This is a genomic window from Streptomyces sp. NPDC046203 (assembly GCF_040646255.1).
Taxonomy (GTDB): Bacteria; Actinomycetota; Actinomycetes; order Streptomycetales; family Streptomycetaceae; genus Streptomyces.
Genome location: NZ_JBEYZX010000002.1, coordinates 115,344 through 172,787, shown reverse-complemented (window position 1 = coordinate 172,787; position 57,444 = coordinate 115,344). Strand labels below are relative to the sequence as shown.

Genomic DNA, 57,444 nt, shown 5'->3' with positions numbered 1-57,444 from the left:
CCTCGGGGCTCGCCGTGTAGAAGAGCGGAAGGATCGGGTTGTCTTCCACGCTCTCGTAGAAGACCTCGCTGCCCAGCGCCTTGGCGAGCACCTCGGCCACGCTGGTCTTGCCGATTCCGATCATGCCACCGACACAGATCACTGGCATACCTCACTTCTCCCTGGGGTCTTCTGAATCACGGGCGGGTGGGCCGGGTTCCCCGCACCGCTGGGAGACGTGTCGGCGTGACGTCGGTTCCCCGGGATCTGCATGATCAGCGGCGTACGGTCCCCTCCGGACCAAGGCCCCGACGCGCGAGCTCCCCGACCGGCAGGACTGCCCGCCGGTTCCGCGGTTGCCACGCAAGCGACGAGCCACTGCCCCGTGGCCGCCTTGAAGCATAAATGACAATCCGCATTGCTCTGGCCAGGGCCTCTACGCGTCCTCGTCCCGGCGACCGGGTTCGGCCGGCTCCACACACCCGTCGGAAGAGTTCCGCCGCCGGAATTCTCCGGCGGCGGGTAGGCAGAAGGGCCGGGCCGGGGCCGCACCGCCCTCCTGATCGGAGGGCGGTGCGGCCCTGGCCGTCGTGCGCCCGCCGTCAGCCCGGTCCCGCCCTCCCGCCGCCCTTGAGGCGTTCGAGGTCCGAGGGGCGGACCTTGATCGCGAGGAGGGCGATGGTCAGGGCGACCACGGCGAAGGCGGCGGCCACGATGAAGCCGGCGGTGACACCGCTGGTGAGGACCTCGTCGCTCCAGGGTTTGGGGAGTTGGCGGGTACGTGCGAACTCCGTCTTCGCCAGGATGCCGGCGTGCTGGAGGAAGGCGGGCACCTGCTTCTCCGCCTCGTTGCGGCTGACCGTGCCGAAGACCGTGACAAGGATCGACAGACCGAGGGAACCGCCCACCTGCTGCATCGTGTTGAGCAGCCCGGACGCGGCGCCCGCCTCCTGCGGGGCGACGTTGGACAGGGCCGTCAGGGTCAGCGAGACGAACATCATGCCCATGCCGGAGCCCAGGACCAGCATCGGCCCGAAGATGCTGCCGAGATACGTGGAGTGGACCTCCACCTGGGTCAGCCAGGACAGTCCCGCCGCCAGGCAGACCGAGCCGGCCACCATGAACAGCTTCGGCCCGAAGCGGGGCAGCAGCCGGGAGGTGACCCCGGCGAGGATCGCGATCACCACGCTCACCGGGAGGAAGGCGAGTCCGGCGCGCAGCGGGCTGAACTCCAGGACGTCCTGCACGAAGAGGGTCAGGAAGAAGAACATCCCGAAGATCGACGCCGACAGGCACAGCATGATGCCGTAGGTGCCGGACCGGTTGCGGTCGGCGAACATGTGCAGCGGGGTGATCGGCTGCCGGGACCGCCGTTCGATCAGCACGAAGGACGTCAGCAGCAGCACGGCGAGGACGAACGAGCCCAGGGTGTACGGATCCCGCCAGCCCTCCTGCGCGGCGCGGATGAAGCCGTACACCAGGGACACCATGCCGAGGGTCGCGGTGAGCGCGCCCGCGATGTCGAAGTGACCCGGGTGGCGCGGGGAGTCCTTGACGTGGCGCGGCGCCAGGAAGGCGATGAGGAGCGAGATCGGCACATTGACGAAGAACACCCAGCGCCAGTCGAGCCATTCGACGAGGATCCCGCCCGCCAGAAGTCCGATCGCGCCGCCGGCCGCCGAGACGCCCGCGAACACGCCGAAGGCGCGGTTGCGTTCGGGACCTTCGTCGAAGGTGGTGGTGACCAAGGACAGCGCGGTCGGCGAGGCGATCGCGCCGCCGACGCCCTGGAGCGAGCGCGCGGCGAGCAACTGCCAGGATTCATGGGCCAGTCCACCGAGCAGCGAGGCGAGTCCGAAGAGCAGGACGCCGAAGATGAAGACCCGACGGCGCCCCAGGATGTCGCCGGTCCGGCCACCGAGCAGCAGCAGACCGCCGAAGGTCAGCGTGTAGGCGTTCACCACCCACGAGAGATTGGTGGTGGAGAAACCGAGGGCGCTCTGGATGTGCGGGAGCGCGATGTTCACGATGGTGATGTCGAGGACGACCATCAACTGGCAGGACGCGATCACGAACAGGGCGATGCCCTTGCCGTGACCGCTCCGTTCACCGGGTGGCGCGTCGGCGGTCCGCCGGGAAGGCGGCGGCTTCGGGGAAGTCATCGCGCATCGTGCCTCACCTACGAGACCCGTGGGCCGGTCGGTCCACCCATCGACCCTAAGCCCGGCCCTGGAGGCCCACCAGTCGATCTCCGCGGCGGATGGGTGGAAGGAAGGGCGGAGGGGTCGCAGGGAGGGGTGGGGGGAGGGTTCACGCAGGTGCGGGCCCCGGGGGCCCGGGGTGGGGTCCGGGTGCGCGTGCGCGTGCGCTCCCGGACCCCCGGCGACTCCGGAGCCTTCACCCCCGCTGTTCCCCGCCCGTCGGGCGGCACCTGCCGAACGGCCCCAGCCCCCGGCCGCTCGTCCGCGCTCAGCTCTCCGCGACGAACGCCCGCAGTTCGTCCGCCAGTCGCTCCGGCTGGTCCTCGGCGATCAGCGTGCGGCTGTCGGCGATCTCGACGTACCGCCCCTTCGGCAGCAGCGCGGCCAGCCGACGCCCGTGCTCGCGGGGCATCATCAGGTCGTCGGCGGCCCAGACGACGAGCGCGGGACGGTCGAAGGAGCCCAACCCGTCGGCCGCCTTCAGCAGTTCGTCCTTGCGTACGGCGAGGTTGTAGCGGCGGAAGTCGGCACGGACCGCCGGGTCGGTGCGCAGCGGTCGCAGCCAGCCGTCGACGATCCCGTCCGGCACGGGCCGCCGGGTGAGCGCGCCGATGCCGACGGGGAGGCGGCGCAGCGCCTTCAGGCCCAGGATCCGGGACATGAGGGTGATGCCGCCGGGGACCCGGCAGGCCAGCGCGATCATCTTGCCCGGGGCGCCGGGCGGGTAGTTGTCGAATGCCTCGCAGGAGATCAGGACCAGCCGGGCGAGCCGCTCGGGGTGCCGGACGGCGACGGTCTGGGCCCGGCCGCAGTCGCTCTCGACGAGCGTGACCTCGTGCAGGTCGAGACGGTCGAGGAACTCGGCGATCAGGTCGATGACGGTGTCGGGCGAGAGCGGGACGTCCGCGCGCATCGCCTCGCGGTGGGAGCCGTACGGGAGAGTGGGCGCGATCACCCGGTGGTCCGGGGCGAGTTCGGCGGCGACCGTGCGCCAGACCGTCGCGTCGTGGACGAGTCCGTGGAGCAGGACGAGGACCGGTCCGGGACCTCCGGTGTCCTCGTACGCGATGGTCCCCGCACTCAGTTCGATCTCGGGCATGGCACCCGACCCCCATCCGTTTCGTTCACCCGCTCTGTTCATCCGTCCACGACGGCGAACCCGTCGAGCTCGACTCGCGCAGAATCGTCCCATAGCCGTACGACGCCGATCACGGCCATCGCCGGGTAGTCGCGGCCCGCCAACTTCCGCCAGATACGGCCGAGTTCGGGTGCGTGCCGTCGGTAGTCGGCGACGTCCGTGGCGTAGACGGTGACCCGGGCCAGGTCGGCCGGCGAGCCGCCGGCGTGACGGAGCGCGGTGAGCAGATTGACCAGGGCGGTCTCGAACTGCTCGGGCAGGGTCTCGCCGGTGATCTTGCCGTCGCGGTCGAGGCTGGTCTGGCCGGCGAGGAAAACCAGCCGGTTGCCGGTGGCGGTGACGGCATGACTGAAGCCGGTCGGCGGGGAGAGTTCGACGGGGTTGTGGCGGTGCAGGGTCATACGACACCTCCGGGCGCGGCGGGCGTGTGCTGCGGCTGCGGCTGCGGCTGCGGCTGCGGCTGCGGCTGCTCCAGTACGGCGTCCCGGCGCTCGGGTCGACGCTCGGGCCGGTCCTCGCGGGCAGCCGGGGCGGCCTGGGACCGGGGCGCGCCGGGCGCGTGCCGCCGGTACAGCTCCTTGGCGATGATGGTGCGCTGGACCTCAGTGGCGCCTTCGTAGATACGGGGCGCCCGCACCTCCCGGTAGAGGTGTTCCAGCAGGTGACCGCGTTGCAGGGCGCGGGCGCCGTGCAGTTGGACGGCGGCGTCGACGACGTACTGGGCGGTCTCGGTGGCGAGCAGCTTCGCCATGGCGGCGCGGCGCGGCACGTCCGGATCACCCTGGTCGTACGCCTCGGCCGCCGCGTACACGAGCAGCCCGGCGGCCTCCGTCCGGGTCGCCATCTCGGCGACCTGGTGGGCGACCGCCTGAAGGTCGGCGAGGACGCCGCCGAAGGCGGGGCGGGCGGCGGTGTGCTCCAGGGTGGCGTCGAGGGCGGCCCGCGCCATGCCGACGGCGAAGGCGCCGACGCTCGGCCGGAACAGGTTGAGCGTGTGCATCGCGACCCGGAACCCCTCCCCCGGCGTCCCGAGCACGTCACCGGGGCCGACCGGCACCCCGTCGAAGACGAAGGTGCCGAGCGCGTGCGGGGCCAGCATGTCCAGCGCCTCGCCGCCGAGCCCGGCCCGGTCGCCGGGGACGAGGAAGGCCGTGACACCCCGGGATCCGACCGTACGCCCCCTGCCCGCGCCCCCGCCTCCGCCCGCGTCGGGCGCCGCCTCGCCCGTCCGGGCGAAGACGGTGACGAGATCGGCCTCGGGCGCGTTCGAGATCCAGGTCTTCTCCCCGTACAGCCGCCAGCCCCCACTCTCCGGGTCCGGTACGGCCTCCAGGGCCAGCGCGGCGGCGTCGGAGCCGGCGCCCGGCTCCGACAGGGCGAACGCGGCGACGGCGCGACCGGCGACGACCTCGGGCAGCCAGCGGGCCCGCTGCTCGTCCGTACCGAAGGCGGCGACGGGGTGGGCGCCGAGCCCCTGGAGGGCGAGCGCGGTCTCGGCCTCCGTACATGCCTGGGCCAGGGATTCCCGCATCAGACACAGGTCGAGCGCACTGGAATCAAACAGGCGGGCGAGCAGGCCCAGCTCGCCCAAGGCGGCGACAAGGGGGCGGTTGACCCGCCCCGGTTCCCCCTTGTCGGCGAGCGGACGCAGCTGCTCCGCCGCGAGCCGGCGCAGCTCCGCGCACCAGGTGATCTGTTCCGGATCGAGCGAGAATGCGGCCATGGGCGCCCTTTCCCTGGCTGTATCGCGAACCGTTGACTGTCGTCACCATCACGATACGCTCCTAGGGCGGCAGCCGACCCCACCTCGACTGCCGAATCGGCCACGCGCGCGGTCACACGCACCGGATGCGGTCATCCCTTGCGCCCTGGCCACGAGAGACCGGGACGCGCCCACGACGCCCACCACGACCGGCACAGCAATCGGCACGGCAATCGGTACGGCAATCGGTACGGCAGCCGGCTCGGCTGTCAGCACGGCTGTCGGCACGGCTGCCGTCATCACGTTCAGCGCCGCCCCGACCGCCCCCGCGCGGTCGCCACCACGGCCGACTCACCACCACCGCCGACGCCCCGCCACCAGCCGCTCCCGCCCAGCCCGCACACCCGCCCGGCGCGCGCATCCACCCGGCCCATGCACCCACCCAGCCCGCGCACCGGCCCGGCCCGCGCCACCGGCGACCGCGCACCACGGCAGCCACCGCACCACGACGATCCCACCGACCGACGACACAGGGGGAACGGACGTAATGGAGCTGACGCCCTCGGCCCATCAGGACACCTTCGCCCGCGATCATCTGCCGCCCGCCGGGCAGTGGCCGCGCCTCCTCTTCGACCTGCCCGGCCTCGCCTATCCGGACCGGCTCAACTGCGGGGCCGAGCTCCTGGACCGTACGGTGGAGCGCTTCGGCGGCGGCCGCCCGGCGTTCCTCGACGCCGAGGGCACGGTCTGGACGTACGGCGAATTGCGCGACCGGGTCGACCGGATCGCCCATGTCCTCACCTCCGACCTGGGTGTCCGCCCCGGCAACCGCATCCTGTTGCGCGGCCCCACCACCCCCTGGCTCGCCGCCTGTTGGCTCGCCGTGATGAAGACGGGCGCGATCGCCGTCACCGTGCTCGCGCAGCAGCGGTCCCGCGAACTGGCCGTGATGTGCGAGATCGCCCGCTGCCAGTACGCCCTGTGCGACGCCCGCTTCCTCGACGAGCTGACCGCCGCCCGGGTGCCGGGGCTGCGGATCACCCCGTTCGGCGGGGACGGCCCGGACGATCTGCTCACCCTCGCCCACGGCAAGCCGGAGCGGTACGAGGCGGTACCGACCGCCGCCGACGATGTGGCGCTGATCGCCTTCACCTCGGGCAGCACCGGGCGGCCGAAGGGCTGTCTGCACTTCCACCGCGACGTGCTCGCCGTCGCCGACACCTTCTCCGCGCATGTCCTGCGCCCGGAGCCGGACGACGTCTTCGCCGGCTCCCCGCCCCTCGGCTTCACCTTCGGACTCGGCGGGCTCGTCGTCTTCCCGCTGCGCGTCGGCGCATGCGCGGTCCTGCTCGAACAGGCGGGCCCTCAGCAGCTGTTGGCCGCCATCGCCCGGCACCGGGTGTCCGTCCTCTTCACGGCGCCGACCGCGTACCGCGTGATGCTGTCCGAACTGACCGCCCCGGGCCACGGCCAGGTGCCCGGCGGCCGGACTGCCGACGAACAGGGCGCTCAGGGTGTTCAGGGCGATCAGTACGCTCAGGGCGCTCAGGCCCGTGACAACCGGACCCCGCACCCGGAGCCGGCCCACACCCACGACCTCGGCTCGCTGCGCCGCTGTGTCTCGGCCGGCGAGAACCTGCCCGAGTCGACCTGGCGGGCCTGGTACGAGCACACCGGCCTGAAGCTGATCGACGGCATCGGCGCGACCGAGCTGATGCACATCTTCCTGTCCGCCGCCGACGACGACATACGCCCCGGCACCACCGGCCGGCCGGTCCCCGGCTGGCAGGCCCGGATCGTCGGCCGCGACGGCCGGGAACTGCCGGACGGCGAGCCCGGGTTGCTCGCGGTGCGCGGCCCGGTCGGCTGCCGCTATCTCGCCGATCCCCGGCAGACGGAGTACGTGCGCGGGGGCTGGAACATCACCGGCGACACCTACGTCCGCGAGCCGGACGGCCGCTTCCGCTACGTCGCCCGCGCCGACGACATGATCATCTCGGCCGGGTACAACATCCCCGGCCCGCAGGTGGAGGAGGCGCTGCTCGCCCATCCCGACGTCGTCGAGGCGGCGGTGATCGGCCGGCCCGATCCCCTGCGCGGCCAGATCACGGTCGCGTACACGGTGGTACGGGACGGGGTGCCGCACGACAGCAGCACGGCGGCGGCGTTGCGCGCCTTCGTGCGCGCCCGGCTCGTCCCGTACAAGACGCCGCGCGAGTTCGTCTTCCTGGACACGCTGCCGCGCACGGCCACCGGCAAGCTCCAGCGCTTCCGGCTCCGGAGCGACGAGAGCGGCGAGCACGGCAAGCGCGGCAAGCACGGTGGGAACCCCCGGGGCGGCGCGGGCGGCGAGGACGGTAGCCGGGAGGGGAAGGCCGGCGACGAGAAGCCCGGTCCGGACAAGCCCTAAAGTGATCACGTGGCCGAGCAGCACACCCCCCGTTCCCTGATCGTCTCCCTGTACGGCGCGTACGGCCGGTCGCCGGACGGCGCGCCGCTCGCGGTGGCCGAGCTGATCAGGCTCCTCGGCGTGCTCGGCGTGGACGCGCCGTCCGTACGCTCGTCGGTGTCGCGGCTGAAGCGGCGCGGGCTGCTGCTGCCGCGCCGGACGGCGGGCGGCGCCGCCGGGTACGCGCTGTCGGACGACGCCCGGATGATGCTCGTCGACGGCGACCGCCGGATCTACGCGACCGACGAGCCGCAGCTGTCCGACGGCTGGGTGCTCGCCGTGTTCTCGGTGCCGGAGGCGGAACGCCACAAGCGCCATCTGCTGCGTTCCCGGCTGGCCCGGCTGGGCTTCGGCACGGCCGCCCCCGGGGTCTGGATCGCGCCGGCCCGGCTGTACGAGGAAACCCGCCACACGCTGGAACGGCTGGAACTGTCCGGGTACGTGGACCTGTTCCGGGGCGCTCACCTGGGCTACGCGCCGACGGCGGAGGCGGTGGCCCGCTGGTGGGACCTGCCGTCGATCGCGGCGCTGCACGAGGAGTTCCTGGCCGCGCACGAGCCGGTGCTACGGGCGTGGGCGGCCGCGCCGGGCACGGCGGAGGACGCGTACCGCGCGTATCTGCTCGCCCTCGACTCCTGGCGCCGGCTCCCCTACGCCGACCCAGTTCTTCCGCTCGCGCTCCTGCCGGAGGACTGGCCGGGCACCCGCTCGGCGGAGGTCTTCGCCCGGCTGCACGAGCTGCTGTCCGCGCGCGGCGGGGAGTTCGTGCGCGGGTAGGGGGCGTCGGGGCTGCTCGGCCCGGGCCGGCGCCGGGGTCCGCCGGACAGCCCCTCATCCCTTCAACTCTTCATCCCTTCATCCCTTCGCCCTCTGCCCTTCCCCGGTCCGCTCGGCGATCTGGATCAGATTGCCGCAGGTGTCGTCGAGGACGGCGATGGTGACCGGGCCCGCCTCCACCGGCTCCAGGGTGAAGCGCACCCCGAGCGCGCGCAGCCGCTCGTACTCGGCGCGTACGTCGGTCACGGCGAAGGAGTTGACCGGGATGCCGTCGGCGGTCAGGGCCTCCTGGTGCGCCTTGGCGGCGGGGTGCGCGTTGGGTTCCAGGACCAGTTCGGTGCCGTCGGGGTCCTCGGGCGAGACGACCGTCAGCCAGTCGTGCCCGCCCAGCGGGACCCGGTGTTTCTCGACGAAGCCGAGCACGTCGGTGTAGAAGCGCAGGGCCTTGTCCTGGTCGTCGACGAAGACGCTGGCCAGGTTGATCCTCATGAGGTGCTCTCCGGGGTGTCGGGGCCGGGCCGCCGGGACGCCACGATAGGCGCGCGTCGGCCATGCCTCGACCGGGACTCCACCATCCGGCTCACCCCCCGCCCCGCGGGGATCACCCCCGGCTCGATTCCCCAACTCCCCGGCACACCGGCACACCGACTCCCCGCCCCCGGCGCCCGAAGAGCCGTTCCCGGCGGCCCCCTCAGGGATCCTTCCGGCCGGTCGGCGGGCGCCGGTTGCCGGCCCGGTACGGGGCGGGCCAGGGCGCGGCCGGCCCCTCGTACCCCTGCTCGACGGCGGCGTGCAAGGTCCACTGCGGGTCGTAGAGGTGGGGCCGGGCCAGGGCGCAGAGGTCGGCGCGGCCGGCCAGGAGCAGGGAGTTCACATCGTCCCAGGAGGAGATCGCGCCGACCGCGATCACGGGTACGCCGAGGGCGGCGCGGATCCGGTCGGCGTACGGGGTCTGGTACGAGCGGCCGAACTCGGGGCGTTCGTCGGCGACGACCTGGCCGGTGGAGACGTCGATGGCGGCGGCACCGTGGGCGGTGAAGGCGCGGGCGATCTCCACGGCGTCGTCGGCGGTGGTGCCGCCCTCGGCCCAGTCGGTGGCGGAGATACGGACGGTCAGCGGCCGGTCCGTCGGCCACACCTCCCGTACCGCGTCGAAGACTTCGAGCGGGAAGCGGAGCCGGCCGGCCAGGTCGCCGCCGTAGGCGTCGGTGCGGTGGTTGGTGAGCGGGGAGAGGAAGCCGGAGAGCAAGTAGCCATGGGCGCAGTGGAGTTCGAGCAGATCGAAGTCCGCCTGGGCGGCGCGGTACGCGGCGGCGGTGAACTCCTCGCGGACGGCGGCGAGTCCGGTGCGGTCGAGGGCCTGCGGGGTCTGGTTGACGCCGGGCCGGTACGGCAGCGCGGAGGCGGCCACGAGGGGCCAATTGCCGTGCGGGAGGGGCGTGTCGATGCCGTCCCACATACGGCGGGTGGAGCCCTTGCGGCCGGAGTGGCCGAGCTGGACGCCGATCGCGGTCCCGGGGGCCTCGGTGTGCACGAAGCGGGCGACCCGGGCCCAGGCGGCGGCCTGTTCGTCGTTCCACAGTCCGGTACAGCCGGGGGTGATCCGGCCCTGTTCGCTCACGCAGACCATCTCGGTCATGACGAGTCCCGCGCCGCCGAGGGCGCGGGCGCCGAGGTGGACGAGGTGGAAGTCGCCGGGGAGGCCGTCCTCGGCGACGTACTGGTCCATGGGCGAGACGACGACCCGGTTGCGCAGGGCCAGTCCGCCGAGCCGGAACGGGGTGAACATCGGCGGGGTGCCGGGCGGGCAGCCGAACTCTTCCTCAACGGAGGCCGTGAAGGCGGGATCGCGCAGCCGCAGGTTGTCGTGGGTGACGCGGCGGCTCCGGGTCAGCAGGTTGAAGGCGAACTGGCCTGGTGGACGGTCGAGTTGGCCGGCCAGTTCCTCGAACCAGCGCAGACTCGCGGCGGCGGCCCGCTGGGTGGACTCGACGACCGGTCGGCGTTCGGCCTCGTACGCGGCGAGCGCGCGGGCGAGAGTGGGCTCGCGGTCGACATGGGCGGCAAGGGCGACGGCGTCCTCGACGGCCAGTTTGGTGCCGGAGCCGATCGAGAAGTGCGCGGTGTGGGCGGCGTCGCCGAGCAGGACGGTGGAGCCGTGCGACCAGCGGGCGTTGACGACCGTACGGAACGCGGTCCAGGCGGACTTGTTGGAGCGGAGCGTCCGGCCCTGGAGCGCGTCGGCGAAGATCTTGGCGCAGCGGGCGGTGGACTCCTCCTCGTCGAGCTCGTCGAATCCGGCGGCCCGCCACACCTCCTCGCGCATCTCGACGATGACGGTGGAGGAGGGCTCGCGTCCGAGTGCGTAGGGGTAGGCGTGCAGTTGCATCACGCCGTACTCGGTCTCGGCGATCTCGAACCGGAAGGCGTCGAGGGCGAAGTCGGCGGCGAGCCAGATGTAGCGGCAGCGGTGGGTGGTGAGGGTGGGCCGGAAGACGTCGGCGTGCTCCTCGCGGGTGCGGCTGTGCACACCGTCGGCGGCGACGACGAGGTCGTAGCCCTGCGCGGTGAGGGCGTCGGCGGTCGGCGCCTCGGTACGGAAGCGGAGCCGTACGCCGAGGTCGGTGCAGCGCGTGTGCAGCAGCTCCAGCAGCCGACGGCGGCCGAGGGCGGCGAAGCCGTGGCCGGTGGAGGTGAGGCGGTGGCCCCGATGGACGATCTCGACGTCGTCCCAGTGGACGAGTTCGCGGCGCAGCGCGGCGTGGACGACCGGGTCGGCGCTCTCGATGCCGCCGAGGGTCTCGTCGGAGAGGACGACACCGAAGCCGAAGGTGTCGGTGGGCGCGTTGCGTTCCCAGACGGTGACCTCGCGGTGCGGGTCGCCGCGTTTGAGGAGGGCGGCGGCGTACAGGCCGCCGGGTCCGCCGCCGATGACGGCGACCTGGAGAGGGTGGGGGGTGAGCGCCTCGGGCGGCCGGGCGGGGGCGAACGCGTGGGGTGCGGGGCCGGAGGGCCGACGTATCGCGCCGGGGCCGGGGCCGGAGTCAAGGGCGGGATCGGCGGGAGGGGTGTCGGTGGAGGCCGGTGGCGGTGGATCGGCGCATCCGCCGAGGAGGGCGGGAGCAGAGGCCGGGTCGGGGCCTCCGAGAGCGGGTCCGGCCCCGAGAGCAGGCCCGCCGCCGGGGTCCCGGGTAGGTGCGCGGTCAGGGTCGTGACCGGGGGCGCGGCCGGAGCCGTGACCGGGCTCGGGGCCGTCCGGGCGCGGGGTCATCGGCCCCGCCACTTCGCCGGGCGCTTCTCGGTGAAGGCCGCGTGGAACTCCGCGTAGTCCTCCCCGTGCATGAGCAGGGCCTGGGTGGCCGCGTCCATTTCGACGGAGGCCGCCAGCGGCATGTCGAGTTCGGCCGTGAGAAGCGCCTTGGTCTGGGCGTACGCGAGCGCCGGGCCCTCGGCGAGCCGGCGCGCCAGGGTCGCGGCGCGGCTGCCGGCCTCCCCGGCCTCGGTCAGCTCGCTGATCAGGCCGATCCGCTCGGCCTCGACGGCACCGACCGGGTCGCCCAGCATCAGCAGCCGGGTCGCGTGGCCGAGGCCGACCACCCGGGGCAGCAGATACGCGGCGCCCATGTCGCCGCCGGAGAGCCCGACGCGGGTGAAGAGGAAGGCGAACCGGGCGGTGGGGTCGGCGACCCGGAAGTCCGCGGCGAGGGCGAGGACCGCCCCGGCGCCGGCGGCCACCCCGTGCACGGCGGCGATCACCGGGAACGGGCACTCGCGCAGCGCCCGCACGGTCTGCCCGGTCATCCGGTTGAAGTCGAGGAGCTGGGCGGTGTCCATGGCGAGGGTGGCGCCGATGATCTCGTCGACGTCGCCACCGGAACAGAAGCCGCGTCCCTCGCCGCCGAGCACGAGGGCCCGGACGGCGCGTTCCCGGGAGAGTTCGGCGAGCAGGTCGCGCAGGTCGGCGTAGGCGCCGAAGGTGAGCGCGTTCAGCTTCTGGGGGCGGTCGAGGGTGATCGTGGCGACCCCGTCGTCCAGGGTGAGGCGCAGATGCCGCCAGCGTTCGGTGCGGGGCGCGGAGCCGGTGAAGGGGCTCATGTCCGGGAGAACCTCCCTGATTGCGTGCGCGTACGGGTGCATCGTCCACACGACACCGGGAGCGTATCACTCGTATGTGACTGTCGTCACGAGTACGCGATACGCGCGCCGTGCCGCCCGCGCCACGCCCCTCCGTGCGCCCCCGCCTCCCCGCGCGATCCCGTCGCCCCAGAGGCGCGGCCCGCTCCCCTGTCCGGATTTATGACTTCGTAAGGTGGAAACCCGGATGTCCCCCGCATCCGGCCCGCATCCGACCCGAACGGGAGCCGCCCCCGTGTTCGAAGTCTCCGGCCCACCCGCATGGCGCGCCGAGCTGCCGCACACCACGGCCGCCGTGCCGATCGCCCGCGCCCTCGTCCGTACCGCCCTCACCGAGATCGAGGGCCCGGAGCAGGCCGCCGCCGACCGCGACACCGCCGAGCTCCTCACCGCCGAGCTGGTCGCCAACGCCGTCGAGCACACCCCGGGCGACAGCCCGATCGAGCTCGTCGTCGAACTGCTCCCGGCACCGGGCGGCTGTCAGATCGAGGTCCACGACGACCGCCCGGCGGCCCCCGGCGAGCTGCGCTGCCCGGATCCGTCCGTCCCCGTCGACCCGTGGCAGGAGCACGGCCGGGGCATGCTCCTCATCCGCGCGCTGAGCAGCGACTGCGGACACCGCCCCACCGCCCACGGCAAGGCGGTCTGGTTCACGCTCCCGGCCGTGCCACTGCCGGCCGTACCGTCGTCGCGGGCCGTACCGTCGCGCGACACGCCGACACCGGCCGTACCGCCCCAGGCCACGCCGACGCCGTCCGTACCCCGGCCGGTCATCCCCCCGCGCTGAGCCGCGGACCCGGCCCGCACGGCCGATGCACCGCCCCGAGCCACGGCGAGCCGGAGAGACCGAAGACGCTCGAGACGCCCGAGACACCTGAGACGCCTGAAGGCCGCAGAAGCCCGAGAGGCCGGGGGAACCATCCCCCGGCCTCTCAAGGTCACTCCGCCGACCGCGCCACCGGCCGCTCCTCGTCCTCCGACTCGGCGGCGAGGCGCGAGTGACGGCGCCCGTATCCCGTGTAGACGAGCGCGCCGACGACGAGGAAGCCGGCGAACTGGAGCCAGGTCTGCCAGCCGGTCCCCCACATGAGGTACAGACAGAAGCCGACGCCGAGGATCGGGCTGAGCGGGTAGAGCGGGACCCGGAAGGAGCGCCGGAGCTCGGGGTTGCGGCGGCGCAGCGTGATCACGGCGATGTTCACCACGGCCATGACGGCGAGCGTGCCGATGGTGGTCAGGTTGACGACCATGCCGAGCGTCGCGAACGCGGCGGGGACCGCGAAGACGGTCGCCACGATCCAGGTGTTGGCCACCGGCGTGTGGGTCCGGGGCGAGACGCGTTCGAAGACCCGGGGCACCAGGCCGTCGCGGGACATCGACATGAGGATCCGGGTCTGCCCGTACATCACGGCGAGGACGACGGAGGCGATGGCGACGACCGCGCCGAAGGCGATGATCCCGCCGCCGACCGTCGAGTCGGTCACCTGGTTGACGACGAGCGAGAGCGCGGCGGGCTGGCCGGCGACGGCGTCCGCGCCGAGCGCCCCGATCGCGGCGAGCGCGACGGCGCAGTAGAGCAGGGTGACGGCGCCGATGCAGATGAGGATCGCGAGCGGGATGTTGCGCCGCGGGTTCTTCACTTCCTCGCCGGCGGTGGTGATGGCGTCGAAGCCGATGAAGGAGAAGAAGGCGAGGGACGCGCCGGCGGTGATCCCGGAGAAGCCGCTGCCGGTGAACGGGGAGAGGTGGCCGGCCTGGAAGGCGGTGTAGCCGATCGCGCAGAAGAACAGCAGGATGACGATCTTGAGAATGGCCATGGCGGCGGTCGCCCGGGCGCTCTCCCGTACCCCGCGTACGAGGAGGACGGCCGCGAGCAGGATGACGATCACGGCGGGCAGGTTGACCACACCGCCGTCGGCGGGCCCGGCGGACAGCGCGGCGGGCAGGTGCACGCCGACGAGGCTGTCGAGCAGCTCGTTCAGGTACTGGCTCCAGCCGACCGCGACGGCGGACACCGAGACGCCGTACTCCAGCAGCAGGCACCAGCCGACGAGGAAGGCGACCCGCTCGCCGAGGCTCGCGTACGCGAAGGAGTACGAGGAGCCCGACACCGGGATCGCGCTGCCCAGCTCGGCGAAGGAGAAGGCCGTGAAGACGCAGGTGATCGCGGCGAGCACGAAGGAGACCACGACGGCGGGCCCCGCTTCGGCGACGCTGTCGGAGAGCCCGACGAAGATGCCGGTGCCGACGATGGCGCCGATGCCGAAGCTCACCAGCTGGAACAGTCCCATGGTGCGCTTGAGGCCGTGGCCTTCGAGGTCGGCTCCGGACTCGGCGATCAGCCGGCTCGGGGATTTGATCCGCGAGGACATGCGGTCGTTCTCATCTCTGGTCGGGCACTCGGGCGCGTGGGCACTCGGGCACTCGGGGGTGCGGCCATGCGGGTGAGTGGGCATAGGGGCGGTACGGACGGGCGCGCGCACACGCGAAGAAGGGGGTCCGGGCATACCTGCCCGAACCCCCCTCGATGAGGCGATGGTAGCCCGTGTTCCGCATATTCACCCAACCGGACGCATCCCTATACCCCACCGGCCCAGTTCCCGGGCCGGCCGGGGCGCGCCGAAGCAGGTCGGAGGCGGGCCCGGAAGGGGGTGGGAGCGGGGCGGGAGCGGTGCGTCGGCCCCTCGGCGTGACGTGCTCGCGAGGTCGGCGGGCGGGTGATCTCCGTCGATTGCGACAAATCACCGTATTCAACTCATGCCGGGCGGTGGAATAGTGACTCGCGGGCGGGGCGAGTGCACCCAGCGTGTGCGCTCGGGGTGTGATCCCACCACTTTTCGTGAGGAAGGTGCTCAGTGAGCCCTAGAACGACCCGAATCGCCCGTCTGAGATCCGCCACGGTGGTCTCGGCGGGCGTCCTTGCCGTGGCCTTGAACGTCGTCCCCAGCACCGTGGCCGTCGCCCACGCGATCCACCGGTCGTCGGGCACCGCCGGCAGCGTGGCCACCCCCGGTCCGAACGGTGCCCTGAGCGTCCCGCGCGACGTGGGCCGGCCGCCCATCGCCGTGATGACGCCCATCGCCGTGATGAAGGGCGGCCACGGGGACCGGGGCGGCGACGGCGACGACTACGGAAGCGGCTCCGGAACCCAGGGCCCCCAAGGCCCCCAGGGCCCGCAGGGCGACATGGGCATCCCGGGCGACTCGGGGCCGCAGGGACCGCAGGGCTTCCAAGGCTTCCAGGGCGACACCGGGCCGCAGGGACCGGGCGGCGAGGGCACCGGACCCCAGGGACCGCAGGGCGTGCAGGGCGCGACCGGCTATCCCGGGGTGCAGGGTGCGCAAGGTGCGCAGGGCGACACCGGCGCCGGCACCCAGGGACCGCAGGGGTTCCAGGGCGACACGGGCCCGCAGGGACCGGGTGGCGAGGGCACCGGACCGCAGGGGCCCCAGGGCTTCCAGGGCGACCCGGGCGAGCCCGGTGGGCCGGGCGTGCAGGGAGACACCGGCGCACAGGGAGCCCAGGGCGACCCCGGTGTGCAGGGCGCTCAGGGCACGCAAGGTTTCCAGGGCGACACCGGCACCGGCACCCAGGGACCGCAGGGCTTCCAGGGCGACACCGGACCGCAGGGACCGAGCGGCGAGGGCACCGGACCGCAGGGCCCCCAGGGCTTCCAAGGCGACCCGGGCGCGCAGGGTGCCCAGGGCACGCAAGGCGTACAGGGCGACACCGGCACCGGCACCCAGGGACCGCAGGGCTTCCAGGGTGACCCGGGCGGGCCCGGCGCACAGGGCGACACCGGCGCACAGGGATCCCAGGGATTCCAAGGCGATTCGGGCGGACCCGGCGCACAGGGCGACCCGGGCGCACAGGGACCGCAGGGGTTCCAGGGCGACACCGGCACCGGCACCCAAGGGCCGCAGGGCTTCCAGGGCGACCCCGGCGGGCCCGGCGCACAGGGAGACACCGGCGCACAGGGAGCCCAGGGATTCCAAGGCGACCCCGGAACTCAGGGCGCCCAGGGTGCGCAGGGGGACACCGGCACCCAAGGAGCCCAGGGAACCCAAGGCACGCAAGGCACACAGGGGTTCCAGGGCTTCCAGGGCACCATCGGTATCGGAACGCAGGGACCCCAGGGCTTCCAGGGGTTCGACGGCGGCACCGGACCCCAGGGACCCCAGGGGTTCCAGGGCGCACAGGGCACCCAGGGCGTCACCGGAGCCCAGGGAGTCCAGGGATCCCAAGGCTTCCAGGGATTCCAGGGCACGCCGGGCAGCCAGGGCACTCAGGGCGTCGGGCTCGGTTCCTCCTATGTCGTGGTCGGCCCCATGGGCACCTCCTCGGTCGCCCTCTGCAACGCCGGTGACGTCGCCACCGGCGGCGGCTTCCAGACCCCGTCCAACGGCACCCACGTCGTCTCCTCGTGGCCGGTCTTCACCGGATCCGGACCCGCCACCGGATGGCAGGTCGACACCGACGGAACGGCGGACGATCAGGCATACGCGATCTGCGCCCATCCTTGACATGACCCCGCGGTGAACGGCGGTGCCCCGGGGCCGAGACCCCGGGGCACCGCCGTCCGTCATGCGCCGGCCGCCGTCCGTCATGCGCCGGCCGTCATGGCCGTCAGTCATGCGCCGTCCGTCGTACCGACTTGCCCGCACGGGCCCGGCCGCACAAGGCCCGGCCGCACAAGGCCCGGCCCTACGCGCGGAAGGTCAGACCCGCAGCGGCCCCCCGCACCGCTCGGCGCCCTCCTTCATCGCGATGAGGTTGGCCGTCACATAGGAGATGTCGTTGCGGGAGTGCCACTCGGTGGGGAAGTAGGTGACCAGCCGTGACGACTGGAACCGGGCCTCGATCTCGGGGACGAAGGCCCGGTACTGGTCGTCCGTGTAGTACCAGAACGAGTTCTCGTTGTAGAAGGCGACATGGGTCGGGTCCTGGTACGCGCCGCGCCCGTCGGAGCTGGGCGTCATGGTGAGGAGCATCCCGCCGGGCGCGAGGAGCCGGTACAGCTCGTTGATCAGCGGCACCTTCGCGGGGACGTGCTCCAGGAAGTCGACGGCCCGCATCAGACCGACCGAGCTGTCGGGCAGGTCCAGCCGGCCGGGCAGGGTCGCGACGATGTCGACGCCCTCCCCCGGGTACTGGTCCACGCCCAGGTAGCCCGGCGGCTTGCGGTGGGCCGCGCCGAGGTCGAGCGCGAGCAGTCCGTGGCGCGCGGTCCAGGCGAGGGCGTTGGCCTCGATGTACTTGTCGTACAGGGCGACCGTCTCGCGCTGGATGTGCGCGTTGACCTCCGGGTCGCGCTGGGTGTTCGACGGGTGCATCCGCTGGAGGTACAGACAGCGCGGGATGTGGTGGAAGTCGCCGACGTGGAACAGCCGGCACATCAGGTCCTGGTCGTCGAGGACCGTACGGGTGGCGTCGTAGCCCCCGGCCTTCTCGTAGCTCTCCTTGCGGAACGCCCGTACGTGGTTGGGGGCGTACCAGATGTAGGACACGTTGTGCGGGGTCGGGGCCATCGACCTGACCTGGAGCAGGGCCTGGCCGTCGACGACCACCTCCTCGTACTGCCAGCCGTACGCCTCGTTGAAGCGGCTGTCGTCCCGCTGCCCGCTCTCGGTGATCTGGGCGGTGTTGCTGTAGACGAACACGGCCTCGGGGTGGTCGTCGAACGCCTGGCCGAGTTCCGCGAGGCAGGTCCGGACCAGCAGGTCGTCGTGGTCGAGTTCCACCAGGATGTCGCCGCGCGCCCGTTCGCAGGCCCGCCGCTTGGCGGCCCCGACGCCGCGTACGTCGTCCGCGATCTCCACCCGTACCCGCTCGTCGGGACGCTCGGGCCGCCACCGGGCGCCGTTGTTGAGCAGGACGATCCACTCCCAGTCCGGACAGGTCTGCGCCTGCAGGGTCGCCAGGCACTCGTCGAGGAATCGGGGCTGGTGGCTGGGGGTGAAGACGGAGAACCTGGGGGTCGCGGTCGACGTCATCGGAGGTCACCTGCTTGGCTCGGCGGCGGTGGGGCGGAGTGCGTCCGCCCGCCGACGTTACGAGTCCGGCCCCGGCGACGCGGCCCATCGCCGGACGGTCCGAGCCGGGTCCACCCGAATGCACGCACGCGTGGCGGGAGGCCGGTGGCGGCGGAATCGGCGATCCGGCACCGGCACGGCCGTCGGCGGCGCCTGAAGTCCGCGGAGCGCGGCCTGCCCGCCTTCCTGAATTCGCGGGACATCCTTGTCCGAAAGCGGCTGTGTCCGGACCGGTTGCCGAATGAAGCGGCAGGGAAGTGTGTGAACGGCATATCGGGTGATGTGCCGTGAGGGGAAGGGGACTTCTTCATGGCCAGTGAGCAGTGGTCGGAAGTGCAGTGGGCGTACCCCGAGGGAGGCGGCGAGAAGTTCGAGTTCGCGCACCAGCTCGGACTGTCGGAGTCGGACGGCCAGATGTGGGGCGGGGTCTACCTCAAGCACCTCAAGCAGGAGGAGTACGGGCGCTGGCCCTACACGCCCGGGCCGATCACGCTCTCGGGCTCCGTCGAGCTGACCTCGCCCGACGGCCGGACGACCTCCACCACGCTCAAGGAGATCATGGTCGTCTACCGCGGCTCGGGCACCTCCTGGAGCGCGGGCACGGCGCCCGCCGTGTCGGGTAAATGGACGCTGAAGGCCGTCATCCATCTTCAGTTCTCGAACATTCCCAGCGAACAGATGTACAGCGCCGACTTCACCGAGACCTACAGCGCGGAGTTCACGCTGTAAAAACCCTGCTGGGGAATTCGGCGGGGGGAGGGGTTACGGAATTCCCGTTCCGGGACGGGGCCGGGACGGGTGTCGGTACGGGCCGGGACGGATGTCGGTACGGGTCCAGTGCCGGTACGGGTCCGGCTTCGCCCTCGGTACGACGAAGCGCCGGCCACAGCCCTCGACGGGGCGGTGGCCGGCGCTTTCGCGGCGGGGGCGTGGGCGGAGGCAGGTTCTAGCGGGCTAGCGTGGCGACCATCACGGCCTTGATGGTGTGCAGCCGGTTCTCCGCCTCGTCGAAGACGACCGAGTGCGCCGACTCGAAGACCTCGTCGGAGACCTCCAGCTCGGTCAGCCCGTGCCGGGCGTGGATCTCGCGGCCGACGCCGGTGCCGAGGTCGTGGAAGGCGGGCAGGCAGTGCAGGAACTTGACGTCCGGGTTGCCGGTCGCCCGCAGGACGTCCATGGTCACGGCGTACGGGGCGAGGGCGGCGATCCGCTCGTCCCAGACCTCCTTGGGCTCGCCCATCGAGACCCAGACGTCGGTGGCGACGAAGTCGGCTCCGCGTACACCCTCGGCGACGTCCTCGGTGAGGGTGATCGTCGCACCGCTCGCCTCGGCGAGCCGCTGCGCGGCGGCCACGAAGGGCTTGGCCGGCCAGTACGCCTCCGGGGCCACGATCCGGACGTCCATGCCCAGCAGCGCACCGGTGACCAGGTAGGAGTTGCCCATGTTGAAGCGGGCGTCGCCGAGGTACGCGAAGGCGATCTCGTCGAGCGGCTTGTCCGTGTGCTCGGTCATGGTGAGGACGTCGGCGAGCATCTGGGTGGGGTGCCAGTCGTCGGTGAGACCGTTGAAGACGGGCACGCCGGCGTGGGCGGCCAGCTCCTCGACGGCGGCCTGGCTGTCACCCCGGTACTCGATGGCGTCGAACATCCGGCCGAGCACCCGGGCCGTGTCCTTGACCGACTCCTTGTGGCCGATCTGAGACGCGGACGGGTCGAGATAGGTCGTGGAGGCACCCTGGTCGGCGGCGGCCACCTCGAACGCGCAGCGGGTGCGGGTCGAGGTCTTCTCGAAGATCAGGGCGATGTTGCGGCCGCGCAGCCGCTGCACCTCGGCACCGGCCTTCTTGGCCGCCTTCAGCTCGGCGGCGAGCGCGATCAGGCCGCGGAACTCCTCGGCGCTGAAGTCCAGCTCCTTGAGGAAGTGGCGTCCGATGAGGTCGGTGGCCATGGTGCGCTCCTGGGGTACGTTCGGGACGTCGAGGGACGAGGACCCTGGAAGTGTATACGTAATCTAGAATTCTTATACGGTCCGGGTGGGGCCGGAAGCCCTCCCGGAAGGCGCCTCCGCTTCCCCTCCGCTTCTCCTCCGCCTCTCCGCTTCCCCCCTCCTCTCCTACCTTCTCCCCCGCAACGGCGTCCGCCTCCCCGGGGCGCGCCGGACCGCGTCGAATCACGTCGGACCGTGTCAAACCGCATCAGCCGGGCCTCGTCAGACCGCGTCCCGCTCCACCGGACAGCTCATACAGCGCGGCCCGCCCCGCCCCCGGCCCAGCTCGCTGCCGGGAATCTCGATCACCTCGATGCCCTCCCTGCGAAGGTGGGTGTTGGTGGTGACATTGCGCTCGTACGCGACGACCACCCCCGGCTCGACGGCCAGCACGTTGCATCCGTCGTCCCACTGCTCGCGCTCCGCCGCGTGGACGTCCTGGGTGGCCGTCAGCACCCGGATGTCCTGGAGCCCGAGCGCGGCGGCGATCGCGCTGTGCATCTGCTCCGGCGGATGGTCGGTCACCCGCAGCGACTGGCCCTCGTCGCCCGGCTCGATCGTGTACGAGCGGAGCGCGCCGAGGCCCGCGTACTGCGTGAAGGTGTCCTGGCCGACCATGGTCATCACGGTGTCCAGATGCATGAAGGCCCGCCGTTTCGGCAGGTCGAGCGCGATGATCGTGCGCGCCGAACCGGCCGCGAACAAGCCGCGGGCGAGCATCTCCACCGCCTGCGGGGTGGTGCGCTCGCTCATGCCGATGAGGACGGCGCCGTTGCCGATGACCAGGACGTCACCGCCCTCGATGGTCGACGGATAGTCGGACTGCCCCTCCGACCAGTGGTGGAAGTCGCCCGCCCGCGGTCCTGTGAACAGCGGGTGATGGCGGTAGATCGCCTCGAAGTGGACGGTCTCGCGCTGCCGGGCGGGCCAGCGCATCGCGTTGATCGACACCCCGTCGTAGATCCAGGCGGAGGTGTCCCGGGTGAAGAGATGGTTGGGCAGCGGACCGAGCACGAACTCGTCGAGCTCCAGCGCGTGGAAACGGACCGAGGTCGGCTCCGGGTGCTCCGCGAGGAACTCCCGCTTCGTCATGCCGCCGACCAGCGCCGCCACCAGCCGCGCCGGGTCCAGCGAGTCGAAGGCGGCGCGCAGATGGTCGGTGGCGAGCGGGCCGTACTCCTTCTCGTCGAAGACCCGGTCCAGTACGAGGGCACGCGCCTCCGGCACCTCCAGGGTCTCGCGCAGCAGATCGCCGAAGAGATGGACCTCGACGCCCCGGTCGCGCAGCACGTCCGCGAAACCGTCGTGCTCCTGGCGGGCACGCCGTACCCACAGCACGTCGTCGAAGAGGAGGGCGTCCTTGTTGGTCGGGGTGAGCCGCTTCAGCTCCAGATCGGGGCGGTGCAGGATGACACGGCGCAGCCGCCCGGTCTCGGAATCGACATGGAATCCCATGCGTCCATCCTGACCGAGCGGGGCGCTCGCGCGTAGTACGCCGTACGTCTCGTCGCCGGAGTCACGGCGGTCACGGGCGGTGCGGGCGGCACGGGCGTCCGGGGCGCGCTCGCGGGGGCGGGGGCTACGCCAGGAGGGCCACCAGCACCGCGATCAGTACGACGGCGATTCCGCCCAAGACGATGACCGCGAGCCGCCCGTGCTTGTCGTGGTCCGGGAGCGTCACGCCGGGCGGCTGTGGTTCGACGGACGGCAGTGGTCCAGCGGACGGCTGTGGTTCGACGGGCTGCGGAAGCTCGACGGGCGGCCGTGGCTCGGCGAGCGGCTGCGACTCGACCGGCCGACGGGGCGCGGGAACGGGGAGCGGGAACGGGGATCCGGCGTCCTCCCGTCGGGGTGCCGAGGGGCGGGAGTGGGGGCGAGGAGGCAGGGGGCTCGTGGGGGCCGGGGCGTGCGCGGGCGGTGCCGGAAGCTCCGGGCGGGTGGGCACGAGAGCCGGGGCCAGGGCTGGGGCCGGGGCCGGGGGCGTCACGGGCGCGGCCGGAACCGGGACCGGAGGTGCCACGGGCCTCGCTGGGACCGGGGGTCCCACAGGCACGGCCGGAGCCAGGTCCGGGGTCGGGACAGGCGCCGGGACAGGCGCCGGGACAGGCGTCGGCGGGGAGGAGTCGTGGCGCGGGGCCGTCGGGCGCGGGAGGTTCAGGAGCAGGGTGCGCAGGACGGACTCGGGCAGCCCGGGTTGTCCGACGATCCGGCGGAACGCGCCGTGGGCCGCCGGATCCGGGCCCGCCCAGAGCCGGGCGAGCACCCCGGCGATCCGGTCGGCCGGCTCGGCGCTCCCGTCCCGGCCGTCGAGCAACGGGCGTACGGCCCAGTCGTGCAGGGCGGCAGCGTCGGCGGCCCGCTCGGCGGGCCCGACCTGCTCCTGCGCATGGGGACGGGTGAGGAAGTACTCCGCCTCGATCACGCGCTCCAGCAGCTCGCCCCGGAGTTCCGTGCCCCAGGACGGGTAGCGCTGGGCGATCTCCTGGACGAGCGCGGTGGTGACGGCGTACGGCTGCGCCCGGTTCCGGAGCGCGGAGAGGAGTTCCGCGTCCGCCGCGTCGCGGGCCGCGCTCCGCGCTTCCTCCAGGGTCCGCGCGCGGGACAACCGCACCCCCGCTCCGCCCGCCGGACTCTCCTGGTGGCGCCGGTTCTTCCGGGTGCCGCGCCGGCCGAGTCCGGGCCCGGGACCGGCCCACGCCGACCGGGCCGGAGGCTCGGGTGCCGCGTCCTCCGGTGGAAGCGGCGGTGCGCCGGTGGGTACGGGTCCCCAGGGCGGGGCCCCGGGCGGCGCGGTGGGGGCGGGACCGGGACCCGTCACCACCAGGGCGGTCCGGCCCACGCCCGGGTGCGGCGGCACCGGGTCACCGGACGGTTCGTGTCCCGCGCGCTCCTCCGCGTTCCGTGGTTGCTCCGGGATCGCGGGCTTCACGGGAGTCACGGGAGTCACGGCCGCTGCCCCCGGCCGTTCGGGTCGGCCCGGGGGCTCGGCGCCGTCCGCCGGCTCCGGCCTGTGCGGCGAACTGGTCCGGTCGTCCGGTTGTACGGGCCGCGCCGCCGCCGGCGGCTCCGGGGGGCCGGGCAGCTCGGGCCCTTCCCGCGAGGGCGGCGGGGGCGGCCCTTCCGGACGTACCGGCTCCGCCGACTCCACCGGCTTGCGACGCCGCCCCCATCGCCCGGACCTCCCCCGGCGCGCGGGCTCTGGGCTCTCCGCGGCCTCCGGCCCTGCCGTCTCCTCCAGTCCCTCCGACCGCTCCAGCTGCCTCGTTTCCTGCACCGGCATGGGCATGGGCATCGTCGGCCGATCCGACGGCTCGATGCTTTCCGGCCTCTCTGACCCCTCTGGTGCCTCCAGCACCTCCAGCACCTCTGAACTCTCCCGATCCTTCGGCCTCTCCCCGCTCTCCGGCTCCTCCTGCCCCGGCTTCATCTCCTCTTGCTCGGGCTTCGCCTCCGGCGGCTCGGACCACTCCAGCCCCTCCGACCGCGCGCGCCGCCCCGACCGTCCCGGCACCCCGGCCTGCTCCGGGCTCTCCGCCCGCTCCGGCTTCTCCCCTTCTTCCTCGATCCTCGCCGGAGCCTCCCTCCGCGCCGTGCTCTGTGCCCGTTCCGTCTGCCCGTGCGCCGCCCGCTCTCCTGCGACGGCCCCGGCCCCGGCCGACCACACCTGGGGCGGCGGCGGTGAGGGCCGTTCGAGCGGGAAACGGCGGTCGAGGCGGGCCAGGGCCGCGCGGACCGTGTCGCGGAGCGGGGCCCCGGGGCCGGCCAGGGAGTGGCCCAGCTCGGCACCGACCACGCCCACCCGTTCGCCGTCGGCCCCCATGTCGCGCAGGTGGTGGGCGACCAGGCGGGCCGCCAGCGATTCCATGTCGTCGCCCGCGCGTTCGGCCGGATCGACCCGGCGGCGGTCGGCGTTGCGGCCGGCCGCGCCCGCCCACTGTCCGACGAACACATAACGGAGGAAGGGAAGTTCGACCGTGTCGTGCGTGGCGAAGGTCCAACGACGGTCGATGAGTCGGCCGAACAGTCCGTACAGCCCCCACAGCACCGGAAGCGCCGTGTCGCCGCGCCGGTCCAGGAACGTGAAGTGGCCCTGCGGTCGGCGCAGCAACTCCGCTACCGCGCCCGTCAGTTCGCGTTCGGCGCCCGGCAGCCGGGTGTCCAGGTGCCGCATCCCCCGTTCCGCCGCCGAGATCAGGGCCTGCCCGCGCACCACCGGCAGTTCGCCTCGCACGTCCGCGAGCGGCAGGTCCGCGCCCTCCCAGGTCCAGGCGTGCAGACCGAGGCAGCGCGCCGGGTCGAGGAGGTCGCGGGAGCCGACGAGGACATGGCAGAGGGCGGAGGACCCACCGCCGGGATCGGTCCATGGGGTGCGGCGGATCAGGACGATCCCGTTGCTGCCCCCGACACGGACCAGAGCGGGTCGGATCTCCTCACCGCTCGCCCGCAGGACCGCCCCCACGCCGTGGAACAGCGCCGCCGCCTCCTCCTGACCGCCCGACCAGGCCACCGGACCGAACCCGGCGGTGCCGGAGGCGTTCTCGCCGTCCCAGCGGAAGACGATCTGGTCGGCCTCGTCCTGGGCGCGTGCCCGGCCTTGCTCTCGTGTCATCGGTCGTCACTCCTCTTCAGCGGCCCGCACGCGGCGAAGACGGACACCAGCGGCCCGAGCACCCGGCGGGGCGCCGGCCCCCGTACGGGAAACGGTCCCCACGAGCCTGCCCAGCGGTCGCGGCGACGAAATGCGGGGAACAGTCCGCGCGGTCGCCGAAGGGCCCCAGCCACGCGGGGCTCGCGTGATGGGCCAGGAAGGCGTACACGTTCCCGCTCTCCGCCCTCTCCGCCGCCTCGACCGCCTCGGCCACCTCCGCCGCCGGGTCGCGGCGCGCGGCCACCGCGCCGTAGCCGTCGCCGCGGGTGCCGTGGCGCTCGCGAGCCCGCCGAACGAGCCGGTGAGGACGCAGGGCCGCGGCGAGGAGCAGAGCATCGAGCAGGCGCCGGGGGTGTGCGGCCGCCGGATCGATCAAGGGCATGGCAGGTCACCACAGTTCACTCAGAAGGGCCAGGAGGGCGCCGAGCAGGAGGGCCACGACCCCGAGCCGCAGCCACCGGTACTTGGCGGCGAGGACGATCCCATGGACGCTCGCCTGTTCCAGGAACCACCCGGTGACGTCGGCGGCAGAGGCTTCCAGGCGGGTACGCAGCTCGGCCGCCGGGGTACCGGAGGTGAGGTCGCGCAGCAAGGTCCGGGACGCGCCAGGCCGGGTGCGCGGCAGGACGACGGAGACCAACATCAGTACGCCCACGGCCCACAGCAGCCCGCCCACGACCAAGACGGCGAGCGCACCGCCGCCGGCGGGCAGCGGGCCCTGGTCGCGGGAGAAGACAACGGCGAGAAAGGCAAGGGCACCGGACAGCAGGATCGCGGCCTTGGTGTCGGCACGCCCTATGTCCTCGCGAACGGTGGTCAGCAACTGCTCGGCCATTTGACGCAGTTCGGCATCCTGCCCGGCAAGTGCGGCCTGCTCGGGCGGCGGTGACCCGGGCGGCGGCACAGGTGGCGTCCGGGGCGGCGGAACGGCACCGGGCGCCGCGCCGGTCCCGGAGCCGCCGGGGGCGTGGGCATCGGGTGTCGGCAAGGCGGTCACACATCGCTCCCGTCGTCGAGGTCGGCGCTCGGCCGGGCATCCCGGACCGGGTGCGGGCCAGAGCAGTCGTCGCGTCCGAAAGGCGCCTGAACGCAGGCTGGTTCATCCATCCGGGGGTCCGCCCCGGAGCCACCCGAAGCCTCAGATCCGGGGTCCGAGGTGGGCTCGGTTTCCGCTTCCGGCGCCTCGCCCCAGTAGGGCGCGGCGGGTTCGGGACCCGCACCCTCCAGGGCCGGGCGGCCGGCCCGGCGGCCCGTTCCGAATCCCCGCCCGCCGGCACCACCGAGAACGGTGTCGTCCAGACCGGTTCCGGTGATGCCGCGCAGATGCTGGAGGACTTGGTACGTCCACGCGTCGATCTCGTAGCGTTCGAACACCCCGGAGTCGAGCAGACGGTAGAAAACGGCCAGGAGGTCCTCCCGGCCCTCCTTCTTCTCCCGCTGGAGCCGAACACGGATCTCCCCCACCCGGCCAGGATGGCGCGCGAGGTGGCGGGCCAGGCGGGCGACGTCACCCCTTCGGAACAGATCTTCGAGTGCCGCGGCCGCGGACGCCACCCGCTCCTGTTCCCCCGTCTCCTCGCGCAGGGTCGCCCGGGCCTCGCGGACGTCGGGCTCCCCGGCCCGGGCAGCCTCCTCCTCGACCGGCTCGTCCAGGTCCACGAAGACGAGAATCCGGGTGCGTAATCCGAGGTCACGGCCAACGACCAGCCGGCCGGAGTCGAGTTCCTCCCGGATCGCTTCCTCGGCATGCCGCGCCTCGGCGAGTCGGAAGCGGCACGACAGTGCGGGCAGCCCGGCGAGCAGCTCGTCGCGCAGCAACCCGACCACGTCCCGCACTTGTTCGCGGACGACGAGGTACGGGTCCTCTACCGCCCAGCGTGCCTGGACCCGGGCGACGAAAGAGGCGCCGTCCTCGGCGGCGGGCAGCCTGAGGGTGAATCCGGTGACGTTCCGGCCGAGGCGCACCTCGAAGACGGTGTACGGGGAGCGCATCAACGGTTTCCCACGGTCCTCCGTGCGGTCGGGCCACACGATCCGGTGACCGCCGTTGCGGTAGAGAAGCACGGCCGCGATCCCACCCCCGCGACGCTGGCGCAGCGGCCGGACCTCGCGCAGTAGCGGCCGAACGGGGACCGCTCCGGAGGGCTCCTCGCACCAGGGCGAGCCCCGGCCGGAAGCCTCCTGATCGCGCGCGTCCCAGTGGGGCGCACCGCCGACGTCGGCTGCCGGTTCCTCGTTCGGCGGGTTCATCAGTTCACTCCCTCCGCGACGGCGTCCCGCACACGGCGCGGCGCGCACGTGTCCAGGGGCCGGTCCCGGTCCCGTACGAGCCGGTCGAGAAGCCCCCGGAGCCGCTCTCGGTCTCGACGCTCCGCCGCGTGCAGAAGGCGCTGGCCGCCCAGTCGGTCGTTCATGTGGCGATAGCCGTCAGGCTGGCACTGGACCCCGGCGCTCGCGCTCGCTCCCGTACTGCTCACTCGGACTCCTCTGAGGTGCTTCAGCTGGTTCCGCGGTGGTGACACGTCCAGCCTGGCGGCTACGGCGCGCGAGCGATGTAGCGTTTTACACAGGCGGGGGTTGTTCGTCCGATGAATGCGCGCCGGGGCTCAAGCGCCGGGGACGCTCCGGACGCCCTCGCCTCCCCGGGCGTGTCTCGCGCGCCGGGTGCCCCTGCGCGAGCAGCACCAGGACGGGCATGTCGATCACGATCACAGTGCGCTGGGCCGTACGGACGACCCCTTGTTCCCGCAGCAGCCGCAGCGCCTTGGCCACGGCCTCCCGGGTCGCGCCGATGGCCGCCGCCACGTCATGCTGGGGCAACCGCAGTTCGAGTGCGGTGCCGGACTCGTCGCGCCGCCCGGCGCGTTCGGCGAGTTCGACGAGACGGACTGCCAGCCGCTGGAGCACGGTCTCCGAGGCGAGCGAGCGCCGTTCGACGTCGGCGCTGCGCAGCCGGGTGGCGAGCTGCCGCATGACGAGGGCGGTGGCGTGCGGCCGGGCGGCGAGAAAGCGCCGAAACCGGTTGCCGGAAATGGCAACGGCCTCGACCTGGCCGAGCGCGGTGACGGTGGCGCTGCGCGGCCCCCGGTCGACGGCGGCGAGATCGCCGACGATCTCGCCCGCGCCGCGCAGCGCCAGGATGAGCCGGGCGCCACGTTCGGTATCGACCGAGACGGCGGACCAGCCGGAGAGCAGGGCGAGGACGTACGCGGAGGCGTCGCGCTCGCGGATCATGACCTCGCCCTGCGCGTAACAGCGCGGGGCCCCCTCCGCAAGCAGAGCACGACGGTCGGCGGCGGGTAGGGCGTGCAGGAAGGAGCAGTCCTGGCCGAAGAGGCTCACTTTCCCGCTCCCACCCCCGCCACCTGGCGCGTATCCGGGCACTGCGCTCACCGGACAATTGGCCACCGGAATCACAGCGTTGACACCCCGTCACTCTGCGGACTGAAAAACCTAGAGGCAGACGAAGAACCCCGTCAACGCGGACGAGTGAACACACAGGGGCGCAAGGAAGCGCATTCCATGCCTTCTTGCGCCCCTGCGCCCCCGCGCCTCGGGCCGCCGCCCGGGAGTTCCGGACGACAGCCATGGAAGTCCTCGGGCCCAACCGGGCAGCGCGAGCCGCCGATCACCCCGGCCACGGCCGAGCCGACCGCCCAACCCGCTCCGCCCCGTCAGAGCCGGGGGTCGACCGGCTCCGATTCCAGGGCGAGGACCGCGAAGACGGCCTCGTGCACCCGCCACAGCGGCTCGCCCGCCGCCAGCCGGTCGAGCGCCTCAAGCCCCAGCGCGTACTCCCGCAGGGCCAGGGACCGCTTGTGTCCGAGGAACCGTTCGCGCAGCCGCGCCAGGTTGTCCGGACGGGTGTACTCGGGACCGTAGATGATCCGCAGGTACTCCCGGCCGCGCACCTTCACGCCCGGCTGCACCGGCCGTCCGCCGCGCCCGGTGGCGACGGCCGCGAGCGGCTTGACGACCATGCCCTCGCCGCCCGCCGCCGTCAGCTCCAGCCACCAGTCGGTCCCGGCACGCACGGACGCCTCGTCGGCCGGGTCGACCACCAGCCGCCGGGTGGTCCGCAGCAGCCCCGTCGGGTCGTGCTCGACCAGCCGGTCCAGCCAGGCCAGCTGCTCGTCGTGGGGTACGGCGGCCAGGGAGCGGCCGCGCGCGGCGAGCACCTGGAACGGAGCGAACCGGACACCGTCGAGGCCGTCGGTCGGCCAGCAGTAACGGCGGTACGCGTCGGTGAACGCCGCCGCGTCGGCGGCCCGTTCCCGCTGCCGGCCGAGCAGCCCGTCGAGTCCCTCCACCCCGCGCGCGGCGGCCTGTTCGAGCGCCGCGACCGCGCCGGGGAACACCGCCCGCGAGGCCGCGCCGACCGCCGCGTACTGACTGCGCAGCAGGCCCGTCGACTTCAGCGACCACGGCATCAGCTCGCCGTCGAACAGCAGCCAGTCCGTGTCGAGTTCGGCCCAGAGCCCGGCCGCGTCGATCGCGGCGCGCAGCCGTCCGACGACCTCCTCGGTGGTGGCCTGGTCGGCGAAGAACGGGCGGCCCGTACGGGTGTACAGCGCCCCGGTCACTCCGCCGCCGTCACCGCCGTCGCCACCCTCGCCGCCCGGGCCCCCGAACGCCGCGCCCGGGTCCACGCCGAACCGCTCCGCCGCCGCCGCGTCCTTGCAGACGAGGGCGACGGCCCGCGAACCCATGTGCTTCTCCTCGCACACGACCCGCCCGACACCGTCGGCCGCGTACTGGGCGAACGCCTCGGCCGGGTGCTCCAGATAGCCCTCCTCCTTCGAGGTCGCCGTCGGTGCCATCGTCGGCGGCAGGTAGGCAAGCAGCCTCGGGTCGACGGCGAACCGGCTCATCACCTCCAGGGCGGCGGCCGCGTTCTCCTCGCGGACCGCGACCCGGCCCATCAGCCGGGTCTCCACGCCCCGGTGGCCCCGCACGTCGTCGATGTCCAGCGGCCGGCCCTGGCCGGCGCCGGGCGCCTCGGCCGCGAGCGGCCGGGCCGGCTCGTACCAGACCTGTTCGGCCGGTACGTCGACCAGTTCGCGCTCGGGCCAGCGCAGCGCCGTCATCCTGCCGCCGAACACCGCGCCGGTGTCGAGGCACAGGGTGTTGTTGATCCAGGACGTGTCCGGCACGGGCGTGTGCCCGTACACGACGGCCGCCCGGCCCCGGTACTCCTCCGCCCACGGGTAACGCACCGGCAGCCCGAACTCGTCGGTCTCCCCGGTCGTCTCCCCGTACAGCGCGTGCGCGCGGACCCGCCCGGAGGTACGGCCGTGGTACTTCTCGGGCAGCCCGGCGTGGCAGACCACGAGCCGCCCCTCGTCGAGGACGTAGTGGCTGACGAGGCCATCGATGAACGACGCGACCTCGGACCGGAATTCCTCCGGCTCGCGCTCCAACTGCTCGATCGTCTCGGCGAGTCCGTGCGTCTGCCGCACCGTACGACCGCGCAGCCAACGCCCCAGCTTGTTCTCGTGGTTGCCCGGCACGCACAGCGCGTCCCCGGCGGCCACCATGCCCATGACGCGGCGCAGCACACCAGGGCTGTCGGGACCGCGGTCGACGAGGTCGCCGACGAAGACGGCCGTACGGCCCTCCGGGTGGTGCCCGTCCTCGTAACCCAGTTTCGCGAGCAGGGTCTCCAGCTCGGAGCGGCAGCCGTGGATGTCGCCGATGACGTCGAACGGGCCGGTGAGGTGGCGCAGGTCGTTGTAGCGCTTCTCCCGTACGATCGCGGCCGCCGCCACCTCCTCCTCGCCACGCAGCACATGCACCTTGCGGAAGCCCTCGCGTTCCAGTCCGCGCAGTGAGCGGCGCAGTTCGCGGCGGTGCCGCTGGACGACGTGGCGCGGCAGGTGGGCCCGGTCGGGGCGGTCCGCGTTGCGCGCGGCGCACACTTCCTCGGGCAGGTCGAGGACGATCGCGATCGGCAGCACGTCGTGCTCGCGCGCGAGCCGTACGAGCTGCCGGCGTGCCTCGGTCTGCACGTTGGTGGCGTCGACGACGGTCAGTCGGCCCGCGGCCAGCCGCTTGCCCGCGATGTAGTGGAGGACGTCGAAGGCGTCCTTGCTGGCGCTCTGGTCGTTCTCGTCGTCCGCGACGAGACCTCGGCAGAAGTCCGAGGAGACGATCTCGGTCGGCTTGAAGTGGCGCCGCGCGAAGGTCGACTTGCCGGAACCGGTCGCGCCGATCAGGACCACGAGGGAGAGATCGGTGACGGGCAGCGTACGGGGCGCGGCAGAGTTGCGGTCCGAGGTCGAATCGGTGTGCTCGGTGTACTCGGTCTGGTCGGTCATGCCGCGTCCTCCTCCTTCTTCTTCGTGGCGGGGGTCGTGTCGACAGCGGTGCCGGTGGGGGTACCGCTGCCGGGGGCTGCGTCGGTGTCGGTACGGGTGAAGACGGCCATCTGGGTGGGCGGGCCGACCTCGGGATCGTCCGGGCCGACCGGGGCGAGGACCACCTCGTAGCCGTAGCGGTCGGCGACGCCCGCCACCCACGCGCCGAACTCCTCGCGGTTCCACTCGAATCGGTGGTCGGAGTGCCGGACGTGCCCGGCGGGCAGCGACTCCCAGCGCACGTTGTACTCGGCGTTCGGCGTGGTCACCACGACCGTGCGCGGCCGGGCGGAGCCGAACACCGCGTACGCGAGGGCGGGCAGCCTCGGCGGATCGACGTGCTCGACGACCTCGCTGAGCACGGCGGCGTCGTAGCCGGCCAGCCGCTTGTCGGTGTACGTGAGCGAGCCCTGCAGCAGGGTCACGCGGGCGGCCTGCCGCTCGCCCATCCGGTCCAGGCGCAGCCGGCGGGCGGCCGCGGACAGCGCCCGCGCCGACACGTCCACGCCGACGACCTCGCCGAACCGGGCGTCCTTCAGCAGCGCCTGCACCAACTGCCCCTGCCCGCAGCCGAGATCGAGCACGCGGGCGGCATCGGCGGCACGCAGCGCGCCGAGGATCGCCGTGCGGCGCTGCTCGGCGAGCGGCACGGGCCGCTCCTCGGTGTCGCTCGCCTCGTCGACCGCGTTGTCGACGTCCTCGACGTCCAGGCCGTCGGCCTCGGCGAGGCGCACGAGCGCCAGCCGCTCCGTGGCCTGCCGGGTGAGACTCCAACGGCGCGCGAGATAGCGGCTGGTGATCAGCTCCCGCTCGGGGTGACTGGCGAGCCAGCCGTCACCGGCCCGCAGCAGTTTGTCCACCTCGTCCGGCGCGACCCAGTAGTGCTTGGCGTCGTCAAGCACCGGCAGGAGGACATAGAGCTGGTTGAGCGCGTCGGCCAGGCGCAGTTCGCCTTCCAGGACCAGCCGCACATAGCGGGAGTCGCCCCACTCGGGGAACTCCGGGTCGAGCGCGACCGGCTCCGCCGTGACGGTCGTCCAGCCCAGCGGCTCGAACAGCCGCGCCACCAGGCCCGGTCCGCCGCGCGCGGGCAGCGCCGGGATCTCGATCCGCAGCGGCAGCGGCGCGGCGGCCCGCTCGGGCATCGCGGCGCAGGCGCCGTGCAGGGCGCTCTTGAAGACCTTGGCGAGCGCGACCGCGAGCAGTGAGGACGCCGCGTACGGCCGGTCGTTCACATACTGCGCGAGCGCCGCGTCGGGCGCCCCGCCCCGGCCCTTCCCCCGGCCCTTGCGGACCAGCACCACGGGGTCGACCTCCAGCAGCAGCGCGACCGTGCACCCCTCGACGTCCGCCTCGGGGTAGAGGACATGCGCGGTGCCGTGCGCGGTCGAGAAGGACTGCGCCTTCCCGGGATGCTTGTGCAGCAGGAAGCCGAGATCGGTCGCGGGTCGCTGAGGCGTACCAGTGGTACGAATGGTGAGGAACACCCGTCCGAGTATGACCATGCGCCCTACCGCCGACCAGGCATTTTCCGCGCCCCGGGGCGCACACCCCGGGCTTCGGCCACCCGAGCGCGGACCACCCGAGCGCGGACCACACGGGCGCGCGGACCACACGGGCGACGCTGCGGACGCCGGACCGGAACATCCCGGCGCGTGCCTGAAGCCGTCCGGCTACGCCGGCCTCCGGCTCGCCCCGCCCGTGTCCCGCCCCCTCCCCCGCCTCATTCGCGCCCGTGCGGCTCGCGCTCCACCACGCCCGCCAGGGAAGCGATCGCGGCGGGGCCGACCCGGCAGCAGCCACCGATCAGCCGGGCGCCCACGGCCCGCCATCGCCCGGCCAGGGCCGGGTCGAAGGTGGCGGGCCCCCGCCAGTCCCCGGCGACGGCGTCCCACCCCTCGCCGCTGTTCGGGTAGACGACGACCGGCTTGCCGGTCACGGCGGCGGCGATCTCCACGGCAGGTCCGGCGTCCTCGGGGGCGCAGCAGTTCACCCCGACGGCGACGACCTGGTCCCGGCCCGCCGCCAGGGCGAAGGCGTCCACCAGCCGCTGCCCGGCACGGGTGCGGGTGCCGTCGACGGTGTACGAGAGCCAGACCGGCACCCCGCACCCCTCGACGGCCCGCAGCAGCGCCTCGGCCTCGTCGGTGTCGGGCACCGTCTCCAGGGCCAGGACGTCGGGTGCCGCCTCGGCCAGGACCTCGATCCGGGGCCGGTGGAACCGTTCGAGCGCGCCGACCGACAGGCCGTACCGGCCCCGGTACTCGCTGCCGTCGGCGAGCATCGCCCCGTACGGCCCGACCGAGGCCGCCACCCAGATCTCCCGCTCCGCCCGCTCACCCGCCGACCGGGCGAGCGCCACACTGCGGGCGAGCAGCCGCGCCGCCTCCGCGTGGCCGATTCCGCTCCGGCCGAAGCCTTCGAAGGTGGCCTGGTAGGAGGCGGTGGTGAGGACCCGGGCACCGGCCCGCGCGTACGCGGTGTGCGCCGCCTCGATCCGCTCGGGCCCGTCGGCGAGCAGCCGCGCGGACCAGAGCGCGTCGGAGAGGTCGCAGCCCTGTGCCTCCAATTGGTTGGAGAGCCCGCCGTCCAGCACGAGCACCTCGTCGGCGAGGGCGGCGCCCAGCGTGCGCCCGGGTCGCACCGGATCACCCCAGCTGCGACTGGATCTGAGCGGAGATCAGCTCCAGGTGGTCCAGATCGTCCAGATCGAGGATCTGGAGGTAGATCCGGCGGGCGCCCAGGGCTCCGTAGCGGCCGATCTTGTCCACGATCTCGGCGGGCGATCCCGCGAGGCCGTTGGCCTTCAGTTCGTCCACCTCCCGGCCGATGGCGGCGGCCCGGCGGGCCACCTCGGCGTCGTCCCGGCCGGCGCAGACCACCAGCGCGTTCGAGTACACGAGCGCGTCGGCGGGCCGCCCCGCCTCCTCGGCCGCCGCCCGGACCCGCCCGAACTGCAGCTCGGTCTCCTCCAGCGACGCGAAGGGGATGTTGAACTCGTCGGCGAACCGCGCCGCGAGGCGCGGCGTACGGCGCGCGCCGTGGCCGCCGATGAGCACCGGGACCTTCGCCTGGGCCGGCTTGGGCAGCGCGGGCGAGTCGGTGAGCTGGTAGTACTCCCCCTCGTACGAGAACGTCTTGCCGGCCTCGGTGCCCCACAGCCCGGTGACGATCTCCAGCTGCTCCTCCAGACGCCCGAACTTCTCCTTCGGGAACGGGATCCCGTACGCCTGGTGCTCCTCCTCGAACCAGCCCGCGCCCAACCCGAGTTCGACGCGGCCCCCGGACATCCGGTCCACCTGGGCGACCTGGATGGCGAGGACGCCGGGGAGCCGGAAGGTGGCGGCGGTCATCAGCGTGCCGAGCCTGATCCGCTTGGTCTCCCGGGCGAGACCGGCCAGGGTGATCCAGGCGTCCGTCGGGCCGGGCAGTCCGTCGCCGGAGCCCATGCGCAGATAGTGGTCCGAGCGGAAGAACGCGTCGAAGCCCAGGTCCTCGGTCGCCTTGGCGACCGTGAGCAGCGTGTCGTAGGACGCCCCCTGCTGGGGCTCAGTGAAGATGCGAAGATCCATGCCTCCATCCTGCACCCGAAGGTGCGTCAACCGATTCGTCAGCCGGTGCTCGACACCGCCTCGCCCGGGTGAAAATCCGCCCCCGGGCGAGGGGCATCGACCCAGGCCAGTGACCTGCGCCGAGGGCGATTCGTTGGCGGGGCGGAGCCGGATCGCCCGGCCCAACGTGCCTGCGGACCTGCCGGTACGTCCCTTTGTGTGGTGGTCCTTCCCGTACGGGAGGGCCCCTGGCCGAGGAGGCCGCCATGTCCAAGGAAACCGCGCCGCAGCACATCGTCACCTCCGAACAGCACCTGCCGCCGTCGATCCCCGCGATGTCCTCGGTGTCGTCCGTCCCCGCACAGCCGCAATGCGGAGACGCACCTCACGGCCTGCTTCAGCAGATGGAGGCGATGATGGCCGCACTCACCGCCGACCTCTCCCAACTCGACGCCGACCTCCAGTCCGCGGCGGACCGCCAAGCGGGCGACGCGGACGAAGCCCGCCCGGGCCCGGCAGGACCGGACTCCGCCGCCCGCTGACCGCCGGCTCCCCCTGACCACTGACCACTGACCGCTGACTGCCCAGCAGGTACGGATACCAGGCGCGGGCGGGCAGAGGTCGATCGGCGCCTGGTAGCGGACAGCCGGTACGGGTCCAGGCCCTCGGTGCGGGTGGTGGACGCGGGCACGGGTGGCAGGTGGCGGGCACGGGTGGCGGATGGCTAGGCGAACCGGCGGGGCCCGCGTCTCGTCGGCCCCGGGCCCCCTTGGCCGCCGCCTCCCGGTGGAGGCGGCGGCCGCACACCCGGGCCGGGCGTCGGGGCAGGCCCGTACCCCGGCCCGGTTCGGGGCCGGCCGGCGCAGGCCCGCCCCGGCCGCCGGCCACAAGCCCCCGCGCCGACCGGGCCCCTGCCTCAACCCCGGCCACACCGTCCGGCACACCTGAGCCGGCCCTTGGCTCTGCCGCACCGCGCCGCACCCACCCCGCTCAGGCCCGCACCAACCGCCCGACACAGGCCCCCGCACCCGTCACGCCCTGCCTCGGCCCCGCCCGTACCGCCCAGCCAGGGGCTCGACCCCCGTCCCGGCCCCGACCTCGGCCCGCACCACCCCGCCAACCCTCGCCCCTCCACGCCCAAGCCGGGCCAAGGCGTGCCGGCCCGCGCCCCCTACCCCGGGCCCGCACGCCCCCGGGCCGGGTCCGGCGGGCGGTCGCGCTCGCGCACCGCGAGCCGCCGCAGCATGGTCCGGACGTGGTCGCCCGCCTCGTCGGCGGCGTCGATCGCCTCGATGGACTGCCAGTACAGCCCGTCCTCGTCCGGCGCGCAGGCCACCCCGACCAGGGCGATGCCGACTTCCCCCAGCAGCACGCCGAGCGCGGTCAGCGCCGCGCGCACATCCCCCACGGAAGTGAGCTGTGCCGCCCTCGGCCCTCCGGTGCGCAGCGCCGCATGCTCCATCCCGCCGCGCACTCCGCCGGTCTCGCTCAGCCCCCGTGCCTCGCTCCGCAACTCCAGCGGCCCCTCGGCCGCGAGGTGACCCCCTATCACTTGGGCGAGGGCCTGGGCCTGCCAGGCCTCCCGCATGATGTCCCACGGCGCGTGGGCTTCCGCCAGCGCGTATCGCCCGTTTGCGATCAATCGCTCCGCGTCCATCAACGAAGCCCCCGTTCTGACGACTTACCGCTCACTCTTTCCATTACCCAGCGTGAGGCCGACTGAGCCTGAACACCAGAGGAATTCGGAAATCTGTGGACAGGAAGCTCGTTGGGGATAATTCGATCACTCCGTAGAGTGACAATCGGGGTCGGGGGCGGCCTCAACGGCATGATCGATTCCGCTGTCCCCGCCGGTCCCGCCGGACTTGTGGGCCTCGCCCGCCCCGCCGAAGTCCCCGCCCCGGCGCCCGCGCGCCGGGAAACGGATCTCGTTGCGATCGATCTTCGCCGCGAGGGCCGTGAGCGGATCGACCCCGAGCACACCGCAGAACTGCAACAGATAGGCGAGCACGTCCGCGACCTCGTCGCGGACCCGGTGTGCCGTCTCCGGGTCCGCCATCACCCGGCCCGCCTCCTCCGGCGTCAGCCACTGGAAGATCTCCAGGAGTTCGGCAGCCTCGACACTCAGCGCCGCCGCCAGATTCTTGGGCGTGTGGAAGGGCTGCCAGTCGCGGGCCGCGGCGAAGTCGGCGAGCCGTCGCTGCAGGCCCGCCACATCAAGTTCTGTCACCCCCCAGGTCTACCACCGTCACACCCGGCACGTCCGACCCCTTCGAACCGATCAGCCTGTCCGACTCGCCCAGCCCGCCCAGCCCGTCCGACCCGTCCGACCCACCCCGCCCGTCCAACTCTTCCATCACACCCGTGACTCCCTCCCCCACCGCCGCGACCAGCCGCATGTGCCCGCTCGCGCAGATCTCCCCGGCCAGCCCGAGCAGGGCCGCCGTCTGCCGCGCGTCGAGCGCGTGGTCGAACCCGTCGGCGAGCACGGTGAGCGTCTGCATCGCCTGCGGCACCTCGGCGATCGGGTCCACGGCCAGCACCCCGGGGCCGGTGAGCAGGACGAGTCCGAGGGCGAGATAACGCAGTTCGCCGTCGCCGAGCCGGCCCAGCGCCATGTCCGGCAGCCCCGCGCGCTCCAGGACGGCCTCGACCGTGCCGCCCGTCTCCGATTCCCGTAAACCGAGCCCCGCCACCGTGCCGACGCACCCCGCGGTCGCGAGGGCCGCCAGTCGGGCATGGCGGCGCGGGCACTCGGTGGCGGTGCGGTGCAGTACGGCGGCGAGGTTGTGGCAGTCGCGCCGCAGCCTGCCCTCGCCGAGCGGCACGGGCTGCCGCATCCGGTGCGGCAGCGGGTGACAGGGGAAGACCGACCGCAGCCCGACGACCACCTGTTCGGCGGCGGCCAGGACGTCCCGCTGCCCCTGCGTCTTCCCGGCGACGCGCAAGGGGAGCAGCGCCGTGCCGAGGACGTCGTCGGGGAACGGGGCGCGGGTCACCGGGGTGTTGCCGGCGGTGTGCCACTCGGCCTGGACGCTGCTGCGTTCCGGGTCCCGCAGCGCGGTGGTGAACAGGGTGTGGTCCGCCGAGGTGAGCCGTTCGCCGACGATCCGCAGGGTGGGTTCGGCCTGGACGGCGATGTCGAGATGGACGGGCCCGACCGGGCCGTCGACCGTGCAGCCGATCCGGAAACCGCGTCGGCCCTGCGGGTCGGGCCGCGACCGTTCCGGCACCCGGTCGGCGGCGTCCGGCAGCGCCTCTTCGAGCTCCGCGCCCGCCCCGAGCCGCGCCAGCGCCTCGTACGCGCGCAGGGCGGTGGTCTTCCCGCTGCCGCTCGCCCCGCGCAGCAGTGTCACGGGGCCGAGCGGCAGCACCACCCCGCGATGCGTTCCGAACGCCGACAGGCGCAGTTCGGTGACGGTGGGCCGGAGCGACGCCCCTCCGGTCCGCCCGTCCGCCGCCGCCGTCGGCGTCGATGCCGATGCCGACCTGGCGGAGGGGGCGGGCCCGAACCCGGGCACCGGCTCGGCTTCCCAGGCTGGGGCGGGGGCAGGGGCAGGGGCGGGACGCGAGCGGTCACGGAAGGGCACCTGGCCAGGGGGCCGCCCCTGTGGGGGCACCTGCCCGTCGGCGGGAGCGAACGGCGGCCCGGGCGGGCGGGGTGGTCGATACGAACGATCGGGGGCGTTGCCTCCGGTGATGGTCATGACCGGACGGTACGCAGCCCTCCGCACGACGAACCGTTACGTCGGAACGACCTTCCTACGAACGAGGGAGCCTGCCCGTCGCGTTGCCCTCGGCGCTCTCCTCCTCGGCGCCCTCGACCTCGGTGCCGGCCGGAGCGAGCAGGAAGACGTTGCGGTCGACCCGGTGCATCCCGCTGCCGAGACCGAAGACGACGCCACTGCTGAAGTCGAGAATGCGCTTGGCGACCTCGGTGTCCGCGCTCGTGAGGTCGAGCAGCACGGGGATCTGGGCGATGAGGTATTCCGCGACCTCGCGCGCGTCGGCGAAGACCTGGACGCGCAGGACGACCATCCGGCGCTGTTCGGCGGCCGCGTGCCGCTGTTCGGTGATCGCCCGGTGGTCGACCATGGACGGCCATTCGTCCCTGCCGCGCAGGGGGACGACCTGGGCCAGACCCTCCCACTGCTCGTCGGTGACGTCGTACCTCTCGTACCTACTCATGCGCCCATCCTCCCGTCCCTCACTCGTTCGGCCCAACACCGACACGGGCTGAGCGGCATGTTCTCCGTATCGGGACCGGAGGAACGAGGGTACGGGAGAGGGCGGGAGGGGGCGGACCGCGCGGGCGGTCAGCTCGCGGATCGGCCGGGTCGGCCGGGCCCTGGGGCCGGATGCGTGCCGGTGACGGAGGTGACGACCGAGTAGAGGCTGGTCTCGGCGGCGATGAAGAGACGATTGCGCTTGGCGCCGCCCCAGGCGATGTTGGCCACCGCCTCGGGGATGTCGAGCCGGCCGATCAGGGTGCCGTCGGGGTCGTAACAGTGGACGCCGTCGTTCATCGCGGCCAACCACAGCCGGCCGTCGGCGTCGAAGCGCAGATTGTCGAAGCGGGCGCCCGGGCGGGCGGAGGCGTCGGCGAAGACCTTGCCCTCGGAGAGCGTGCCGTCGTCGCGCACGTCGAAGACGCGCACGTACCCGGCCCGGGTGTCGGAGACGTAGAGCCGGCTCTCGTCGGCCGAGAAGACCAGACCGTTGGGCGCCTCGAAGCAGTCCGCGACCAGCCGCACTTCACCAGTGACGGGGTCGATCCGGTAGACGTTGTTCGCCCCGATCTCACTCTCGCCGCGATGGCCCTCGTAGTCGGTGACGATGCCGAAGTCCGGGTCGGAGAACCAGATGGAGCCGTCCGACTTCACCGTCGCGTCGTTCGGACTGTTCAGCCGCCGGCCCTGCCAGCGGTCCGCGAGCACGGTGATCGTGCCGTCGTGCTCGGTCCGCGTCACCCGGCGGTTGCCCTGCTCACAGGTGATCAGCCGGCCCTCACCGTCCAGGGTGTTGCCGTTGGTGTGCCCGGCGGCGCGGCGGAACACGCTGACGGCGCCGGTCTCCTCGTCCCAGCGGAGCATCCGGTCGTTGGGGATGTCGCTCCAGACGAGCTGCCGCCAGGCGGGGAGGTAGATCGGTCCCTCGGCCCAGCGGCATCCGTCGTACAGCACCTCCAGACGCTCGTCGCCGAAGGTGCACCGGCCCGTCCGGAACCGCTCGTCGAGCACCTCGTACAGCGCGGGCCGCCTGCGCTCTGTCATGCCTCACCCTTCCTCACGACGTTCCACTGATCTCGGGTCTCGGATCACGGATCACGGATCACGGATCACGGATCACGGCCCACCCTCACACAACTGCCGAACAGAATTCGGCATGTTCGAGAAATTGCAGGATCGGATATGGTCATCGCACAGTCATACCGAATGGAGTTCCGTGGATCACATCGATCGCGTCCTGCTGACCCTGCTCCAGCAGGACGCCACCCAGTCGTACGCGGCGCTCGGCCGCGCCGTCGGCCTGTCGGCGGGAGCCGCCCACGAACGCGTCCGCAAGCTGCGCGACCGAGGCATCATCCGGCGCACCACGATCGAGGTGGACCCGGCGGCGGTGGGCGGTGGGGTGCTCGCGTACGTGATGGTCGAATCGAGCGCCTGGATGGGCGATTCGGGCCCGCGCTTCGCCGCCCTGCCCGAGGTCCTGGAGGCGCATGTCATCGCGGGCAGCGCGTCGGTGCTGGTGAAGGTGCGTACGACGACCACGGAACGGCTCCAGGACGTACTGCGGCGGATCTACGCGATCGAGGGGGTCAGCGGCACACAGGCGACGGTGGTCCTGGAGACGTTCTTCGAACGGCCGGTGCCGACCGGCGCCGAGGACGGCGGCGGCGGCGCGTAGAGCCTGGGCCCGACAGGAAGCGGATCCGGATCCGGAACCGGAACCAGAAATCGGAATCGGAACCGGCCAAACGATCATTCGCGCCACGACCCTCCGACCGACCTGCCAAAGGCGGGATATCGCTCAACCTGCCGACCCTTCCTACGGCCTGGCGGGTGATACGGAGCACGCCATCCGGGCCTGGCCGAAAGACGACCTACTGAAGTCCGTTTCCTCCTCGGCCGGTTCGGGTCGGGAGCGAAGCACCTCGGTGCCGACCGTGACTACCGTGCGCAGGCCGCAGCACGGTTCCGCGTGCCCTCCGAGGACGAACGGACGTTCATGCCCCCTGCCATTCCCACCTCTTCGCCCGCCCCTCCCCCTTCCCCTTCCTCGTCTCCATCCCCCTCCCCGCCGCCCCTTCCGCCTCTTCACCGCCGCGCACTCCTGTGGGTCGTCCCGGGGGCGTGGACGCTCGCCCTCGGCCTGTGGGGACTGTCGCGGCAGAACAGCGTGTGGCGCGACGAGGCGGCGACCTGGCAGGTGGCACGGCGCTCGACCGGGGACATCCTGCGCATGCTGGAGAACGTCGATGTCGTCCACGGTCTCTACTACCTGCTGATGCACGGGTTGTTCACCTGCTTCGGCCCCAGTACGACGGTGCTGAGACTGCCTTCCGTGCTCGCCATGGTGGTGGCCTCGATCTGCGTGACGGTGCTCGGGAACCGGCTCGCCGGGCCGTGGGCGGGGCTGGGCGGCGGGCTGGCGTTCGGACTGCTGCCCGCCGTCCAGTTCCACCTTCAGGAGGGGCGTCCGTACGCGCTTGTCGCCGCCGGTGCCGGAGTCTCGACGCTCCTGCTCGTGACCGCCGTTCAGGAGCGTGCCGGGCGGCCGGCCCGCTGGGTCGCGTACGGCGGAACGGTCCTCGTCTGCGGCCTCTTCAACTGGCTCTCCCTGATGATCCTTCCCGCCCACCTGGCCACCCTGCTCTGGGCGCGGGCCGCCCGCCCGGTGCGGGTGCGCTGGGCGATGGCGTCGGCGGCCGCCGTGACGGGGGTCCTGCCGCTGATCCTCTTCAGCCGGAGCCAGTCCGGCCAGGTGTCCTGGATACCGCCGCTGACCTGGCACATGATGATCGGTCCGGCGGTCCTGCTGACCATCGGCGGGCTCGGCGCCCTGCTCGACCGGCCACGGGCGGGTGCGAATGCCGAATCGGGGACGAGTGCCGGATCGAGTGGGGGTGTTGCCGGGCGCGGGACGGGCGCCAGGCGTGGGGTGGGCCGGCTGTCGGCGGCATCCGTCGGGCTGCCGCTCTTGGTCGTACCCCAACTCACCCTGGCCGGGCTCTCCTTCATCCAGCCGCTGTTCCTCGACCGTTACGTGCTGTTCAGCCTCGTCGGCCTGGCGCTACTGATCGGTTCCGCGATCGGCACGGCGGTCCGGGCGACGCGACCTCGGTTCCCGAGGGCTTCACGTGCCGTCCTTCCCGCGGTGCTGGCCGTCGCGACGACGGCTCTGATGCCGGAGTCCCTGGCCAAGCGGTCCCCGGCCAGCCGCGTGGACGACGTCCTCGCCATAGCGGAGGACATAAGGGAGTTGGGGCGGGACGGGGACGCGGTGCTCTACATACCGGCCGCACGCAGGGACACCCGCCTGGTCTCCCCCGACGCCTTCACCGGGCTGCGGGACCTCGCCCTGGCGCAAAGCCCGGAGGAATCCGGGACGTTGAAGGGCTTGGAGGCGGACCCCGGGCGAATCCGGGCGAGGATGCTGGCACAGGAACGCATCCTGCTGGTCACGGATGCGGAGCCGGTGCCGGCGGCGCTCTCGACAGAGCGGGACCGGGTGAAGTCCTGCGTCCTGGGCAAGCACTTCACCCCAGGAGAGGATCGCCGCATGCGGGGGCGCAGGGTGACGGTGTACGAGCGGAACCACCGAGCGGGCCACGGACACACACGGAGCGGCACGAGCAAGTCCGCTGCAAACAGCCCCTGTTGACATCGACGCCACCGTGCACGGATGCCGCGGGAGGGGCATGCCGTCCGGAGAAGATCGACTGCGTTGACGGGGTCGGTGCGGGGGCCTACGTTCGGGTGATGGACATCCTGCGTTACGTGGCTTTCAGCACCGACCCGCTCGGCGGGAACCCGGCAGGCGTGGTGCTCGACGCCGCCGGCCTCGACGAGGCGACGATGGCCGCGACCGCGGCGGAGATCGGCTACTCGGAGACGGCCTTCACCGTGGCCAGGCCCGACGGGTCGCTCGACATCCGCTACTTCAGCCCGCTGGCCGAGGTGCCCTTCTGCGGTCACGCCACCATCGCCACGGCCGTCGCCCACGCGCAGCGGCACGGCGCCGGCGACCTGCTGCTGCACACCCAGGCCGGTCCGGTCCCCGTGACCACCTCGGTGCGGCCGGACGGCACCGTCACCGCCACCCTGGTGAGCGTCGCGCCGCGCACCGAGGAGATCGGCGACGCCGATCTGGCCGAGCTGCTCGCCGCGTTGCGCTGGAATGCCTCGGACCTCGACCCCGCGCTGCCACCGCGCGCCGCCTACGCGGGTGCCTGGCACCCGGTGATCGCCGCCGCCAAGCGGGGCCGGCTCGCCGACCTCGACTACGACATGGCGGCGCTGGGCGCCCTGATGGAACGCCGGGGCTGGACCACCATCGCCCTGGTGCACCGCGCCTCGGACACCGTCTTCCACGCCCGCGACCCCTTCCCGCCGGGCGGGGTCGTCGAGGACCCTGCCACAGGCGCCGCGGCCGCGGCCTTCGGCGGCTATCTGCGGGAGCTTCGACTCATCGCACTCCCTGAGGTTTTGACGATCCATCAGGGTGAGGACATGGGCCGCCCGAGCGTTCTCGGCGTACGGGTTCCGGCGGACCCGTCGAGCGGCATCGAGGTGACCGGTACGGCGGTACGCATCGGCTGACCGGGCGGACTGCCGGAACCACCGTGGCGGGCCGCCCGGACGGACCGACGGAGACGGGCCGTCCGGCGCGAGTGGCCACCGGAACATAGCCGCGCACCCGTCCCGGCCCGGCCGCGACCGGCCTGGGAGGCGACTCCGCCGCCCTCAGCTCTGCGCACCCCCGGAGCCCCTGGCCTCGCTGGCATTCGGGAGCCGAGGCGAGAGGGGGCGGCCCGGCCGAATCCCGTACGCCTCCGCGCACCGAGGGCCGAGGGCCGAGGGCCGAGGGAACGGGCAGAGCTCGAAACGGCGGGCGACGGACAGCCGGACGGCAACCCGGCGGCCGCCCACGCGAACGTTGCGCGAGCGATCCCGTAACGGCAGCATGGCCGCCAAGGGAGCGCCGCACCCTGCCGGGACACATCAGCGGCGCCGACGGGAGGCGACGCATCATGATCCGACTCGCCGACACACCCATGACCTGGGTGGCGGCCGGAGACAGCATCACCCAGGGTGTCCTGCACACCCACGGCGCGCGCGGCTGGGTGGAGCATGTGCACGAACGAGTCGGATGGCAACTGGGCCGGACCACCGACGTCCTGGTCAACTCCGGCGTCTCCGGCTGGACCGCCGTCGACGTGCTCGCGTCCTACGAGTGGCTGATCGGCCGGTTCCGGCCCGACGTACTGTCCGTCTCACTCGGCACGAACGACTGCCTCGCCGGCGAGGCCGGGCTGCCCGCCTTCCGTGACGCGATGCGCGCGATCGTCGAGCGTGCCCGCACCGCCGGGGGAACGCAGATCGTGCTGCACACCCCGCTCGTGGTCGGCTTCTCGGGTCGCGCGCGGCGTGCGGCCATGCCCGCGTACTGCCAGGTGGTTCGTGAACTGGCCGCCGAGTCCGGTGCGTTGCTCGTCGACCACGAGGCGTACTGGATCGCGCACCACGGAACGGAGGACCCGATGGCCTGGTTGGACGAGGCGGCACACCCGAACGGGGCCGGCCATCTGGAGATGGCCAACCACGCGCTGCGCACGATGGGACTGGGCGAGCTGGAACTTCCCTGATCCTCATCTCGCGTGAGGGGACGGCCTGTTGAGACCTGCAACAGGCGGCGCATCCGCCCGGCTACCCCTCGCCGTTCGACGCCCGGCGTCCGCCCGGTGGCACGCCCCAGGGGCGCGTCGGCTGACCGGAGCGCGTCGAACGGCCTCGGGAGCGGTGGTTCGAGAAGACCTCACCGGGCTCGGCATGGTCGACGGGACCATCGAACCGGGCCTCGGCGCGTGCCACCGCCTGCTCCGGTGTCAGGAAACGGCCGACATGGGTGACGATCAGCCGGCCCGCCCGAGCCGCGGTGGCCGTGTCGGCGGCGTCCTCGGGCGTGTGGTGCACCTGCTCGCCCTCGGCCGGCGCCTGGTTGCTCTCGGCTTCGCACAGCAGGGTGTCGCACTCCTCGGCCAGCTCCGTGAGGTTCGCGCAGGGCGCCGTGTCCCCGGAGTAAACGAGCGAGCGGCCCCCGGCCTCGGCACGCAGGGCGAAGGCCGGCATACCGTGCTCCACCGCCCGGCTGGTCAGGGCGAGTTCACCGATGCGCACCTCGTGTCCGTCGTACAACTCCTGGACGGCGAAGGCGGCCTCGACCGGGCTGCGCGTCGGGCCGTTGGTGAGGAAGTGGGCCAGCCGGTCGGCGATGCCCGGCGGCCCGTAGAGGGGGATGGGCGCGGCAAGCCGGATGTCCGCGAAGAGCGCCGCGTAATACGCGGTGAGCAGATCCGCGGTGTGGTCGGCGTGCAGATGCGAGATCCAGATCGCGTCCACCTCGTCGAGCCGGGCGTACCGCTGCAGCCGCGCCAGCGTCCCGCTGCCCGCGTCCACCCAGACCCGGGCACCGGCGCCGGTCAGGAGATAGCCGGAGCACGGGTTGTCCTCGGTCGCGTAGGGCGTGGCGCTGCCCAGAACCGTGAGCTGGAATCCGTCACTGATCATCCGGGGAGTGTAGAGAGCGCTCGGTTCGCCGGCTGATGAGCGGGAGGGTGGGCGAGCGGACGAGCGGGCGGGTGGTCACCGCGGTCGGGGCGGTCGGCGCGCGGCTCGGGGTCACGGCCCCGGAGCACCCCGGTTCCGCGACGGGAGCAGGGCGCGGGCTCGCTGCCGTACGCTGGCAGGGCAGCTGGTTCGCCCCGTCCCCCGGACGGGAGCGTCGTAAGAGGGAACCCGGTGTGAATCCGGGACTGCCCCGCAGCGGTGAGCGGGAACGACCGCCGTCATACGCACTGGGCCCGGCACACACGAGGGCCTGGGAAGCGACGGCCAGTAGGAGTCCGCCGGCGAGAGCCGGGGAACGCGCCCGCGAGTCCGAAGACCTGCCCGCTGCCCGCGCACCGGCCCCTGGGGTGCGCGGAGAAGCCCTGCCGCGACTCGCGAAGGAGAGTTGACGTGGCCGAATCCCCCGTCACCAGTCCTGCCCGCCCGACCAAGACCCCGGACGATTCCCGGGTGGTCCTCGCCCACATCATGAGCGACCACGACACCAATCTGTACGGCACCATCCACGGCGGAGTGATGATGAAGCTCATCGACGACGCCGCCGCGGCCGCCGCCGGCCGGCACGCCGACGGGCCGGCCGTCACCGTCTCGGTCGACCGTATGACCTTCCTCACCCCGGTACGGGCGGGCGACCTGCTCAGCGTGGAGGCGGGACTCGAACGGGTCGGGCGGACCTCCATGACGGTCGGGGTACGGGTCACGGCCGAACGGTGGAACAACTCCACCCCCGCCACCGAGGTCGCCACGGCGTTCCTGACCTTCGTCGCGATCGACGCCGACGGAACGCCCCGCCCCGTGCCCGCGCTCGACATGACCAACCCCGGCCTGTCCTGACCGGTTCCCCGCACCGGTTCCCGGCACCTTCGGGCATGACCTGAGGGACGCCGGCGGGGCCGGGGCGCGCACACGCGTCCCGGCCCCGCGTCTCGGGGGGCTTCGCCCACCCTCCCCCGTACGGCTGCCACGCCTGCCGGCGCCGGCGGCCGCTACACGTACAGCGTCCCCCGGGCCACGACCACGGCCTCCCCCGCCACCCGCACCGATTCGATCCGCTCCGCGGTCCCCGTGACCCGGGCGCGCATCGTCGAAGGACGGCCCATCTCGACGCCCTGGCGGATCTCGATCCACTCTCCGAAGGGGATCAGTCCGTGCCGGGCCAGGTGCACCGCGAGCGAGCCGGCGGCCGAGCCGGTGGCCGCGTCCTCCACCACGCCGTAGGCGGGGGAGAACATGCGCAGCCTCCAGTGGGTGCCCGCGCCCGTGAAGCAGTTGGCGGCCATGTCGGGAAGTCGCGCGAGGATCCGCTGGTCCGGTTCCAGGGCGGAGAGGGCCGCCACGCTGTCGAGTCCGACGAACACGTGCCGGGGTCCGTTGCGGTAGACCTCGATCGGCAGCGTGCTGCCGGTGGCCACCGGGGCGAGGGCCGTGAGCAGTTCCTCCGCCCGGTCGTACGGCTCCCATGTCGGCACGGGCTGCCACATGCCCGCCGCGACGGTCCGGCCCTCGCCGTCCCGCTCCAGCTCGAACGCCACGGTGCCCATGGCGGTCTCCATCCGCAGTTCCCTCGCCGCGTGCCATTCGCCGAGCACCACGGCCGTGCCCAGGGTGGGATGCCCGGCGAACGGAAGCTCGTTCACCGGCGTGAAGATGCGGACCCTCACATCGCCGTCGTCCTCCGCGGGGAGGACGAAGACGGTCTCCGACAGGTGCGTCTCCTGCGCGATCCGCTGCATGCGCTCGGCGGAGAGGCCGGACGCGTCCAGGAGGACCGCGGTCGGGTTTCCTTCCAGCGGGGTGGCCGTGAAGACGTCGGCGACCACGTACTCGTAGGTGTCCATGAGGTCCGTTCGTTCCGTCGCGCCGGCTCCCGTCGTCCGGGTGCCGGCTGGATGGGGTGCTGGGGAGGGGCTCGCCGGATGAGCCGACCGCTCGCCGGGCGGATGCGTCGTCACCGGACGGGCCCGCGGACCGCCGGGCCCGCGGGACCGGACGGACCCGCGAGGTCTTCGCCGAGTCCGTTCGCCGGTCCGTCCACCGACCCGTTCACCGGTCCGTTCACCGGTCCGTCCGGGGACGACGCCTGGGGACGGGAGGACGCCTGGCGTCAGGGACGCGGCGCGGCGACCAGAGCGGTGTTCTCCATCGGCAGCTCCGCGCGGCCGACGACGTCGAGGCCCGCCCGGTCGAGCAGCCGGGTGATCCGCTCGACGGTGCGGTGCGCGCCGCCCGTCGTCATCAGGAGGTGCATGTCCCACAGCGCGGGCAGCACGGTGGAGTTCTCGTCCTCGACGAAACGGTCGAGGAGCAGCAGCCGCGACGAGGAGTCGGCCATGGCGCGGCGGCAGCTCTCGAAGACGCCGACGACGGCCTCGTCGTCCCAGCCGGCCAGCACCCGGCAGAGGACGTAGACGTCCCCGCCCTCCGGAACGCCCTCGAACATGTCGCCCGCGACCAGTTCGGTGCGGTCCAGGCCGACGGTGGCGGACAGGTGCTCGCGCGCCTTGGCCATCATGTGCTCGCGATCGAAGAGGATGCCCCGGGCGTCCGGGGTGGCGCCGAGGACCGTGGCGAGCAGGTGCCCGCCCCCGCCGCCCACGTCCACGACCTTCTTGCCGGAGAAGTCGAAGACCTCGGGCACCTGGTGGAAGAACATGCTCGCCGCGTTCAGGGTGCGCTGGAAGCGCCGAGTCACGTCCGCGTCGTGCCCCAGGTACTCGTAGAAGGGCCGGCCGAAGGCGGCCTCGAACCCCGAACTCCGCGTGCTGATCGCGTGGTGGGCGTGCCCCCAGGCGGAGTAGAACTCCTCGCCGTACAGCAGGCACATGTCGCTCAGGGACTGGGGCGCGTCGAGGAGCGCGGCGCTGATCGGGGTCCCCCGGTAGCCGGTGGACTCGCTGCCCTCGAACACCCCCATGGCCACCAGGAGGCGCATCAGCCGGTGCACGCCCTCCTCGTCCGCCCCGGTCGCCTTGGCGAGCTCGGCGTCGCTGGCATGGCCCGCCGCTATGTGGTCGGGCAGGCGGAGCTTGACCGCGGTGTAGAGCGCCTGCGCCCGCCATCCGCCGGTGATGATGTCGACCACGTCTCGAGTGGTCTGCACGTCGACTGTCATGGGAGACCTCGCCTCATTGCTGCTTCCCGGCCGCCGCCGGCCGGCTCGATGCGCCGCGTCCGGGTCCGGGGGACGGGACGCGGACGGATGTCCGTACATGGGGATCCCTGGAGGGGGATTCGTGCGCGGGGATCTGCGTGCTGGGATCCGTGTGCTGGGAACCGCGTGGGGATTCGTACGCGGGTTCCTGCACGGTCTCCCAACGCGGGGGCCCTGCGCGGGGATCCGCCGCTACGTGGGGATGCCGCCGCGGTTGATCTTCGGCACCTCGATGCCCAGCGCGCGCAGTTGCTGGAACGGGTTCATGAACTCGCGCTGCTGCTCGATCCTGCCGTCCACCAGCAGGAACGAGTGGATGAAGTGGTTCTTGTAGTAGCCCGCCGGATAGTCCGGGTAGAGGATCTTGCCCTCTCCGTCGCACTCGACCCAGAACCGGTGGGGATCCTGGGTCTCGAAGATCTCCACGTTCTTCCACTCCCAGTCGGGGAACATCCGCAGCGACCACTCGCCGTGCGCCTTGAGCTTCTCGTGTCCCTGGGAGGCGACCGGTTCGCCGGTGTCGCTGGTCCACAGGCCGGCGCTGCCGTTCTCGGTGAAGAGCAGGTAGCGCGTCAGCCGGTTCTCGCCCTTGCGGCTCATGTAGTCGGCCACGACGGCGCGGTGCCGGGCGCGCAGGTCGAGGTCGGCGTCGAAGCCCTCGGGTCGGGCGTCTTCCGTTCCCATCTCGTATCCCTCAATTCCTGTTGGCTGGTGTGTCGGGGTGTGTCGGGGTGTACGTGGATGCCGGCGCGGTGAAGCCGGCGCCGCTCAGCGGTGCCCCCGAGCGGGCCGGACCGAACACCCACTGTCAGAGGCGGAGTTCGGGGCGGTGGACGTCCAGCCAGGTGCTCAGATCGAGGACGCGCTCCACGCCGTTGCGTACGTCGACCGGCATGGTCACCGCGTCCCGCCCCGCGACGTCCGCCAGCCAGCCGCGGTCGACCAGGCCGAAGACAGGGTCGTCGGTCGTGAGCAGTTCCTTGGCCTGCCGCAGCAGCGCATCGGCGTAGTGCGGGTCCAAAGTGGTGGGGTAGGAGGCCTTCACCCGGCTCAGCACCGACTCGGGTAGCAGGTCGGCGGTCGCGGCGCGCAGCAGGCTCTTCTCCCGGCCGTCGAAGGTCTTCATCGACCACGGGGCGTTGTGGACGTACTCCACGAGGCGGTGGTCGCAGTACGGGACCCGGACCTCCAGCCCGACGGCCATGCTGATCCGGTCCTTGCGCTCCAGGAGGGTCCGAACGAAGCGCGTCAGGTGCAGGTGGCTCATGACCCGCATCCGCGCCTCGTGGTCGCTCTCGCCGTCGGCCCGCTCCACCTCGCCGACCGCGTCGGCGTAGCTGTCGCGGATGTACGCGGGCAGGTCGAGCGCGGCGGTGAGTTCGGCATTGAACCGCTCCCGCCTTCGGGCCTGTTCGCCGTCGACGAAGACCGCCATCCAGGGGAAGGTCCGCGCGCTTTGGACCTCAGGCTGGTGGAACCACCGGTACCCGCCGAAGAGTTCGTCGGCGGACTCGCCGGACAGGGCGACCGTGGAGTGCCGGCGTACGGCCTGGAACAGCAGATAGAGCGAGGTGTCGACATCGCCGAAGGTGAAGGGGCTGTCCCGGGCGGTGATCACCGCCCGGCGCACCGCCGGGTCGGCGATCGCGGCGTGGTCGAGCACGATGGACTCGTGCGGCGATCCCACGTGCGCGGCCACGTCGAGCGCGTACGGGGCGTCCAGCGTGCCCCGCAGGTCGTCGGCGACGAAGTCGTCCGCGCGTCCGGCGAAGTCCACCGAGAAGCTGCGCACCTTCCCGTCGGCCGCACCCGCCACACCCTTCGCGCCGGCCGCACCCGCCGCGCCTCCCTCTCCGAACTCGCCATTCCTGCCGAGCCGTTCGGCGGCGAGCGCGGTGATCGCGCTGGAGTCCAGGCCGCCGGAGAGAAGGGTGCAGCGCGGGACGTCGGAGACCAGTTGCCGGCCGACGATGTCCTCCAGGAGTTCGCGCACGGTGGCGACGGTGGTCTTCAGGTCGTCGGTGTGCGGCCGCGTGGACAGGGTCCAGTAGCGGCGCTCGCGCGGACCGGAACGGTCGACGGTGACCACGCCGCCCGGAAGCACCTCGCGCATCCCGCACCACAGCGCGCTCCCCGGCGTCTGGGTGAGGCTGAACAGCGCCCGCATTCCGTCGAGATCGACCGCGCGGTCCGCCAAGGGATGGGCGAGGATCGCCTTCGGCTCGGAGCCGAACAGCACCCCGTCGTCGGTACGGGAGAAGTAGAGCGGCTTGACGCCCATCCGGTCGCGGATCATCACGAGCTTCTCGGTCCGGGAGTCCCAGACGGCGAACGCGAACATACCGTTGAGCCGTTCGGCGACCGCCTCGCCCCACTCCAGGTAGCCGTGCAGCACCACCTCGGTGTCGCTGCGGGTCTCGAAGCGGTGCCCCCGGCGGAGCAACTCACCTCTGAGCTCGGTGTAGTTGTAGACCTCTCCGCTGTACGTGATCGCCACCGGACCGTCGTCGGTGGGCACCACCATCGGCTGGGCGCCGCCTTCGAGGTCGATGACCGCCAGTCTGCGGTGTCCGAGCGCCGCGTGCCGGTCGAGCCAGCCGCCCCCGGCGTCCGGTCCACGGCACGCCATGGTCCCGGTCATCGCGTCCAGCGGCGCGCGCTGCCGCGTCAAGTCCCGGTCGAACGAGACCCAGCCCGTGATTCCGCACATCGGTGTGTCTCCCCTTCTGTCGTGTCCGTGGGCTGTAGGCCCGGGGGCCGGGGTGTGGCCCGTCGTCCGTGACCCCGTGCGGCCTCGGCCGTGCGCGCTCAGGACTGGGGCAGGACCGGGGCCGGGCTCGGCCCCAGCCAGGGCCCGAACCCTGCCTCGGGCCAGGGCTAGGGCTAGGGCTAGGGCTGGAGCCGGCTCGTACGCCAGTCGGATCCGTCGCGCTCGTACACCAGCCTCTGGTGCAGCCGGTCCACGGGTTCGGCCTGCCAGAACTCGACCGCGTGCGGCTCCAGCAGATAGCCGAGCCAGCGCTCGGGGCGTGGCAACGCCGCGCCGGGGAGCCCCAGTTCACGGGCCCGCTCCCGCAGCGCGTCCTCGTCGAGCAGGGGCGCGCTCTGGTGGGACGCCACCGACATCGGGTGTGTACCGACGGGGCGGGCGGCCCACAATGCCTCGGACTCCTCGACAGGCAGCGGCCGGGCCGGGCCGCTCACGGTGACCTGTCGGCCCGCCTCGCGCCAGTAGAAGACGCCCGCCGCCCAGCTCGTCCCGGCCAGGTCCCGGCCCTTGCGGCTGTCGGCGTGGGTGGCGAACACCAGACCCGTGTCGCGGATCGCGAGCACCTGCACGATCCGGTTGGAGGCGCGGCCGGAGGCGTCGGTGGAGGCCAGCGCCAGTGCGCCCGGTTCGCGGACGGGGGTCGCGACGGCGCTGTCGAACCATTCCTGGAGCAGGCCCATCGGTTCGGCGGGCGGGGCGGTGAACTCTTCGGCCGCTCGGGGCCGGGTGGACGGGTTCACGCGGTCTCCCCGATCGTCGCGAAGGCCAGGCCGCGGTCGGTGGTCCCGCCCGCGTGGACGCCCTCGTGGACGCCCTCGACGATGGCCTCGACATCGGACATCATCCGGACGGACGGCGGGTATCCGATGAGTTCGGTGGCGCGGTTCGGCGGCATCGGCGCCGTCAGGTCGGCCGCTTCGTCCCACAGCATCACGGCGCCCCAGCGGTTGGTCAGCCGGTCGGAGATCCAGAACTTCAGCCGCAGTCCCCGGACTTCAGTCCAAGGGTCGACGCCCTCGTCGCGCAGGTAGTGGCGGAGCGAGTCGATGGTCTGGCCGGACCCGGAGAGGTCCCACCAGGAGAGGGTGGCTTTCATACGGCGAGTACCTCCGCGGCTTCCATCAGCGGGACGGCTTCCATCAACGGGACGAGCAGGTCGGCGAGGACACGTTCGCCGTCCTGGGTGAGCACGGATTCGAGGTGGAACTGCACCGAGCCGAAGTGCGGTCCGCGCAGGGCGTGCACCTCTCCCGTGCCGAGGTCGCGGCCGATCCTCACCTCGCCGACGCCGGGGCACTCCAGCCGGTCGGTTCGCGCGCGGGCCGAGTAGGAGTTGTAGAAGCCCACCCGCTCGCGCGAGCCGAACAGGTCGATCTCGCGCTGGGTGCCCTGGTTCGGGATCTCACGGCGTCTCAGTTCGAGCCCAAGGCGCCGGCACAGCAACTGATGACTCAGGCACACGGCCAGGAACGGCGTACGTCGGGCCAGTAGTTCGTCGATCGCGCCGGAGAGACGGGCCATGCGTGGGTGTCCGGCCTCCCGGGGATCGCCGGGTCCGGGGCCCATGACGACGAGGTCGTAGGCGTCGAAGTCATGGGGCGCGTCGAAGCCGGTGACGTCCACCACCAGCCCGATGGACCGCAGTTGGTGGGCCAGCATCGAGCTGAAGGTGTCCTCGGCGTCGACGACCAGGGCCCGGCGGCCGGCCAGCATCGGGTGCGGCCGGGTCCGCTGATCGGCGTCGCTCAGCCAGAAGTTGGCGATCGTCTCGTTGCGCTTCCCCAATGCCTCCTGGATCAGCGGGTGTTCACCCCGCCACTCCCCCGCGCCCAGCGCGGAGAGCAGGCCCGCCGCCTTGGTGCGGGTCTCGACGACCTCGGCGTCGGGGTCGGAGTGCCGTACCAGGGTGGCGCCCACCCCGACCTCCACCTGCCCCCTGCCGTCGCCGGTGTCCGAGGTCCGGATGTCGGCGGTACGGATGAGGATGGCCGAGTCCAGCGTGCGCACGCCGGTCGCGTCGCGGCCGATGAGCGCCGCGACACCCCCGTAGTACCCGCGTCCGCGCGGCTCGTAGCGGGCGATCACCCGGCACGCGTTCTCGAGCGGGCTGCCGGTCACGGTGGGCGCGAACAGCGTCTCGCGCAGGATCTCCCGCGGGTCGAGGTCGCTGCGCCCCTCGATGTTGTACTCGGTGTGCGCGAGCCGGGTCATCTCCCGCAGGAACGGGCCGACCACCCGGCCGCCGCCGTGGCAGACCCGGGCCATCATCTTCAGTTCCTCGTCGAGGACCATGTAGAGCTCGTCGGTCTCCTTGCCGTCCGCGAGGAACTCCATGACCTCCGACAGGACCGGCCCGCTCGGGGGGTAGCGGTACGTGCCGCTGATCGGCGTCATCGCCGCGACGCCGTCGCGCAGGCTGACGTGGCGTTCCGGGGTGGCGCCGACGAAGGTCCGGTCGCCGGTGTGGACGACGAAGGTCCAGTACGCGCCGCTCTCGCGGGAGAGCAGCCGGCGGAACAGGCTCAGCGCGCTGTGCGTCGAGTAGCCGGTGATGGTGGTGACGAACGAGCGCTTGATGACGAAGTTCGAACCCTCTCCGGTGCCGATCTCGTTGTCGAGCACGGCGCGGACGGTGTCGGCGTAGCTCTCGTCGTCGGTGTCGAAGTGCCCGCCGGACAGCGTGATCGGTTCGTCCGGCAGCCGGCGCAGCGCCTCGGACGCGGTGATCCAGCCCTGGTCGGTCACCGACAGCGCGAGCAGGGGCGAACCGTCGTCGGTGGCGGCGAAGCCGCGTTCGGCGATCTGCCGGTGGGGCACCAGGACGAGCGTCTCGTGGCGGGCCTCGCCCGGCTGTTCCGCCAAGCCGGACAGCGGGTTCTCGGAGAGCTCGGACAGCGGGGTCTCGGAGAGCGGGATGTCGGACAGCGGGATGTCGGCGAGCCTGGCCGGGGTGCCGACCCGGCCCAGGAGGATCTCCACCCGGTCCGGGCCGACGGACTCGGGGCGGTGCAGCAGGGCGAAGGGGCCCGGGTCGGGGCCCAGGACACGCTCGAACAGCCGCGTCGCGTTCATCGGAAGACCTCCTCGGTGGTGGTGACCACCGCGCAGCGGGCGGCCGCGTAGTCGAGGGCCTGCCGGTGGTGGTCGGCGGAGAAGTCGCCGACGGCGTCGGCGACGAGGAACGTCTGGATGTCGTGGGTGAACGCCTCGACGGCCGTCGCCAGGACCCCGACATGCGCGTACACGCCGCAGACGATCAGCTGGTCACGACCCTGGGCGCGCATCCGTTCCAGCAGGTCCGAGCGGAAGAAGGCGCTGTAGCGCCACTTGGTGAACACGTGGTCCGACGGCCGGGGCGCGAGCTCGGTGACGATCTCGCGATCGGCGGGGTCCACCTTCATGCCCGGACCCCAGAAGTCCTTGAGCAGGCCGCGGTCCTCGTCCGTCATGCCGCCGGGCTGGGCGGTGTAGAACACCGGGACGCCGAGCGCGGCGCAGCGCTCGCGCAACAGCGCGCCGTGGCGGACCAGCGGGTCGCGCACCGCCGGGGGGAAGGGCGCCAGGAAGTAGCGCTGCATGTCGTGCACGAGCAGTGCGGCGCGACGGGGGTCGGGCGTCCAGCGGGCCGTGTTGACGGGCAGTCCGGCCGCCGTCGGCAGCGGATAAGGCGGGATGGGCGCTAGACCCGGCATGGTTCCCCCTCGGCTTGGTTCGTCGTCGTCCGTGTCCGCCAGGCCGAGACCACGGTCACCGCCTGCCGGGGGTTGAGCCGCGGGTCGCACAGCGTCGTGTACCGCTCGCCGATGCGGTCGGTGAGACCGGGGACGTCGGCGCACTCGGTGACCGCGTCGGGGGTGGTCTCCAGGTGGATCCCGCCCGGCAGGCCGCCGGCCGCGCGCACCGCCGTCTGGAAGGCCGTGACCTCCCGTACGACCGTCTCCACGACCCGGGTCTTGAGCCCCTGGGCGGTGGTCACGGTGTTGCCGTGCAGGGGGTCGACCAGCCAGATCACTGGGTGCCGCGCGGCGCGTACGGCCCGGACCAGCGGCGGCAGCAGGTCCGCGACCTCGTCGGCGCCCATACGGGCGATCAGGGTGAGCCGGCCGGGCTCTCTCCCGGGGTCGAGTCGCTCGCACAGCGCGAGCAGTTCGGCCGGGGTCATCCGCGGCCCGACCTTGCACGCGACCGGGTTCACGATGCCCGCCAGCAGGGCGACATGAGCTCCCTCGACCTCGCGGGTCCGCTCGCCGACCCAGGGCCAGTGGGTGGAGGTGAGGGCGGTCCGGCCCTCCCGGTCCCGGCGCAGCAGCGGGATCTCGTAGTCGAGCAACAGGGCCTCGTGGCTGGTCCAGACGGCCGGGGCGAGCCGCGCCCCCGGTGTCGGACAGAGGTGCGTCATGATCCGGCTCGCCGCCCGGTAACCGTCCAGCAGGCGCCGGGGGTGGGGCCGTCGGGCTTCCGGGTCCGGTTCCGGACCGTTCACCAAGTGCCCTCGGAACACCGGGATTTCGACACCGCCGGCCCACTCGGTGGGCGCCGAGCGGGGCTTGGCGTACTGCCCGCCCAGCCGGCCGACCCGTACCACCGGCTGACGGGTGATCGCGCCCATGACATCGGCGAGGGCGTCGAGCAGCCCCACCTTCCGCCGCACGTCACGCGCGGTGCATTCCGCGGGGTCCTCCGCGCAGTCCCCGGCCTGCACGACCAGCGCCTGCCCCAGGGCGACGGAGGAGAGCAGGCCCCGGAGTCTGCCCAGCGACGCGGCCTCCACGAGCGGAGGGGCGGTCGCCAGCACCTCCCGGACCCTCTCGATGTCCGCCGGATCTCCCCACTCGGGCTGCTGCCGTGCGACCGGGGTTGGTAAAACGTCGAGCGAGGTGACGTTCACTGATGGTCCACACCTCTCTGCATATCGGCACATCACCATCGACAAAAGGGCACGCCGATGGTCTGAATTTCGGCACACTGAAGAGACCGCCGGTCTCGTACGGCCACGGGAAACACCTGGATGGCCAACCGGCGATAAAAAGAAGGCTATTGGCGCCGCGCAGGGCGCAAGGCGAGAGCGAGCCGCCTTGAAAGTACTATCGAATGGCGCACTGATTTTTACGTGCGGCACGAAGGAAATGGTCCACGAAGAGACGAGGCGGACTCATGCCGCGCGAGAGCGCCACGACTTCCGCCGCACGTTTCCCGCCCCCTCACCGGCGCGGCATGGGGCGTCTCAGTAGCGTGCTCGGCGATCAGCTCCGGATCCGGCCGGACCGCTCACCCCAGGACGCCGCGATGTCAGGACACCGGGGCAGCAGGCGCCCCCGCCGCGATCCGCCCACCCGTAAGCCAGGGCAACGGGGCACGGGGCGCAAGGAACACCCTCCGACCGATAGCGCTCGACCGGCCTTATGGGCCACCGGACTTCGAGATGGATTCGGCACACTATCGCCGATCAAGAGGCCCCACGAAACATGCGGGATCGATAACCTCCGGGCTGTCGACGCCATGAGCGCGACAGCGACCCATAACGCGCGTCCACTCTCCCTCACGGAATCTCCCCCGAACCAGAGACGGCCAACGGATAAATGGGATGCGCGCTCACGATGGACTCGTCCACCGCTCCACCGGCCACCCTCTCAAGCGAAAACAATACAACCGTATTGTTCTGCACGTGTCAACGACACCAGGAATCCGGGGTCGCCGGTGCGCGATTCACGCCAGCCGG

General features: G+C 72.6%; 45 protein-coding genes, 3 pseudogenes and 1 riboswitch (1 of these 49 cut by a window edge). Of the genes and pseudogenes, 11 read left to right on the top strand and 37 right to left on the bottom strand.

The window, feature by feature from the left end; translation table 11 throughout:
* From ABZ990_RS02510 to ABZ990_RS02490, 5 genes are all read right to left on the bottom strand, one after another.
* Positions 1-148 carry the 5' end (the start) of a deoxynucleoside kinase gene (locus ABZ990_RS02510; RefSeq protein WP_361224038.1) on the bottom strand. It extends 515 nt beyond the left edge of the window, so the window shows 148 of its 663 coding nt (coding positions 1-148); the start codon lies at positions 146-148; its stop codon lies off the left edge, out of view.
* Positions 149-581: 433 nt separating this feature from the next.
* Positions 582-2,141, bottom strand: coding sequence for an MFS transporter (locus tag ABZ990_RS02505; RefSeq protein ID WP_361224035.1), 1,560 nt, complete (start codon positions 2,139-2,141; stop codon positions 582-584).
* A 307-nt stretch (positions 2,142-2,448) separates the two neighbouring features.
* A complete protein-coding gene (locus ABZ990_RS02500; protein ID WP_361224032.1) occupies positions 2,449-3,279 on the bottom strand; it encodes an alpha/beta hydrolase in 831 nt (276 codons plus the stop codon).
* A 38-nt stretch (positions 3,280-3,317) separates the two neighbouring features.
* The gene (locus ABZ990_RS02495) at positions 3,318-3,719 is read right to left on the bottom strand and encodes a RidA family protein (RefSeq protein WP_361224029.1); all 402 of its coding nucleotides are present in this window, start codon (positions 3,717-3,719) and stop codon (positions 3,318-3,320) included.
* Positions 3,716-5,041, bottom strand: a complete 1,326-nt coding sequence (locus ABZ990_RS02490; protein WP_361224027.1) for an acyl-CoA dehydrogenase — start codon at positions 5,039-5,041, stop codon at positions 3,716-3,718. Before ABZ990_RS02490 ends, ABZ990_RS02495 begins: the two co-directional genes overlap by 4 nt.
* A 526-nt stretch (positions 5,042-5,567) precedes the next feature.
* Here ABZ990_RS02490 and ABZ990_RS02485 point away from each other — a divergent pair.
* Positions 5,568-7,430: an AMP-binding protein gene (locus ABZ990_RS02485; protein WP_361224024.1), complete on the top strand. Its 1,863-nt coding sequence runs from the start codon at positions 5,568-5,570 to the stop codon at positions 7,428-7,430.
* A 9-nt stretch (positions 7,431-7,439) separates the two neighbouring features.
* A complete protein-coding gene (locus ABZ990_RS02480; RefSeq protein WP_361224021.1) occupies positions 7,440-8,246 on the top strand; it encodes a PaaX family transcriptional regulator C-terminal domain-containing protein in 807 nt (268 codons plus the stop codon).
* A gap of 78 nt (positions 8,247-8,324) precedes the next feature.
* Here ABZ990_RS02480 and ABZ990_RS02475 read toward each other — a convergent pair whose 3' ends face one another.
* The 3 genes from ABZ990_RS02475 to ABZ990_RS02465 all read right to left on the bottom strand — a co-directional run bounded on the left by ABZ990_RS02475 (position 8,325) and on the right by ABZ990_RS02465 (position 12,341).
* Positions 8,325-8,735 carry a VOC family protein gene (locus tag ABZ990_RS02475; protein WP_361224018.1) on the bottom strand — a complete coding sequence of 137 codons (411 nt, stop codon included), beginning with the start codon at positions 8,733-8,735 and terminating at the stop codon, positions 8,325-8,327.
* A 202-nt stretch (positions 8,736-8,937) separates the two neighbouring features.
* Positions 8,938-11,517: a bifunctional salicylyl-CoA 5-hydroxylase/oxidoreductase gene (locus ABZ990_RS02470; protein ID WP_361224015.1), complete on the bottom strand. Its 2,580-nt coding sequence runs from the start codon at positions 11,515-11,517 to the stop codon at positions 8,938-8,940.
* Positions 11,514-12,341 (bottom strand): enoyl-CoA hydratase family protein, encoded by an 828-nt coding sequence (locus tag ABZ990_RS02465; RefSeq protein WP_361224013.1) that lies wholly within the window; start codon positions 12,339-12,341, stop codon positions 11,514-11,516. Before ABZ990_RS02465 ends, ABZ990_RS02470 begins: the two co-directional genes overlap by 4 nt.
* Before the next feature lie 226 nt (positions 12,342-12,567).
* On the opposite strand from ABZ990_RS02465, the pseudogene ABZ990_RS02460 reads away from it, so the two are divergent.
* A pseudogene (locus ABZ990_RS02460) lies at positions 12,568-13,050 on the top strand (ATP-binding protein); the annotation flags it as partial.
* A gap of 268 nt (positions 13,051-13,318) precedes the next feature.
* Here ABZ990_RS02460 and ABZ990_RS02455 read toward each other — a convergent pair.
* Positions 13,319-14,752 (bottom strand): amino acid permease, encoded by a 1,434-nt coding sequence (locus ABZ990_RS02455; protein WP_361224010.1) that lies wholly within the window; start codon positions 14,750-14,752, stop codon positions 13,319-13,321.
* Between the two features lie 483 nt (positions 14,753-15,235).
* Between ABZ990_RS02455 and ABZ990_RS02450 the strand changes: the two genes are divergently transcribed.
* Complete coding sequence (locus ABZ990_RS02450; RefSeq protein WP_361224007.1) at positions 15,236-16,903, top strand: collagen-like protein; 1,668 nt, start codon at positions 15,236-15,238, stop codon at positions 16,901-16,903.
* A 195-nt stretch (positions 16,904-17,098) separates the two neighbouring features.
* On the opposite strand, the gene ABZ990_RS02445 is transcribed toward ABZ990_RS02450, so the two are convergent.
* A complete protein-coding gene (locus ABZ990_RS02445; RefSeq protein ID WP_361224004.1) occupies positions 17,099-18,373 on the bottom strand; it encodes a glycosyltransferase in 1,275 nt (424 codons plus the stop codon).
* Between the two features lie 348 nt (positions 18,374-18,721).
* Here ABZ990_RS02445 and ABZ990_RS02440 point away from each other — a divergent pair, with 348 nt between their 5' ends.
* Positions 18,722-19,141 (top strand): hypothetical protein, encoded by a 420-nt coding sequence (locus tag ABZ990_RS02440; protein ID WP_361224002.1) that lies wholly within the window; start codon positions 18,722-18,724, stop codon positions 19,139-19,141.
* 217 nt (positions 19,142-19,358) lie between these two features.
* On the opposite strand, the gene argF is transcribed toward ABZ990_RS02440, so the two are convergent.
* The 12 genes from argF to ABZ990_RS02380 form a co-directional block, all read right to left on the bottom strand.
* The gene (gene argF / locus ABZ990_RS02435; RefSeq protein ID WP_361223999.1) at positions 19,359-20,360 is read right to left on the bottom strand and encodes an ornithine carbamoyltransferase; all 1,002 of its coding nucleotides are present in this window, start codon (positions 20,358-20,360) and stop codon (positions 19,359-19,361) included.
* A 261-nt stretch (positions 20,361-20,621) separates the two neighbouring features.
* Entirely contained in the window at positions 20,622-21,854 is a 1,233-nt protein-coding gene (locus ABZ990_RS02430; RefSeq protein WP_361223996.1) for an arginine deiminase, read from the bottom strand.
* A gap of 124 nt (positions 21,855-21,978) precedes the next feature.
* Positions 21,979-25,008, bottom strand: coding sequence for a hypothetical protein (locus tag ABZ990_RS02425; RefSeq protein ID WP_361223993.1), 3,030 nt, complete (start codon positions 25,006-25,008; stop codon positions 21,979-21,981).
* 16 nt (positions 25,009-25,024) lie between these two features.
* Positions 25,025-25,429: a hypothetical protein gene (locus ABZ990_RS02420; protein ID WP_361223990.1), complete on the bottom strand. Its 405-nt coding sequence runs from the start codon at positions 25,427-25,429 to the stop codon at positions 25,025-25,027.
* A gap of 6 nt (positions 25,430-25,435) precedes the next feature.
* A complete protein-coding gene (locus ABZ990_RS02415) occupies positions 25,436-25,882 on the bottom strand; it encodes a Pycsar system effector family protein (RefSeq protein ID WP_361223987.1) in 447 nt (148 codons plus the stop codon).
* Positions 25,883-26,040: 158 nt separating this feature from the next.
* Positions 26,041-27,297, bottom strand: coding sequence for a hypothetical protein (locus tag ABZ990_RS02410; RefSeq protein WP_361223984.1), 1,257 nt, complete (start codon positions 27,295-27,297; stop codon positions 26,041-26,043).
* The gene (locus ABZ990_RS02405; RefSeq protein WP_361223982.1) at positions 27,297-27,524 is read right to left on the bottom strand and encodes a hypothetical protein; all 228 of its coding nucleotides are present in this window, start codon (positions 27,522-27,524) and stop codon (positions 27,297-27,299) included. Before ABZ990_RS02405 ends, ABZ990_RS02410 begins: the two co-directional genes overlap by 1 nt.
* An 85-nt stretch (positions 27,525-27,609) precedes the next feature.
* Positions 27,610-28,389, bottom strand: coding sequence for a Crp/Fnr family transcriptional regulator (locus ABZ990_RS02400; RefSeq protein WP_361223979.1), 780 nt, complete (start codon positions 28,387-28,389; stop codon positions 27,610-27,612).
* 332 nt (positions 28,390-28,721) lie between these two features.
* Positions 28,722-31,364 (bottom strand): polynucleotide kinase-phosphatase, encoded by a 2,643-nt coding sequence (locus ABZ990_RS02395; protein WP_361223976.1) that lies wholly within the window; start codon positions 31,362-31,364, stop codon positions 28,722-28,724.
* On the bottom strand, positions 31,361-32,890 hold the full coding sequence (locus ABZ990_RS02390; protein WP_361223974.1) for a 3' terminal RNA ribose 2'-O-methyltransferase Hen1: 1,530 nt from the start codon (positions 32,888-32,890) through the stop codon (positions 31,361-31,363). Before ABZ990_RS02390 ends, ABZ990_RS02395 begins: the two co-directional genes overlap by 4 nt.
* A 236-nt stretch (positions 32,891-33,126) precedes the next feature.
* Entirely contained in the window at positions 33,127-34,047 is a 921-nt protein-coding gene (mmuM, locus tag ABZ990_RS02385; RefSeq protein WP_361223971.1) for a homocysteine S-methyltransferase, read from the bottom strand.
* 4 nt (positions 34,048-34,051) lie between these two features.
* Positions 34,052-34,975, bottom strand: coding sequence for an LLM class F420-dependent oxidoreductase (locus ABZ990_RS02380; RefSeq protein ID WP_361223968.1), 924 nt, complete (start codon positions 34,973-34,975; stop codon positions 34,052-34,054).
* 314 nt (positions 34,976-35,289) lie between these two features.
* Between ABZ990_RS02380 and ABZ990_RS02375 the strand changes: the two genes are divergently transcribed.
* Positions 35,290-35,496 (top strand): hypothetical protein, encoded by a 207-nt coding sequence (locus ABZ990_RS02375; RefSeq protein ID WP_361224439.1) that lies wholly within the window; start codon positions 35,290-35,292, stop codon positions 35,494-35,496.
* 629 nt (positions 35,497-36,125) lie between these two features.
* Here the strand turns inward: ABZ990_RS02375 and ABZ990_RS02370 are convergent.
* The 5 genes and pseudogenes from ABZ990_RS02370 to ABZ990_RS02350 form a co-directional block, all read right to left on the bottom strand.
* Complete coding sequence (locus tag ABZ990_RS02370; RefSeq protein ID WP_361223965.1) at positions 36,126-36,611, bottom strand: DUF6099 family protein; 486 nt, start codon at positions 36,609-36,611, stop codon at positions 36,126-36,128.
* Between the two features lie 258 nt (positions 36,612-36,869).
* Positions 36,870-37,184 (bottom strand): annotated as a pseudogene (locus tag ABZ990_RS02365) (nucleotide pyrophosphohydrolase); the annotation flags it as partial.
* A 145-nt stretch (positions 37,185-37,329) separates the two neighbouring features.
* Positions 37,330-38,364, bottom strand: a pseudogene (locus ABZ990_RS02360) (ATP-binding protein); the annotation flags it as partial.
* A 352-nt stretch (positions 38,365-38,716) separates the two neighbouring features.
* The gene (locus tag ABZ990_RS02355) at positions 38,717-39,142 is read right to left on the bottom strand and encodes a cell division protein SepF (RefSeq protein ID WP_361223962.1); all 426 of its coding nucleotides are present in this window, start codon (positions 39,140-39,142) and stop codon (positions 38,717-38,719) included.
* 128 nt (positions 39,143-39,270) lie between these two features.
* Positions 39,271-40,227, bottom strand: coding sequence for an SMP-30/gluconolactonase/LRE family protein (locus ABZ990_RS02350; protein ID WP_361223960.1), 957 nt, complete (start codon positions 40,225-40,227; stop codon positions 39,271-39,273).
* Between the two features lie 172 nt (positions 40,228-40,399).
* Between ABZ990_RS02350 and ABZ990_RS02345 the strand changes: the two genes are divergently transcribed.
* From ABZ990_RS02345 to ABZ990_RS02330, 4 genes are all read left to right on the top strand, one after another.
* Positions 40,400-40,861, top strand: coding sequence for an Lrp/AsnC family transcriptional regulator (locus ABZ990_RS02345; protein WP_361223957.1), 462 nt, complete (start codon positions 40,400-40,402; stop codon positions 40,859-40,861).
* 321 nt (positions 40,862-41,182) lie between these two features.
* Entirely contained in the window at positions 41,183-42,838 is a 1,656-nt protein-coding gene (locus tag ABZ990_RS02340) for a glycosyltransferase family 39 protein (protein WP_361223955.1), read from the top strand.
* 98 nt (positions 42,839-42,936) lie between these two features.
* A complete protein-coding gene (locus tag ABZ990_RS02335; RefSeq protein WP_361223952.1) occupies positions 42,937-43,776 on the top strand; it encodes a PhzF family phenazine biosynthesis isomerase in 840 nt (279 codons plus the stop codon).
* Positions 43,777-44,207: 431 nt separating this feature from the next.
* A complete protein-coding gene (locus tag ABZ990_RS02330) occupies positions 44,208-44,822 on the top strand; it encodes an SGNH/GDSL hydrolase family protein (RefSeq protein WP_361223949.1) in 615 nt (204 codons plus the stop codon).
* A gap of 61 nt (positions 44,823-44,883) precedes the next feature.
* On the opposite strand, the gene ABZ990_RS02325 is transcribed toward ABZ990_RS02330, so the two are convergent.
* Positions 44,884-45,744, bottom strand: a complete 861-nt coding sequence (locus ABZ990_RS02325) for an MBL fold metallo-hydrolase (protein WP_361223946.1) — start codon at positions 45,742-45,744, stop codon at positions 44,884-44,886.
* A gap of 168 nt (positions 45,745-45,912) precedes the next feature.
* Positions 45,913-46,144, top strand: a riboswitch (cobalamin riboswitch).
* Positions 46,145-46,194: 50 nt separating this feature from the next.
* Here ABZ990_RS02325 and ABZ990_RS02320 point away from each other — a divergent pair.
* Positions 46,195-46,638, top strand: coding sequence for an acyl-CoA thioesterase (locus tag ABZ990_RS02320; protein ID WP_361223943.1), 444 nt, complete (start codon positions 46,195-46,197; stop codon positions 46,636-46,638).
* Between the two features lie 152 nt (positions 46,639-46,790).
* Here ABZ990_RS02320 and ABZ990_RS02315 read toward each other — a convergent pair whose 3' ends face one another.
* From ABZ990_RS02315 to ABZ990_RS02275, 9 genes are all read right to left on the bottom strand, one after another.
* Positions 46,791-47,642 carry a PhzF family phenazine biosynthesis isomerase gene (locus ABZ990_RS02315; protein WP_361223941.1) on the bottom strand — a complete coding sequence of 284 codons (852 nt, stop codon included), beginning with the start codon at positions 47,640-47,642 and terminating at the stop codon, positions 46,791-46,793.
* 266 nt (positions 47,643-47,908) lie between these two features.
* Positions 47,909-48,904, bottom strand: coding sequence for a methyltransferase (locus ABZ990_RS02310; RefSeq protein WP_361223938.1), 996 nt, complete (start codon positions 48,902-48,904; stop codon positions 47,909-47,911).
* Between the two features lie 243 nt (positions 48,905-49,147).
* The gene (locus tag ABZ990_RS02305; protein WP_361223936.1) at positions 49,148-49,639 is read right to left on the bottom strand and encodes a PhzA/PhzB family protein; all 492 of its coding nucleotides are present in this window, start codon (positions 49,637-49,639) and stop codon (positions 49,148-49,150) included.
* Positions 49,640-49,763: 124 nt separating this feature from the next.
* Positions 49,764-51,665 carry an asparagine synthase (glutamine-hydrolyzing) gene (gene asnB, locus ABZ990_RS02300; protein WP_361223932.1) on the bottom strand — a complete coding sequence of 634 codons (1,902 nt, stop codon included), beginning with the start codon at positions 51,663-51,665 and terminating at the stop codon, positions 49,764-49,766.
* A gap of 179 nt (positions 51,666-51,844) precedes the next feature.
* Entirely contained in the window at positions 51,845-52,465 is a 621-nt protein-coding gene (gene phzG / locus ABZ990_RS02295; RefSeq protein ID WP_361223929.1) for a phenazine biosynthesis FMN-dependent oxidase PhzG, read from the bottom strand.
* Positions 52,462-52,821, bottom strand: a complete 360-nt coding sequence (locus ABZ990_RS02290; protein ID WP_361223926.1) for a hypothetical protein — start codon at positions 52,819-52,821, stop codon at positions 52,462-52,464. The genes phzG and ABZ990_RS02290 overlap by 4 nt, the downstream gene beginning before the upstream one ends.
* Entirely contained in the window at positions 52,818-54,797 is a 1,980-nt protein-coding gene (locus ABZ990_RS02285) for an anthranilate synthase family protein (RefSeq protein WP_361223923.1), read from the bottom strand. The genes ABZ990_RS02290 and ABZ990_RS02285 overlap by 4 nt, the downstream gene beginning before the upstream one ends.
* A complete protein-coding gene (locus ABZ990_RS02280) occupies positions 54,794-55,417 on the bottom strand; it encodes an isochorismatase family protein (RefSeq protein WP_361223920.1) in 624 nt (207 codons plus the stop codon). Before ABZ990_RS02280 ends, ABZ990_RS02285 begins: the two co-directional genes overlap by 4 nt.
* Positions 55,405-56,613: a 3-deoxy-7-phosphoheptulonate synthase gene (locus ABZ990_RS02275; protein ID WP_361223917.1), complete on the bottom strand. Its 1,209-nt coding sequence runs from the start codon at positions 56,611-56,613 to the stop codon at positions 55,405-55,407. The genes ABZ990_RS02280 and ABZ990_RS02275 overlap by 13 nt, the downstream gene beginning before the upstream one ends.
* Positions 56,614-57,444: the final 831 nt, after the last annotated feature.

Excerpts from the sequence above, each read along its gene's own strand:
- ABZ990_RS02420 (WP_361223990.1), bottom strand. The coding sequence starts at position 25,429 with ATGCCCTTGATCGATCCGGCGGCCGCACACCCCCGGCGCCTGCTCGAT.
- ABZ990_RS02485 (WP_361224024.1), top strand. The coding sequence starts at position 5,568 with ATGGAGCTGACGCCCTCGGCCCATCAGGACACCTTCGCCCGCGATCAT.
- ABZ990_RS02440 (WP_361224002.1), top strand. The coding sequence starts at position 18,722 with ATGGCCAGTGAGCAGTGGTCGGAAGTGCAGTGGGCGTACCCCGAGGGA.
- ABZ990_RS02505 (WP_361224035.1), bottom strand. The coding sequence starts at position 2,141 with ATGACTTCCCCGAAGCCGCCGCCTTCCCGGCGGACCGCCGACGCGCCA.
- ABZ990_RS02280 (WP_361223920.1), bottom strand. The coding sequence starts at position 55,417 with ATGCCGGGTCTAGCGCCCATCCCGCCTTATCCGCTGCCGACGGCGGCC.
- ABZ990_RS02415 (WP_361223987.1), bottom strand. The coding sequence starts at position 25,882 with ATGGCCGAGCAGTTGCTGACCACCGTTCGCGAGGACATAGGGCGTGCC.
- ABZ990_RS02395 (WP_361223976.1), bottom strand. The coding sequence starts at position 31,364 with ATGACCGACCAGACCGAGTACACCGAGCACACCGATTCGACCTCGGAC.
- ABZ990_RS02335 (WP_361223952.1), top strand. The coding sequence starts at position 42,937 with ATGGACATCCTGCGTTACGTGGCTTTCAGCACCGACCCGCTCGGCGGG.
- ABZ990_RS02475 (WP_361224018.1), bottom strand. The coding sequence starts at position 8,735 with ATGAGGATCAACCTGGCCAGCGTCTTCGTCGACGACCAGGACAAGGCC.
- ABZ990_RS02455 (WP_361224010.1), bottom strand. The coding sequence starts at position 14,752 with ATGTCCTCGCGGATCAAATCCCCGAGCCGGCTGATCGCCGAGTCCGGA.
- ABZ990_RS02430 (WP_361223996.1), bottom strand. The coding sequence starts at position 21,854 with ATGGGATTCCATGTCGATTCCGAGACCGGGCGGCTGCGCCGTGTCATC.
- ABZ990_RS02330 (WP_361223949.1), top strand. The coding sequence starts at position 44,208 with ATGATCCGACTCGCCGACACACCCATGACCTGGGTGGCGGCCGGAGAC.
- ABZ990_RS02490 (WP_361224027.1), bottom strand. The coding sequence starts at position 5,041 with ATGGCCGCATTCTCGCTCGATCCGGAACAGATCACCTGGTGCGCGGAG.
- ABZ990_RS02380 (WP_361223968.1), bottom strand. The coding sequence starts at position 34,975 with ATGGATCTTCGCATCTTCACTGAGCCCCAGCAGGGGGCGTCCTACGAC.
- ABZ990_RS02355 (WP_361223962.1), bottom strand. The coding sequence starts at position 39,142 with ATGAGTAGGTACGAGAGGTACGACGTCACCGACGAGCAGTGGGAGGGT.
- ABZ990_RS02465 (WP_361224013.1), bottom strand. The coding sequence starts at position 12,341 with ATGAGCCCCTTCACCGGCTCCGCGCCCCGCACCGAACGCTGGCGGCAT.
- ABZ990_RS02425 (WP_361223993.1), bottom strand. The coding sequence starts at position 25,008 with ATGACACGAGAGCAAGGCCGGGCACGCGCCCAGGACGAGGCCGACCAG.
- ABZ990_RS02325 (WP_361223946.1), bottom strand. The coding sequence starts at position 45,744 with ATGATCAGTGACGGATTCCAGCTCACGGTTCTGGGCAGCGCCACGCCC.
- ABZ990_RS02410 (WP_361223984.1), bottom strand. The coding sequence starts at position 27,297 with ATGAACCCGCCGAACGAGGAACCGGCAGCCGACGTCGGCGGTGCGCCC.
- ABZ990_RS02305 (WP_361223936.1), bottom strand. The coding sequence starts at position 49,639 with ATGGGAACGGAAGACGCCCGACCCGAGGGCTTCGACGCCGACCTCGAC.
- ABZ990_RS02470 (WP_361224015.1), bottom strand. The coding sequence starts at position 11,517 with ATGACCCCGCGCCCGGACGGCCCCGAGCCCGGTCACGGCTCCGGCCGC.
- argF (WP_361223999.1), bottom strand. The coding sequence starts at position 20,360 with ATGGCCACCGACCTCATCGGACGCCACTTCCTCAAGGAGCTGGACTTC.
- ABZ990_RS02340 (WP_361223955.1), top strand. The coding sequence starts at position 41,183 with ATGCCCCCTGCCATTCCCACCTCTTCGCCCGCCCCTCCCCCTTCCCCT.
- asnB (WP_361223932.1), bottom strand. The coding sequence starts at position 51,665 with ATGTGCGGAATCACGGGCTGGGTCTCGTTCGACCGGGACTTGACGCGG.
- ABZ990_RS02290 (WP_361223926.1), bottom strand. The coding sequence starts at position 52,821 with ATGAAAGCCACCCTCTCCTGGTGGGACCTCTCCGGGTCCGGCCAGACC.
- ABZ990_RS02500 (WP_361224032.1), bottom strand. The coding sequence starts at position 3,279 with ATGCCCGAGATCGAACTGAGTGCGGGGACCATCGCGTACGAGGACACC.
- ABZ990_RS02375 (WP_361224439.1), top strand. The coding sequence starts at position 35,290 with ATGTCCTCGGTGTCGTCCGTCCCCGCACAGCCGCAATGCGGAGACGCA.
- ABZ990_RS02495 (WP_361224029.1), bottom strand. The coding sequence starts at position 3,719 with ATGACCCTGCACCGCCACAACCCCGTCGAACTCTCCCCGCCGACCGGC.
- ABZ990_RS02445 (WP_361224004.1), bottom strand. The coding sequence starts at position 18,373 with ATGACGTCGACCGCGACCCCCAGGTTCTCCGTCTTCACCCCCAGCCAC.
- ABZ990_RS02315 (WP_361223941.1), bottom strand. The coding sequence starts at position 47,642 with ATGGACACCTACGAGTACGTGGTCGCCGACGTCTTCACGGCCACCCCG.
- ABZ990_RS02285 (WP_361223923.1), bottom strand. The coding sequence starts at position 54,797 with ATGAACGCGACGCGGCTGTTCGAGCGTGTCCTGGGCCCCGACCCGGGC.
- ABZ990_RS02350 (WP_361223960.1), bottom strand. The coding sequence starts at position 40,227 with ATGACAGAGCGCAGGCGGCCCGCGCTGTACGAGGTGCTCGACGAGCGG.
- ABZ990_RS02370 (WP_361223965.1), bottom strand. The coding sequence starts at position 36,611 with ATGGACGCGGAGCGATTGATCGCAAACGGGCGATACGCGCTGGCGGAA.